Source organism: bacterium (assembly GCA_020444065.1).
GTDB lineage: Bacteria > Sumerlaeota > Sumerlaeia > SLMS01 > JAHLLQ01 > JAHLLQ01.
This window is the reverse complement of record JAHLLQ010000001.1, coordinates 519,045-576,715: the sequence shown is the minus strand read 5'-3', so window position 1 is coordinate 576,715 and position 57,671 is coordinate 519,045. Positions and strand designations below refer to the sequence as shown.

The 57,671-nt window shown below is 59.6% G+C and carries 39 protein-coding genes (2 of these 39 cut by a window edge); 28 read left to right on the top strand and 11 right to left on the bottom strand.

Translation table 11 applies throughout. From position 1 onward, the window contains the following. Nucleotides 1-630 carry the final stretch of a hypothetical protein gene (locus KQI84_02130; protein MCB2153658.1) on the top strand. The gene continues 633 nt to the left of window position 1, outside the view, so the window shows 630 of its 1,263 coding nt (coding positions 634-1,263); its start codon lies off the left edge, out of view; its stop codon occupies nt 628-630. Here the strand turns inward: KQI84_02130 and KQI84_02125 are convergent. Continuing rightward, the gene (locus KQI84_02125; protein ID MCB2153657.1) at nt 569-1,243 is read right to left on the bottom strand and encodes a redox-sensing transcriptional repressor Rex; all 675 of its coding nucleotides are present in this window, start codon (nt 1,241-1,243) and stop codon (nt 569-571) included. The two genes, KQI84_02130 and KQI84_02125, sit on opposite strands and share 62 nt — an antisense overlap. A 349-nt stretch (nt 1,244-1,592) precedes the next feature. On the opposite strand from KQI84_02125, the gene KQI84_02120 reads away from it, so the two are divergent. The 3 genes from KQI84_02120 to secA all read left to right on the top strand — a co-directional run bounded on the left by KQI84_02120 (nt 1,593) and on the right by secA (nt 7,190). Continuing rightward, nucleotides 1,593-2,675, top strand: a complete 1,083-nt coding sequence (locus tag KQI84_02120) for a tetratricopeptide repeat protein (protein MCB2153656.1) — start codon at nt 1,593-1,595, stop codon at nt 2,673-2,675. A gap of 298 nt (nt 2,676-2,973) precedes the next feature. After that, nucleotides 2,974-3,675 (top strand): MGMT family protein, encoded by a 702-nt coding sequence (locus KQI84_02115; protein ID MCB2153655.1) that lies wholly within the window; start codon nt 2,974-2,976, stop codon nt 3,673-3,675. A gap of 98 nt (nt 3,676-3,773) precedes the next feature. Then, nucleotides 3,774-7,190: a preprotein translocase subunit SecA gene (gene secA, locus KQI84_02110; GenBank protein ID MCB2153654.1), complete on the top strand. Its 3,417-nt coding sequence runs from the start codon at nt 3,774-3,776 to the stop codon at nt 7,188-7,190. A gap of 81 nt (nt 7,191-7,271) precedes the next feature. On the opposite strand, the gene lipB is transcribed toward secA, so the two are convergent. From lipB to KQI84_02090, 4 genes are all read right to left on the bottom strand, one after another. After that, nucleotides 7,272-7,931, bottom strand: coding sequence for a lipoyl(octanoyl) transferase LipB (lipB, locus tag KQI84_02105; GenBank protein ID MCB2153653.1), 660 nt, complete (start codon nt 7,929-7,931; stop codon nt 7,272-7,274). 11 nt (nt 7,932-7,942) lie between these two features. Then, on the bottom strand, nt 7,943-9,553 hold the full coding sequence (locus tag KQI84_02100) for a threonylcarbamoyl-AMP synthase (GenBank protein ID MCB2153652.1): 1,611 nt from the start codon (nt 9,551-9,553) through the stop codon (nt 7,943-7,945). A 111-nt stretch (nt 9,554-9,664) separates the two neighbouring features. Further along, nucleotides 9,665-10,339, bottom strand: a complete 675-nt coding sequence (locus KQI84_02095; protein ID MCB2153651.1) for a hypothetical protein — start codon at nt 10,337-10,339, stop codon at nt 9,665-9,667. A gap of 254 nt (nt 10,340-10,593) precedes the next feature. Next, nucleotides 10,594-12,180 carry a YihY/virulence factor BrkB family protein gene (locus KQI84_02090; GenBank protein MCB2153650.1) on the bottom strand — a complete coding sequence of 529 codons (1,587 nt, stop codon included), beginning with the start codon at nt 12,178-12,180 and terminating at the stop codon, nt 10,594-10,596. A 172-nt stretch (nt 12,181-12,352) separates the two neighbouring features. Here KQI84_02090 and KQI84_02085 point away from each other — a divergent pair, with 172 nt between their 5' ends. From KQI84_02085 to nrdR, 13 genes are all read left to right on the top strand, one after another. Further along, a complete protein-coding gene (locus tag KQI84_02085; protein ID MCB2153649.1) occupies nt 12,353-12,814 on the top strand; it encodes a dual specificity protein phosphatase family protein in 462 nt (153 codons plus the stop codon). A gap of 149 nt (nt 12,815-12,963) precedes the next feature. After that, nucleotides 12,964-15,675, top strand: coding sequence for a serine/threonine protein kinase (locus KQI84_02080; GenBank protein ID MCB2153648.1), 2,712 nt, complete (start codon nt 12,964-12,966; stop codon nt 15,673-15,675). 81 nt (nt 15,676-15,756) lie between these two features. After that, a complete protein-coding gene (locus KQI84_02075; protein MCB2153647.1) occupies nt 15,757-16,089 on the top strand; it encodes a hypothetical protein in 333 nt (110 codons plus the stop codon). Between the two features lie 152 nt (nt 16,090-16,241). Continuing rightward, entirely contained in the window at nt 16,242-18,791 is a 2,550-nt protein-coding gene (locus tag KQI84_02070; protein MCB2153646.1) for a formylglycine-generating enzyme family protein, read from the top strand. A gap of 121 nt (nt 18,792-18,912) precedes the next feature. Continuing rightward, nucleotides 18,913-20,883, top strand: a complete 1,971-nt coding sequence (locus KQI84_02065) for a formylglycine-generating enzyme family protein (GenBank protein MCB2153645.1) — start codon at nt 18,913-18,915, stop codon at nt 20,881-20,883. A 43-nt stretch (nt 20,884-20,926) separates the two neighbouring features. After that, complete coding sequence (locus KQI84_02060; GenBank protein MCB2153644.1) at nt 20,927-22,933, top strand: formylglycine-generating enzyme family protein; 2,007 nt, start codon at nt 20,927-20,929, stop codon at nt 22,931-22,933. 382 nt (nt 22,934-23,315) lie between these two features. Beyond that, on the top strand, nt 23,316-25,061 hold the full coding sequence (locus KQI84_02055; GenBank protein ID MCB2153643.1) for a hypothetical protein: 1,746 nt from the start codon (nt 23,316-23,318) through the stop codon (nt 25,059-25,061). 148 nt (nt 25,062-25,209) lie between these two features. After that, the gene (locus KQI84_02050; protein ID MCB2153642.1) at nt 25,210-26,730 is read left to right on the top strand and encodes a CoA-acylating methylmalonate-semialdehyde dehydrogenase; all 1,521 of its coding nucleotides are present in this window, start codon (nt 25,210-25,212) and stop codon (nt 26,728-26,730) included. Between the two features lie 45 nt (nt 26,731-26,775). Further along, nucleotides 26,776-27,966 (top strand): bifunctional glutamate N-acetyltransferase/amino-acid acetyltransferase ArgJ, encoded by a 1,191-nt coding sequence (gene argJ / locus KQI84_02045; GenBank protein MCB2153641.1) that lies wholly within the window; start codon nt 26,776-26,778, stop codon nt 27,964-27,966. A gap of 367 nt (nt 27,967-28,333) precedes the next feature. After that, on the top strand, nt 28,334-29,110 hold the full coding sequence (locus KQI84_02040; GenBank protein MCB2153640.1) for an enoyl-ACP reductase: 777 nt from the start codon (nt 28,334-28,336) through the stop codon (nt 29,108-29,110). 20 nt (nt 29,111-29,130) lie between these two features. Beyond that, entirely contained in the window at nt 29,131-29,856 is a 726-nt protein-coding gene (hisA, locus tag KQI84_02035; protein MCB2153639.1) for a 1-(5-phosphoribosyl)-5-[(5-phosphoribosylamino)methylideneamino]imidazole-4-carboxamide isomerase, read from the top strand. 85 nt (nt 29,857-29,941) lie between these two features. Further along, entirely contained in the window at nt 29,942-30,268 is a 327-nt protein-coding gene (gene trxA / locus KQI84_02030) for a thioredoxin (GenBank protein ID MCB2153638.1), read from the top strand. 69 nt (nt 30,269-30,337) lie between these two features. After that, nucleotides 30,338-30,790 carry a transcriptional regulator NrdR gene (gene nrdR, locus KQI84_02025; GenBank protein MCB2153637.1) on the top strand — a complete coding sequence of 151 codons (453 nt, stop codon included), beginning with the start codon at nt 30,338-30,340 and terminating at the stop codon, nt 30,788-30,790. Nucleotides 30,791-30,802: 12 nt separating this feature from the next. On the opposite strand, the gene hutU is transcribed toward nrdR, so the two are convergent. Both hutU and hutH read right to left on the bottom strand, forming a co-directional pair. Next, complete coding sequence (gene hutU / locus KQI84_02020; GenBank protein MCB2153636.1) at nt 30,803-32,464, bottom strand: urocanate hydratase; 1,662 nt, start codon at nt 32,462-32,464, stop codon at nt 30,803-30,805. A gap of 11 nt (nt 32,465-32,475) precedes the next feature. Further along, entirely contained in the window at nt 32,476-34,017 is a 1,542-nt protein-coding gene (gene hutH, locus KQI84_02015) for a histidine ammonia-lyase (protein MCB2153635.1), read from the bottom strand. Between the two features lie 202 nt (nt 34,018-34,219). Here hutH and KQI84_02010 point away from each other — a divergent pair, with 202 nt between their 5' ends. From KQI84_02010 to KQI84_01980, 7 genes are all read left to right on the top strand, one after another. Further along, nucleotides 34,220-37,321, top strand: a complete 3,102-nt coding sequence (locus KQI84_02010) for a fused MFS/spermidine synthase (GenBank protein MCB2153634.1) — start codon at nt 34,220-34,222, stop codon at nt 37,319-37,321. 258 nt (nt 37,322-37,579) lie between these two features. Continuing rightward, the gene (locus KQI84_02005) at nt 37,580-38,173 is read left to right on the top strand and encodes a hypothetical protein (GenBank protein ID MCB2153633.1); all 594 of its coding nucleotides are present in this window, start codon (nt 37,580-37,582) and stop codon (nt 38,171-38,173) included. Nucleotides 38,174-38,177: 4 nt separating this feature from the next. Continuing rightward, complete coding sequence (locus tag KQI84_02000) at nt 38,178-39,197, top strand: class I SAM-dependent methyltransferase (protein ID MCB2153632.1); 1,020 nt, start codon at nt 38,178-38,180, stop codon at nt 39,195-39,197. After that, nucleotides 39,194-39,619 (top strand): hypothetical protein, encoded by a 426-nt coding sequence (locus KQI84_01995; GenBank protein MCB2153631.1) that lies wholly within the window; start codon nt 39,194-39,196, stop codon nt 39,617-39,619. Before KQI84_02000 ends, KQI84_01995 begins: the two co-directional genes overlap by 4 nt. 165 nt (nt 39,620-39,784) lie before the next feature. Further along, nucleotides 39,785-40,777, top strand: a complete 993-nt coding sequence (locus KQI84_01990) for a hypothetical protein (protein MCB2153630.1) — start codon at nt 39,785-39,787, stop codon at nt 40,775-40,777. Beyond that, entirely contained in the window at nt 40,774-43,941 is a 3,168-nt protein-coding gene (locus tag KQI84_01985) for a hypothetical protein (GenBank protein ID MCB2153629.1), read from the top strand. Before KQI84_01990 ends, KQI84_01985 begins: the two co-directional genes overlap by 4 nt. 20 nt (nt 43,942-43,961) lie before the next feature. Then, the gene (locus KQI84_01980; protein MCB2153628.1) at nt 43,962-45,722 is read left to right on the top strand and encodes a hypothetical protein; all 1,761 of its coding nucleotides are present in this window, start codon (nt 43,962-43,964) and stop codon (nt 45,720-45,722) included. Here KQI84_01980 and add read toward each other — a convergent pair. Then, nucleotides 45,709-46,731, bottom strand: coding sequence for an adenosine deaminase (gene add / locus KQI84_01975; protein ID MCB2153627.1), 1,023 nt, complete (start codon nt 46,729-46,731; stop codon nt 45,709-45,711). The genes KQI84_01980 and add overlap by 14 nt on opposite strands. A 131-nt stretch (nt 46,732-46,862) precedes the next feature. On the opposite strand from add, the gene KQI84_01970 reads away from it, so the two are divergent. Continuing rightward, entirely contained in the window at nt 46,863-47,678 is an 816-nt protein-coding gene (locus KQI84_01970) for a hypothetical protein (protein MCB2153626.1), read from the top strand. A 3-nt stretch (nt 47,679-47,681) separates the two neighbouring features. Here KQI84_01970 and KQI84_01965 read toward each other — a convergent pair whose 3' ends face one another. Next, a complete protein-coding gene (locus tag KQI84_01965) occupies nt 47,682-48,572 on the bottom strand; it encodes an NAD(P)-dependent oxidoreductase (GenBank protein ID MCB2153625.1) in 891 nt (296 codons plus the stop codon). A 20-nt stretch (nt 48,573-48,592) separates the two neighbouring features. Continuing rightward, nucleotides 48,593-50,413, bottom strand: coding sequence for a DNA primase (gene dnaG / locus KQI84_01960; GenBank protein ID MCB2153624.1), 1,821 nt, complete (start codon nt 50,411-50,413; stop codon nt 48,593-48,595). 344 nt (nt 50,414-50,757) lie between these two features. Here dnaG and KQI84_01955 point away from each other — a divergent pair, with 344 nt between their 5' ends. The 3 genes from KQI84_01955 to dnaK are packed head-to-tail and all read left to right on the top strand — an operon-like array spanning nt 50,758 to nt 54,372. Further along, nucleotides 50,758-52,047: a tetratricopeptide repeat protein gene (locus KQI84_01955; GenBank protein ID MCB2153623.1), complete on the top strand. Its 1,290-nt coding sequence runs from the start codon at nt 50,758-50,760 to the stop codon at nt 52,045-52,047. Next, complete coding sequence (gene grpE / locus KQI84_01950) at nt 52,047-52,601, top strand: nucleotide exchange factor GrpE (GenBank protein ID MCB2153622.1); 555 nt, start codon at nt 52,047-52,049, stop codon at nt 52,599-52,601. Before KQI84_01955 ends, grpE begins: the two co-directional genes overlap by 1 nt. A 16-nt stretch (nt 52,602-52,617) precedes the next feature. Further along, on the top strand, nt 52,618-54,372 hold the full coding sequence (dnaK, locus tag KQI84_01945; GenBank protein ID MCB2153621.1) for a molecular chaperone DnaK: 1,755 nt from the start codon (nt 52,618-52,620) through the stop codon (nt 54,370-54,372). Nucleotides 54,373-54,437: 65 nt separating this feature from the next. Here dnaK and KQI84_01940 read toward each other — a convergent pair whose 3' ends face one another. Beyond that, nucleotides 54,438-57,671 carry the 3' portion of a hypothetical protein gene (locus tag KQI84_01940; protein ID MCB2153620.1) on the bottom strand. 147 nt of this gene lie beyond the right edge of the window, so the window shows 3,234 of its 3,381 coding nt (coding positions 148-3,381); its start codon lies off the right edge, out of view — the gene reads right to left on this strand; its stop codon occupies nt 54,438-54,440.

Sequence of the window (57,671 nt, the reverse complement as noted above, 5' to 3'; positions counted from 1 at the left end):
AATGCCGCTGTCTCGAACTTCGTTCTCACTGTTCTCATCGTTGCTTTACTTTCCGGTGCGGGCAGCTTCATCACCATGTTCTGTGCGATCTTCGTGGGACTGCTTCTCTCGGCGACGTCGATGAATTCCGGCAGTGCGGATTTCTGGATCGGTTCCTACACTGCCTGGGCAATCGGGTGTATTCCCGGCGCGATCCTGGTTGCCTGGTTGAAGCGCCAGATCGGTCGCAGCTACGAGACGCGTTTCATGAAGAGCTGGCTGCTCTTTCAGTGGTGGGGTGCCGGTGAATCGCGCCAGCCCGCTCGTTATCCCGCGAGCTACATGATGCACACGGGATATTGGATCGCTTACTATCGGATGTTTGAGGAGGAAAACGCCGACATGCCGGGTCGTCGGCGTGTTTGGACACGGCGGTACTATCAGATCAAGGAAGCTCTGGAACGCCGCAGCCTGGCACAGCGAAAGCCCGTTGCAGGCGCTACAACTTCGGAACCACGCAACCTGCCCCGGTACGATCCTGTGCCGTTGAAGGATTGGCCGATGGTCGATACGACCGACGCCCAGCGGACTACTTCAGATAATAGGAGAGAGACTCAATCTCAATGGCCAGATCCACGTAGTGGACCTTGACGTAGTCTGGAACTTGCAGGCGCATCGGAACGAAGTTCAGAATAGCTTTGATGCCCGCGTTGACGATTCGGTTCGTCAAGCCCTGGGCGCTTTCGGCCGGAACGGTCAGGATCACAAGGTCGATCTCATATTCGTCCAACCGCTGCTCCAACTCGTCGGTAGAATGAACCGGAACGCGGCTTTCTCCGGACAGCTTCTCGGGAGCCACGTCGAACGCGCACGTGATCAGGAAGCCTTGGCGCCCGAAACCGCCGTACGCCATCAGCGCGGTGCCGAGGTGACCGACACCGATCAGTGCCACCCGGATTTCGCGGTTCGTGCCGAGGATCGCCTTGATCTTCTCCCGCAGTTCACCAACCGGATACCCGAAACCCGGGACGCCGAATTGGCCGAAGTACGCGAGATCCTTCCTCACCTGGGCGGAGTTGAGCCCCAGCATCTCGCCGAGCTCGGTCGAGCTGACCTTCTCCACCTTGTCGCGTTCGAGCGTCTGTAGGGCGCGCGAGTAGAGGGACAGCCGCTTGATCACGGCTTTCGGGATTTTCCGTTCCGAAGAGCTGGAATCACCGGTTCCAGCCTCCTTCGAGGAGGGAAGTTTCTTGGGGGCTGCCATGGTATCGTCCTGGCGCAAGATCGTGAAACTGTTCACAATCTCGCCTTCCAACGCAAGGAGAGATTGGACCGACTATTTTCGCTATCGCCGGCATCGGACGCAAGAATCGGGAGAAGTCGCAACGCAGCCTCTCCGCCACGTGAACCAAGCCAGCGATCTGGATGTCTGTCCTCGGGGGGCTTACGGTGATTCGCCCACAGAAGTTCTGGCTGCTCGCGAACTCAGATTCTTCTTGATGCTCTTGCCCTGTGGGTCGCGAATCGACCACAGCGTGTTGGCCTGTTCCCGTTGAGAGTTGCTCATGTTCGCCCTGGTCAGGAAAAAGAAGAAGCCAAGAAGTCTCGCCGACATGAGTCCGGTCGAGCGAATGGCGCTGCGCGCCGAGCAGGCGTTGGAAGACAGCGACCCGGAGGCCGCCATCGAGTACTATCAGGCGGCCCTCGAAATCTCCCCCATGAATCGCGATTTGCGCGAGGGGCTTTCGGAAGCCCTCGTCATGCGTGCGGAACTCGCCGCTTCCGTCGGTCGGACGGGCAGTTCCTGGCGCGATCCGGTGCCGATGCGCGAGAGGCCGCCTGCATCACCGCCTCGCAAGCCGAAGCGCCCAAGACCTCGCCCTCGGCCGCTGGACGAGGACAAGCCAAAGGGCTTTGAACTCCTGGATATCGAGGAGCAGGAAGAGGCGCAGCCGCCAGAGCCAGTCGCACCGCGCCGCCGCCGGAAACCGCGCCCGGAGCCCCCTCGTCGTTCGCCCCGATCTCGACGCTTCAACTCGCGGGCACTGACGATGTCTTTGATTTATGCCGCCGGCCTTCTGATCATCGCCGGGGTGCTGCACGGCATGATCACCGGCTGGATGATCCCGAGCTCTTTGCCGGAAATCCCGGAGGAGAAGCCGCTTCCGGCTGCACTGACCACCGGGCTCGACGAGGCCAGCGAACTCCTCTATGCCTCGAAGCCTGGGGAGGCGCTGGATGCGCTACGTCTGCTAAAGCTCGATTTCCCCCAGCACGCCGCCGCTATTTCGGCAGCTATGGTCCAGGCTCATCGCTCGATGGGGGCGCGTCTGCTTGACGAGCGGGAGTACGATAAGGCCGCGGATGCCTACAAGGCAGCCACGGAACTGGATGAGCAGGATGCCTCAAACTGGATCGATCTGGCTCGGACTTATCGCGAACACGGCCGCACCGTGCAGAGCCGCAGTTCCTCGAAGGGCCGCCAGTACCTTCAGGACGCGATCACGGCCTATCAGAAGGCTCTGGAGGTCTCGCCCAATGATCCGGCGGCGCTGTTCGGCCTTGCCCAGGTTCATGCCTTCCTGAACGACCGCTCTCATGCCGTCGAATTCTACGAGAAAGTCATCTCCACGGCCCAGGACAGCCCCGAGGCGAAGATGGCTCGCCAGAACCTGGCACAATTGACAGGACGTTGATTTCGCTCACCTTCCCTTGACAGCCCGGTGCCGCGCACGTTTGCTCGGCAACGATGAAAAAGAACGCTGCCACAACCTTCGCGTTTTCTCGCCGATCCACTCCGCGGCCCCTGGTCGTGGCGATGGTTATTCCGTTGGCAGCGAGCTGTGTGCTGGCGGCGCCTCCGGAATCGGTGCGCGAGCAGCTTCTGACTCAAACCGTGCGGATTCAGCAGGTTGTGGGCGCGCTGGAGCGCACCCGCCGACCCAATGAGATCGCCTTCTTTGAAGGTAGCCTGCACGATCCTCCTCACCAGACATGGTCGGAGTCCCAGCGCCAGGATCAGGACGATACGGCTGCGGCGCATGCCGCGACTCCCACACCGATCCATTTTGCACGTCCGACTCAGGGGAGTCCCTGGGGAGGATCTTTGCCTCACAAAGCTTTCCCACCGTCGACTGCGGTGCGTGGACCCCCCGCGATTGGAGACATATCGTGAAGGCAACGTGGAGCCAATTTCAGACCTCGTATGGTGCGGGGGCGGTGATCTGCAAAGACGATCGGATCGCATATGTCTTTCTTCCTCATCCGAAGAAGGCCATTGCGAAGCGAGTTGCAGCCCATTCGCCAGGAGCCGAGGAGCGCAAGTCTGGCAAGTCGCCAGCCGTGCGCGCCGCCGCCCATCTGGGCAAGGTCCTGGCGGGCAAAGCCGACGCCGGCGAATTGCTTGGGGATATCGAGTGGCCGAAAGGAACAGCTTTTCAATTGGCTGTTCTCCGGGCCTGCTCGAAAATTCCCCGCGGCAAAGTGCTGAGCTACGGTGAACTCGCTCGCAAAGCGGGGTATCCCGGATGCGCACGAGCCGCCGGCACCGTGATGGCCACGAATCCGCTCTCTCTCGTGATTCCATGCCACCGTGTTGTGCGCTCGGATGGATCCGTCGGCCAGTATGGCGGCGGCCCGGAGATGAAGCGTCGGCTCCTGGAGCAGGAAGGCGCCCGCGGACCGTCTCGGGCCTGAGTCCTTTTCCCGCACACGAATTGCCTTCCACTGGTCGACCTGACCAGCCCCTTTGCATTTAAGCCAGCAGCAATCGACGTAACGGAGTCAGAACGAATATGATTAAGTCCCTGATGAAAGTCCTGCTTGGAGACAAGCAGGCCCGAGACATGAAACGGCTGATGCCGATGACGGTCGAGATCAACGAGGTCTTTGCCGAGTACGAGCAGATCTCAGACGAAGATCTCAGCCTGAAGACTGCGGAGTTCCGCCGTCTCTTGAAGGCCGTCCCACGCGTTTCTCGCGTTGGTGACGCCGTGATCAATCACGAAGCGGCGGAAGGATTCCTGGAGCGCCACCCGGACATCGCGGCCGCCACGTTCCTGGGCACACGCCGCGACTTCCACTCTGGCGACCTGATCGCCTTTGTGATTGTGAACGAAGGCGTTGAGAAGACCGGCGACCTGGCTTCGCAGATTCGCGAAGGCATGGGACGCATGAGCGCCGAGCACAAGCCGAAGAGCGTGATCTTCCTGGACGAATTCCCGAAGAACGCAGAAGGAAAAGATCGCGATTTCCACCTGATGATGCGCTCGATCGAGGAACTCGATTTCGAACCCTGGGAGGATCTCTCGTGGGGCGATGTCCGCAATCAGTTGGATGAGAAGAAGGACGATGAGACGCTGAGTCTGGACGAGATTCTACCCGAGGCCTTTGCCGCGGTGAAGGAAGCCTGTCGCCGCCACATCGGCAAGAAGTGGATGGCCGGTGGAGCGGAGATCGAGTGGAACATGGTTCCCTTCGATGTTCAGCTCGCCGGCGGCATCTCGCTGCATGAGGGCAACATCTCCGAAATGGCAACCGGTGAAGGCAAGACGCTCGTCGCCATTCTTCCGCTCTACATCAACGCCCTCACAGCCCGTGGCGCTCACCTGGTCACGGTGAACGACTACCTGTCCAAGCGCGATAGCGAGTGGATGACGCCGATCTTCAATTTCCTCGGCATGTCCGTCGGCTGTATCGACAAGTCCGAACCGCACACGCCGGAACGCCGCCACGCCTATCGCTGCGACATTACTTACGGAACGAACAACGAATTCGGTTTCGACTATCTGCGCGACAACATGGCATTGGACAAAGCCCAACTCGTGCAGCGTCCACACCACTACTGCATCATCGACGAGGTCGACTCGGTCCTGATCGACGAAGCGCGTACGCCGCTCATCATCGCCGGCCCGGTCGATCGTTCAACCCACCAGTACGACAAGCTTCTGCCAATGGTTCGCGAGTTGGTCAACAAGCAGCAGATGCTGGTCGGTCGCCTGGCGAAGGAAGCCCAGGACTTGCTCGAGGAAGATCCCGACAGTTGGGAAGGCGGCTACAAGCTGCTTCTCTGCGGCAAGGGCATGCCGAAGCATAACCGCTACATGAAGCTACGCGAAGATCCGCACAATAACAAGCTGCAAGACAAGATTGAGAACCAGCTCATGCTCGAGAAGAAGATGCGCGAGCTTGAGAAGGAACTCTACTTCATGGTGGAGGAGAAGAACCGCCAGCTCGAGCTGACCGAAAAGGGGCGCATGACGCTCTCTCCGCAGGATCCGGACTACTTCGTTCTTCCGGACTTGCTCGACGAGTTTGCAAAGGTCGAGCAGAATGAATCGCTGACCAAGGAAGACCGCGAAGCGGAGAAGCTCGAGATTCGCAAAAAGCATGACGAGAAGTCCGAGGAACTGCACTCGATCAGCCAGTTGTTGCATGCCTTCGCGTTGAAGAATCGCGACGTGGACTACGTGATCGAAGAAGGCAAGATCGTCATCGTCGACGAGTACACCGGCCGCAAGATGCCCGGTCGTCGTTGGAGCGACGGCCTGCACGCCGCCGTTGAAGCGAAGGAAGGCGTGACGATCGAGAAGGAAACGCAGACTCTCGCAACGATCACGATCCAGAACTACTTCCGCCTGTACGAGAAGCTGTCCGGTATGACTGGTACGGCCGAGACGGAAGCGAGCGAGTTCGCACACACATACAGCATGGACGTTGTTGTCATCCCATCCAACGTGCCGACGGCGCGCCAGGATCTCGACGACATCATCTACAAGACAAAGCGCGAGAAGTATAAGGCGGTGATTGACGAGATCGAACGCCTTCATGGGCTGAATCTGCCGATTCTTGTCGGCACGACCTCTGTCGCCGTCTCCGAAACCGTGTCGCGCATGTTGAGAGCAAAACGACTGAGCCATGCCGTTTTGAACGCGAAGAACCACCAGCGAGAAGCCGAGATCGTCGCAAACGCCGGCAAGCCCGGTTCGATCACGATCGCTACGAACATGGCCGGTCGTGGTACGGACATTAAGCTCGGCGAAGGCGTTCGCGATTCGCGCGATACCGACGATGACGAATGGCCCGGCGGCCTTCAGATCATCGGCACGGAGCGTCACGAATCCCGTCGTATCGACCGCCAGTTGCGTGGTCGTGCCGGCCGACAGGGCGATCCGGGCACCAGCCGCTTCTTCGTCAGTCTCGAGGACGACCTGATGCGTTGGTTCGGCAGCGAGAAACTCTCCACCTGGATGGGGCGACTGGGCATGGGCGAAGGCGAACCCATCTTCCACCCGATGGTCACGAAGGCAATCGGACGCGCGCAGAAGAAGGTCGAAGGCATCAACCAGGAACGTCGCAAGAAGACGCTCGAGTACGACGACGTCATGAACAAGCAGCGCGAGACGATCTACAAGTTGCGCCGCGAACTGCTCGTTGAGCCCGAACTGCGCGAGGTCATGCTGGACGTTTTTGCCGATGCGATCGAAGGTGTGTTCTCAGCCGACTACGGTCAGCCTGCGAACATGTCCACGTGGGACACAGAAGGCTTCTTCGATTACATCAGCCGCGTGCTCTTCATGATGGACGTCGGCGAATTGCGCGATCGGAAGTACACGACGTTCGAGCAACTTCTGGAAGCCGTGATGGAGTTCGTCGTTGAAGCATACGAGCAGAAGGGCGAAATGCTCGGCGCCGAGATGACGAACTCTCTGTCGCGCTATATCTCCCTGCGAACGATCGATGCGGAGTGGCAGGATCACTTACTGGCCATCGATAGCCTTCGCGAAGGCGTCGGCCTGCGTGGCTACGGCCAGCGCGATCCGCTGATCGAGTTTACGAAGGACGCCACGGATATGTTCAGCGACATGCTGCTGGCCGTGCACCGCGAGATCTTCGATCGCTTCTTCCGCTTCCAGGTGGTGACACCGGAAGAGCAGGAGCGTCGGCGCGTGAAGCAGATGAGCTATCAGAAGGCCGAAGCCGGTTCTGCTGCGCCTCAGGCTGCACCCGCAGAGCAGCAGCAGGCTCCGGCACGTCCCCGACGCCCGCAGACGGGCCTTTCGACCTATCGTCGGAACACGCCGAAGGTACGCCGCAACGATCCCTGTCCGTGCGGAAGCGGCAAGAAGTTCAAAGACTGCTGCGGCGCTGCCGGACGTCACGAGAGCCGCAGCCACATGGTTGCCCCGCAGGAACCGCCGCCGGAAGAATGAGCGGCAACTACAGAGACACAAAAGGGGCGCCCGCAAAGGCGCCCCGTTTTCTTTTCTGGGACCGCCGGCGTCCTCGCCGGCTTACTCCAAGGATCCGTCTATCAACTCCAGCCCTAACTCCTTCGCCAGGCACGCCTTCATCGCGGGTTTGACGTCCTCGAGCGTAGGAGCATCATCACCGAGGAGTTTGCCGAGCGAGGTCACCCCGCGATCGCGGATGCCGCAGGGGACGATCATGCCGAAGTGGTTGAGATCCGTCCTGACGTTCAGAGCCAGGCCATGCAGTGTCCACCACCGCCGAACGCGGATGCCCATGGCGCAGATCTTTTCCTTACCCACCCAAACGCCCGTGCGGTCCTTCACGCGGCCAGCCTTGATATCAAGCGTCGCGAGATACTGAATCACGGCCTCTTCGAGAGCGCGCATGTATTCGTGGAGACCCAGCTTGATGTCCTGCAAGTTGACGAGAGGATAGGCGACGAGCTGCCCCGGACCATGGTAGGTCACTTGTCCGCCGCGGTCGGTTTCCGTCACGGCGATACCTCGCGCCTGGAGAACCGCCGTTGGCGCGACGACATCCGCCGACTCGCCGCGACGACCAATTGTGATCGTCGGCGGGTGCTCCACAAACAGAAGCATCGGCTCGCGATTGCCTGCGATTTGTTCTTCCTGAAGTGTGCGCTGCAAGTCCCAGGCGCGTTGGTATTCCATCCTGCCCAGATCGACAAAAGTTGCCTGCATTTTTCTTCCGATTAGTCTTTGAGTTTATCCCCGAGGAGATCCCTCAGCGTCGCGCGGCTGATGCCACCTTCGCGCAAGATCTCGAAACGATCCCCCATGACGCTGAGCACGGTCGAGGCACCGGCCGAAGCCGCGCACTCGCCGCCATCCAGTACGCAATCTACGAGCCCGTTGAAGTTCTCCACGACAGGTTCTGCACTGGTCATCGGTTCGGAGTTCGCCACGGTTGCATTCCGCATCGCGACCGGCCGGCCTACGCGGGAAATGACTTCAAGGCACACGCGATCGTTGGGCACGCGAATGCCGACGCGGTCGGAGGCAGAGACGCCCGTTAGCACGCCAGGGGCCTTTGGCAGGATCACCGTCAATGCACCCGGCCAGCAAGCCTCAAGGACTGGCTCGAGGGCCGGCGGAATCTCTCGGACGAGCCGCTCCAGCATATCCGGATGATGGATCAGCACGCCCAAGGTTCGCTGGCGCTCCTGGCCCTTGAGGGCAAACAAAAGCTCCAACGCGTCCTTGTTCGTTGCATCCGCAGCCAGCCCGTAGACCGTGTCCGTTGGCAGCGCGAGGACACCGCCCTCGAGCAGAACCATCATGGCATGCTCGAGAATGTCGACGTCTGGTTCGTTCCGGTTGATCTTGAAAATCTTTGTCTCAACGTGCCGTTCTTCCGGCGCCTCCTCGACGGGTTCTGGTTCGGGCGGCGCTTCGTCGGAAGCGACTGGAATCGGGACGTGCTCCGCGGGCGGAAGCAGCGGCGTCGGAGTTTCTGTTTCGGCATCCGAAGAGTCGCTGTCTTCCTTTGTGTCCAGGTCATGTACCGAGGATGCGACGGCGGGGGGGCGCTTATCCCCGAGCAATTGTTGAATGCTCACCGGGCGCGCCTCACGACGGCCCGTCCCCGGTTCCTGCGGGATTGGTGTTGAAACCAGGTCTTGAGCCCCCACGCCCGTGGGGCGTTCCACGAAAACAGCACCCGGCCGAATGCGAACCGAATCCTCGGGAGGTTCTGGCGTCACGGCCTCGCTGCTCGCACTTCCATCGCCTTCGGAATCGGTATCGCTGTCGCTACCGCTGAGCGCAGCGTTCTTCACCGGCGCCGTGCGATCCGGCAAACAGAGGTCCGGATACTCGCTGCGCAGCTCCTTCTGGATCGCATCGAGTCGTTGGACGCTCGCCATTCGGCGGTGGGCGAGAACCATCCGGAATTGGGGGTACTTCAGCGCAAGAATCTGGGCGGCAAGGATCGCCGCATTCTCCGAGTTATTGATGCCCACGGTCGCAACAGGAACGCCCGGAGGTGTCTGCACCATGGAATACAGCGCGTCCTGTCCGCGCAGCGGCGAGGCATCGATCGGCACACCGATGACTGGGAGGTTCGTGTAGGATGCGATGTGATTTGCGATCAGCGAAGATCCGCCACCGGCCGCGATCAGGACTTCGATGCCCTTCTCGCCGGCGCCGCGCGCGAAGTCCGCCAGCCTCTCCGGCCCGCGGTGCGGAGCAATCACCTCGAAAACGTATGGAACGCCCATGACGCGCAGGGTCTCAAGGCCCCGGCGCATCACGTTGAAGTCGGCCCGGCTGCCGATCACGACTCCCACCAGTGCACGTTGCATGAGGGCTTTTTCTCCCGATGATTTCAAGGCAATGTTAGAGCCTGATCGTGCCGCGGACCAAGTGGAATATCCTCAGAACGAGCCCCCGCCGCGGCTCACTCAAAATTGGCCCTACCGATTCCTCTTGGGAGGATTCAGCGGCGCGATGATCTGGCCGATCTGGATTTTCTTGCCCATCATATCCTGGAACTGCCAGCGATCGTCCTTCTCCACCATGCTGAAGGAGGCCTGCCCAAGGCCCGCTCTGACCTCGACCTGGGCGGTTCCGTTGTCTTCATCGTTGTAGACAGAGATGACTTTCACAACGCCGCCAAGCGGTGGTTGTGTGAGCAGGAACTTCATCGCTTCCGAGCGCTTCTTCGTATCCGGCCAATCCATGAATTCCTCAGGCTTGTCCTGGTTCATTATGAACGCGAGTTTGTCGACGTTCTCGTTGAACCACAGCCGTGAAGGACCATCGAAGAAATTGAGCCATGTACTGACGCCATCCTGCGACGGCATACGGCCGGCCGGCGGTACGTACATTTGTACCGTTTCCGTGTAGGTCATGATCGTCGCATCGGGCGTGCGGACCTCAGCCGGCGCCTTGTCGCCGAGGAAGATGAAGTACAGGGCAATGACCGCCGCGGCGATGGGGACCACCCACATCAGGATAGACTTCAGCCCGACTGCCGTTGATTTCGCAACCTGTGCCACCGTCTCGGTCTTCGACGGCGGGTCGGGTTGTCCCTTTTTGGGGACAGTTGTAGCCGATCGGCCAAATCCCGTGGCTGGATCGCGCGGCACGCTCGTCTTCGAGCGCCCGGCACCTGTTGCCGGATCTCTGGGAACAGCGGTCTTCGACCGACCGGCTCCCGTGGCCGGATCCCGCGACACGCGAGGGCCCTCGCCGGAGGGTTGTGATCCCTGAATCATCTCAATTTCCCCTTTACGACTCCGGAATAGCGATTCGACACATCTCAATCATCCGTCTGGAACCGCCTGTCGTCAACTCAACTCACAGGGACAGGCGTTGATGACGGGATTCTGGGCGAGTCACATTATTCGTCATCCCCAATAATGGGCTGGGGAGAGTCATCCGCGCCGAACTCGATCAGCAATTCATCAAGTGTCCGATCCGCCCCGAAGCTCTTCAGATGCCTGTCCAATGCCTTCAAGGTCCCTCCCACGGGGGAGAGAGTCCCGCTGCTGTCCTGCAGGGCAGACAGCATTGACGGATCACCGCCGAGGACAAGCAACTGGCCCAGTTGAATTCGGTTCGGCGGGCGCGAAGGCACGTAGCGTTCGAGCTTCGTGCGGGCCAGCAGCTTCTTGCGCTCAAGGTACTGGATGAACTGATTCGCCTCTCGGAAGTCAACACCGAGGCGCTCGACCAGGTCGGCGCTCGTCACACCACCCTCACCGCTCGAGTAAGAGTCGGCCGCCACCAGCATCGCCCCGACAAGCAGTCGGCTATCGAGATTCGAATGATCCCGCCGACGAAAGTAGACTTCGTGCAATTGGCGAAAGTTCTGGCTAACGAACGTCAGCATGTTGCCAAGCAGGAAGACGATCCAGGTGAAGTAGATCCAGATCAGGAAGATCGGTACGGCACCCAGCGACTTGATGAGTTCCCGGCGCGTGGCGGACATCCAGACATAGAAGAAGAACGCAACCTTCGCGCACTCCCACAGAATGCCCGCCGTGAATCCGCCGATCAGCGCATACTTGAATCGCACTCGAGTTGGAGGCACCAGCGTGTACGCCAATGCCAGGAAGAGACTGTTCAGCAGGGGAGGGAAGAGGCTCAACAGCATGCTGGCCACGCGGCTGCTCGGCTCGCCGTCGCCGCCATTTGAGCCGGATTGCGTTGCAGCCACCGTTGTCGTTGGGACGTCATTGGGTACCGTCGCCTGAAGTTCCTTCTCTGTGGGTCGGTGCTTCAGGCCACGGATCTCCGTCATTTCGACAGCAGCATCCTCCGGTTTCGTATCGGACAAATAGCCCACAACAAAGGAAGATACCGTCACCGATATACCCACGAATAGCGGCACAAGGACAATCAAGGTGGTGAAGCCTGTGATCGTTCTGCCAAAGGTGGGTCTTATGTCTAGCTCCCACGCCGCCTCGAAAGCCGACTCGATGGATTTGTACATCAGGATAGCCGCGATGAGAACACCGACAAAACCCATCACACCGACGCGGCCGGCGCTCTTTCGATAGGTCTCAGACATCTGGCGGATATCTGTAACGATCGTCGAGATTTCCTCTTCCCGCTCGTCCTGCACCTTGATCTCAGCAGTCGTCAGGATTCCCGCGTCCGTCGGCGGCAGCAGTCGCTGCTCGATGAAGGAGACCAACTGCTCCTCCTGCTCGGGCGTGTAGAACACCGAGGCCAGCGACGTAATCATCACAAGCAGGGGGAACAGCGACAGAATCGTCGTGTAGGTCAACGATGCTGCGCGTTGGAACATGTACTCGGTCGTCATCTCCTTCCACAGGATGATGAAGAACCGCGAAATGCGTATGATGGTGCGATGGATGAAGCTATTCGATTCGCGCGGATCCATGCGAATGATATCCTTGCGGAGCTGTTTCGCCCGCCGGATCGCCTCATCGGTGTACTTGGTTGATTTCTTATCGGACAACGGGATCAGGCCTCGTCGTAATCGAAGTCGCAGCACATAACGCCTGATGATCCTGGATGCAGGGGTGGGTGCGCAAGCGGGAGGTTGCCTTTTCCCTGCCTTCGACCTTGATCCGCGAACCCGACTCCCCCTTGAATACGGGCCCTCGCCAAGGGGAGGAAAGGTCAAATTCGTGCTTGGGAATTTCTCCTACATCATAGACGGCAAGCTGGCCGGGTCGGCCTATCCCGGGATGTGGTCCACGCTTGAAGATGAGCTAGCCGCGCTGCGGCGCAAGGGCTTCGCCGCGGTCGTCACGTTGACGGAGGACCCGCTGCCGCCGGAGGCCCTTGAGGAACAAGGAATGGAGGGGTACCACCTTCCAATTGCTGACTTTACGCCTCCAACCCTCGAGCAGATCCGTGACTTCACCAGTTTCGTTCAGACGCAGCTTTCCCGCGACTCGGGGGCGGTTCTGGTGCATTGCCGAGCCGGTATCGGACGAACCGGGACGATGCTGGCCACCTACCTTGTAACGACTGGAATGTCGGCCGACGAGGCCATCCAGGCGATCCGCCGCCTCCGCCCCGGCAGCATCGAAACCTTTCAGCAAGAGCAGTCGATCCGCCAGTGGGACAAGGAAATCCACGGCTGATCATCCGCGGCCACATTCCTCCGGCACGATGCTCGGGAACCGCCGTTTTCCATCGACACCTCCGGGATCAACCGCAACTGTGAGGTCTGTTGTAGAAACTCAGAAGTATTACATCCACCGCCTTTGGGAGGATTGCGAGCGATCCAACCATGACGGATACCACCACTACGACTGATGGCTTCGGCGACGACCGGCTCTTTGGGCCGATGAGCGACGCTGAGGTCGCCTCACTTCTCTCCCAGACGCCAACGCGCGCCCTGGAAGAGGGAGCCACGCTTCCTGCAAAGGTTGAAGATGTCTCCTGTGATGGAGACTTCCGATTCTTCAAACGAATCGGAGCAGGCGGCCAGGGCGAAGTCTGGCTGGCCCGACAGGAAGAACTCCACCGTATGGTCGCGGTGAAGGTGCTGCTTGGTCACGACGAAGAGAGCTTCCGAAAAGAAGCCATGGTGGCAGGCGCCCTCGATCACCCTAACATCATTCCCATTCACCAGATGTGCCGCGTGGAGCGATACGGTGCCGATCAGCCGGCGCTGGCGATGAAACTTGCCCGCGGCACGCCGTGGAGTCGCCTGATTCGCCAGGAGCATCCCGGCGATGGCGAAAAGCCCTCATTCAGTTATCTTTCGCGCCACCTGCGCATCTTCATCGCGATGTGCAATGCATTGGCCTATGCGCACGATCGCGGCATCATCCACAGAGACATCAAGCCAAGCCAGGTCATCGTCGGCGAATACGGTGAAGTCTACCTGACCGACTGGGGAATGGCGATCGTGCTAGTCGACGAGTTCACGGCGACTCGAAAGCTGGATGAGGGCGCGAGTGGGCTGATGCCGACACGCGAGTCGTCCTCGGTCGCCTGCGGAACACCCGCCTATATGGCGCCGGAGCAGGTGGACACCTCGAACGATCGCATCGGGCGCCACACTGACATTTACCTGTTGGGAGGCGTGCTCTTCGAGATTCTGACCGGACACCCTCCGCGCGAAGTCTCTGTCTACGCGACGGCGATGTTGGCGATTCACGAGAACAAACATCGCCTTGTACCGAAGGATGCCCCGGAAGAATTGCAGGCGATCATTAAGCAATGCTTCTCCACGAGACCGGAAGCTCGCCCGGAATCCGTCCTGGCCGTTCGCAAGGCCGTGGAAGAGTACATCGACGGCATCGGGAAGCAGGAAGACAGCAGAAAGCTCTCGGACGAAGTGGCCAGGAAGGTCGCCGTTCTCGACGAGACAGCTTACGACTACAAGACCGTCGGTTCATTGATCCAGCAGGCGAATGCGGCGAGGGACCTGTGGCCTGGAAACCCTGAGGCGGAACAGCTCCGGCGGAAACTGGTCGTGCTTCAGATCGAACACGCGTTGCGCCAGCGCGACCTGGGATTCGCGCGCGGCGCCTGCGTTGGCCTTCCAGCCGAGGACGAAACGCGGGTCGACCTCGAACGACGGATTGCGGAGGCGGACCTTCAGCAGAAGCGCCATGCCCGCCAACGCAGGTTAGCATTGGCCGCATCGTTTCTTCTCCTGCTGATCGTGATCATCGGAGCCGTGGGATTCGCTCATCAGCAGCAGAAGAGTCGCAAGGCGATCGAGGACAAGAACGTCCAACTGGCCGAACAGCGTGACATTGCCGACGCGCGACGGCAGGAAGCCCAGGAAGCCAGAGACGATATGGAAACGACGCTCGAAGAGGTGCTTTACGAGCTCGATATTCCACTCAGGTCGGTGGATCGGTTGGAGTCGTTGCACAGTATCGCCCAACTGGGGCTTCAGTATTACCAGAACAAGGATGTTGGGACGCTGACTCCCGAAGATCTGCGTATGCAGGCCTGGACCTATCTCAGGCTTTCGGACGTCTTTGCGGCAACCCTCGATCTGGACAAGGCGCGCAGCGCCGTGAAGAATGCGCTCGAACTGCAGGTTAAAGCATTTCGCGAAACCAACAAGGAAACCTACCTGGCGGACTTGATCATCGGAAAGGAATCGCTGGTTTCCATCGAAGCCCTTCGCGGCGACATCGGCGAGTGGGAGAGGAATCTGACCGAGGCACACCGTTACGCTTCGGCGCTCGCCTCACAGTCGCCCAAGCCCTACCACGCATCCCGACAGCTTTGGCTTGCCTGCATGGCATCGCACCTGGCTTTCCAGGAAGGCAACATGGAGCAGGGGCGCCAACTGCACGACGAGGCGAAGAAGCTGTTCGAGAAGCTGGAACAGCTGGATTCCGACGATCAAAGCATGGCGCAGAATCTTGAGAACGCCGACAGCATGATCGGCGTCCTCGCCGTCAAGTACCTCGATGATCCGAGCGGCCTGGCGCGAATCCAGCGAGCCATCGACGGAAGCATCAGTCGCCGGGATCCCTCTCTCCAGGATCCTTATCAACTGCAGGATCTCGTTCGTCTGAGGATGAGGAAGGCCCAAGCCCTCCTGGCGCTGAATCGTTGCGCAGAAGGACTCGATACCGTCGACCAGGCTCTGAAAGAGCAACGCCATCTCGCGGCCGCCCGAGAGGATAACCTCTCCCGCTCCTACACGCTTGGCGAATTGACCGCCCTGGCAGCCGAGCTTGCGCTCTGTGCCGGTGACAATGACGGCGCAATCTCCTACGCGAACGAGAGCATCGAGACATTGCTCACGCTGGAGCAACTTGAGAACCCTCCATTCAGAATCTGGGAGTATCTCGCGACCGCCCATTGGGCCAAGGGCGAGGCACGATTGGCGGAGGGAGACGCAAGTGCCGCAGACGACGAATTCGCCAAGGCCTGGCAGGATGTGCAGCACCTGGATAAGATCAAAACGGAACTGGACGGAGCAGGAGATATCTGGGACCGCATCCAGAATCGAATCGGTCCGTAATCTGAGTGGAGGGAAATTCCATGGCACTAACCCGCATTCTGGAGACAGGGCGGGAAAACTCATATAGGAGCACTCGAAACCATGTCAGACACAGTACGCAGTGCACTGGATTCCTCTCTGACCAAGGCGGATGACGATGGCATCATCGTCTATGTGACCGTCTCCGACGAGGAAGGCGATTCGGCGTCTGGAACAAACTACGTCGCGCCAAACCCAGGCAAGAAGCCCAAGAAGAAGTACTATCCTGCAACCTCGATGGCGATGTCTGCCTCGGCGCTCCTGTGTGGCGAGGATGGGGATTTCGTCAAGAACTACAGCAAGGGCGGACAGAAGTTTGTCGTCGCAGTGATCGGGGACAATCTTACGCAGGCGCAGATCGATTCAGTGATGGAAGCCGCCTATAACGGCTACTGATTGGTCGACTGGGGATGGATTATTCGCACCCGCCGGGCACTGCCAATTGTGCCCGGCGGGTTTCTGGATTCGGTGTTTGACACCAGTTTTCCTTGCGTCTCACCTCGCTCTTCGTAATCCTTTGCCAACCTCTGGCGGAGGAAAGGCGGGGCATGATTCAGGGACGGATGCAACCCGGGCTCCTATTGCTCGTTCTGGCAATTGCCGTCTGCGCGGCGGGAGCGGGCGCCGCAGAAGACTCTTTTGCCCTCCAACTTCCTGGCGATGAATCGATGCAGATGGTCCGGATCCCGGCCGGTACCTACATAATGGGATCCGCTGAAGAGGAACTCGGACGAATGCCTTCTGAACTTCCTCCCGAGACGGTGACGATCCCGGAGGACTTCTTCCTCGGCCAATCCGAAGTGACGAAGGCCCAATGGCGCGCAGTCATGCGCTCGTCGCCTTGGGCAGGACGGGAATTCGTCAGCGATGACCCGCAAAGCCCGGCGGTGTACGTCTCGTGGGATGACGCGCAGCGCTTTGTGGAAACCGTGAATCGGCATCTCCAGGAATCCGGTCGCTCGTTTCTCGCTGCACGTCTCCCCGTGGAATCGGAATGGGAGTATGCCTGTCGTGCGGGAACATCTTCGCCCTTCTTCTGGGGAAGAGAAGCGGCTGCGATCGATGACTGCGCCTGGTATCAAGGAAACGCGTGGGACGCCGGCGAACGCTACGCGCATCCGGTTGGCCTGAAGAAGGCAAATGCCTGGGGCCTTGTCGATATGGCAGGGAACGCCGGCGAATGGTGCGCGAATTCGTTCTGGGAAATTGATTCTAACTCTCCTGCCAACGAGTCCTCGCGGGTTCTGCGGGGTGGCAGTTGGAACTCGCCTGCGCGCCTGTGCCGGTCCGCATCCCGATGGAGAGAAGATCCCGACACGCGTTCCGCCTCGACCGGATTTCGGGTTCTGCTGGATTTCACTGTTCCTCCAGATCGCGAAGGGTTCTCATTCGCAGATCAGGATGCGGAATGGTTGTCATCCAAACAAGAACCCATCGACGGAGGCACCCGCATACCGGAGAGAAGAGGCCTTCCGCTCCCGATCGACAGCACCGATGGCTCGATCGTCTTTGCGGCGACCTATCGGGCCAATCTTGTCGAACTCGACCGCCTGATGGTTGGGCAGGTGCGACTGCGAGTTTCGTCTCAGGACAATTCGCAGATGGACGTTCTCACGGTCGAACTGCCGGCCTCAGGTGGAACCTCCGACGTGCCGCTTCCCGAAGATCTCACGATGTACTTCCAGCCGCCCGCAGGGAGCACAGACTTCCACACGCAGGTCGAGGCGAAGAATCTCCTTCCACTCGAACTGGCGGCGACGCGCGACGTGCTTGGCTCCGTCGACATCCGCCCGGTTCCTGCCGCAGCTTTCGCGAACGCGCACAAGGAGAAATCATTCAGTTTCGATACGGGCACAGACGGGTGGCAGCCATACACGCTGCCGGGATTGTATGCAGAGTCTCACCCCCTCTATGACGAAGAACACGGGCGCCTGGGCATCCAGACAGCCGAAACAGAATCCCTTCAGTTTGGGTTTTGGGGTTCGACGCTCGATCGAAGAAACAACGTGGAATTGGAATCGAATCGGATCTACTTCGCGGCATTTACCGTTGGAACCGACATCGCAAACCCCGACCATGTTCCAACCTTTCGTCTTCGCCTGAATGAATCGTCCTTCCGAACCAGTCGCCACATGAGCATCGTCTCAACCGGCGCAAACGCACTAACCGCGACGTCGCCGGCGCACTATCGCGTGTATTTCCCGCCAAACATCGGCATCGGAGGAAACCTGCTCGTCTCCTTCGATTTGCTTGCCGATGCCTCGTGGGAACCGATGGAGCCGGGCGGTTCGATTTTTCTGGATCATCTGGACATTTACTCCGTGCCGAAGCCGGACAGCAATTTGCGGATCAGGTTGCCCGACGATGTCGAGATGGCCTTCGTGCAAATCCCATCCGGGTCGTTTCGCATGGGCTCGCCGATGCATGAGCGTGGTCGCTGGCCTTCCGAAGGTCCGCAGCACTGGGTCTCCCTGTCGGATGACTTCCTGCTGGGCGAATTCGAGGTCACCGTCGCCCAGTGGGAAGCCCTGATGGGCGAGCGATTCGATGCCCCCGGCGATCATCCCGCGCAATCCATCAGTTGGAACGAGGCCCACGACTTCGTGACCGCTCTGAATGCCCACCTGCGGGAAACCGGACAGGACGGGATTCACGTTCGACTGCCAAGCGAAGCGGAATGGGAATACGCCTGCCGCGCCGGCACATCGACTCGTTTTGCGTTCGGCGATTCCCTTGGAGCCAACGACACATGCGGGATGGATGGCACGCGCAAGAAATTCATGTGGTTCTGTGGCGATAACACGCCCGCCGGACCAAAGCCGGTGGGGGAGAAGTTGCCGAACGGCTTCGGGTTGTTCGACATGCACGGCAATGTCTACGAGTGGTGCCAGGACTGGTGGCATGGATCGTATGAAGACGCACCTGACGACGGCTCTGCGTGGACGGAGCCTGCGGCCAGAGATCGGATCGTCCGCGGGGGTTACTGGGGCTTCTACGCCGCCGGGTGTCGTTCCGCGGCACGCAACGGATACCCGCCGGACACGCAACTTGACTTCCTCGGTTTCCGAGTAGCTGCCGACCTTCGCAAGGCGCACTGATCGAATCCAATTAAATCTACGGATGTTTTGATTGCGCCGGATGGCGATCTGTGAAAGCTTGTCAATAGATGGGCTCACGGGTGGGAGCACTGGTCAATTCTGCGTTTTGGAGGAGTGGGATATGATGGGATCTGATTCTTCTTTGCGCCTCTTGACTTTCTCGGGGGCAATACGGGCCACGGCGCTGGTTGTCGTGCTACTATTGGCTCTTCCCCTGGCTGCGCAGGACCTTTACTCTGCTGAGGATCTCGTGGTGCGCCTGCCCGGCGACATAGAACTTCAACTCAGCGCAATCCCCCCGAATCCGTGGGAACAGGAATCGGAGAGCATCAGAAACGGATTCTACATGGGGAAATTTGAAGTCACGCGCGCCCAGTGGGATTCGCTGTTCGGGGATTGGGAAAATCCATCCATCGATTACGCGGATCCTGACATTCATCTTCCCCAGACTGACATTTCTCAGCCTCGGGCCGGTATTGTCACGAACAAGCTTACAGAATATATTCGGCTCTTCTATCCCGAACTCAGGGGCGAGTTCCGACTGCCCTCGATCGATGAGTGGCAGTATGCTTATTCGGCGGGAGGAACCGACCGTTTCTATTGGGGGGAAGATGAGTCGCTCGCTTCTGACTGCGCCTGGTACTGGAGCAGTTCTCACCTTCGTCTGCATCCCGTTGGTCAGAAGGAGCCGAACCTCTGGGGACTCTACGATATGAGTGGGAATGCTTCAGAATGGACCTCGGCTAAATACCTCTGGTGCCGACCGGCCAACCCGGGTTATGACAACGACAATCTCTTCTCGTATGCGGGATACTCAATCGGGGGGAATTACTACGATTATCTCGCGCAGTGTTCCGTTGATAGCTTGGAGTTGCACCACGCCGCCGCCTCCGCTAGCTACCCCTGCCGCACCCGTATCCCGACGGGAGAGTATGTAATCGTTTTCCCAAAACCGTACCCACAGGAAGAATGGGTCGGATGCCGAGTGGCGTTCTTCCCTGAAGAGGGGGTCGTCAATGACTGTCAGCCCGTGTGGGACTTTGAAGATGGAGACGAGGGATGGGAACCATACGAGTGGCCTCCTTACAGTGCGCCGGAATTCGCATGGGAGGACGAAGGCTCCGGAAGCCTCAGCATGACAAGTACTGGGAATGAGGATCTCGTCGGGATCTGGCATTCACCGCCCGTGAAGTACGCGTTAGAAGGCTCAGCACGGGGAGAAGAGAACGCTGATCGCGCTGCCTCTTCTCCCACAGGCGTTCTCGCACTGACGGGCAGAATATCAACCGATGAAACCGATCCGAGGCGCGTGCCTCAAGTTCGTTTGCGCACCACCGCCATCGATGCTCAGCAAAGCGATTTGTTATCCCTCTTCTCATTCTATGATGGGGCATACTCACCCACGCCGGAAGGCAGAGAGTACCGCCTGTACTTCAAACCGCCCCCTTCGAATTCTCCGTTCAACTGTGAATTCGATCTCCTGAACTTCGATGTCGATGATTCTCCAAGCGCGACCGTCATGCTTGATCGGGCAGCCGTAACCTGGGTTCCCGACGTTTTGTTCTCAAGCCCGAGGCTGGAGCGATCCTACGACTTCGACACGGACGCTGAGGGCTGGACCTTCGAGACATTGGCAGACCAGTACGCAGAGCCAATTGGCGAGTACAGCGAGAATGTGAATGCTCTTCGCATTCAAATCGCTGACACGCCGGACTTCCAGGTTGGATACTGGACCTCAACAACCGATCCAGCAAACAACGTTCTGATCGAGCCCGGACGAATCTACTACGCCGTATTCAGGGTCGCATCGGACATCCGTGAGGCGGATCAGGTACCGACTTTTCGACTGCGCCTCAATACCTCGCTGTTCCGAGCTTGCCACATCACCACCGTGAACTCTACCGGGAGCGCCGAAAACAGCCCCACACGTGCAGATGCCCGTTCGTATACGGTTTTTCTCAGCACTGGGATCGGCACCGGACAATACCTGATCAGTTCATTCGATCTGCTGGCCGAACCGGGCAGAGAGAATCTGCAGGCCGGCGGTTCGATTTACCTGCAACAGCTTCAGATCTACTCAGTAAACGACTGACCTTGGATCGAGGACGGACTTATTGGCGGGAATCGGAGGAACCATGCGCACATCAACTCAACGACTCCGGTCGTTTGCAGTCGGTTTGAGTCTATCGCTACTCGCAGTTGCAACGTGGGCACAGTCTGATCGCGACATCGGGGCCGTCTACTTGCCGGACGGATCCGCATTGCAACTGACGCGAATACCTGCCGGCTCCTTCAGCATGGGATCGGCCGTCACAGTGGTAGACTCGGAAGCGGATGAACAGGTTCCTCACACGGTTGTGATCGGGACGGACTACTTTCTGGGCACATACGAGGTGACAAAGGGACAGTGGGAAGCCGTCATGGGGACACGTCCTTGGGAGGAAAATGCGAGCTACCTCGATGACCCGAACAGCCCGGCGACAAATGTTTCATACAACGATGCCCAGGCGTTTCTCGCTGCCCTGAACCAGATTGCCCTGGACACAGCACAGGGAGATCTCGCACTCAGTTTGCCAACGGAGGCGGAATGGGAATACGCCTGTCGTGCCGAAACACAGACACGCTACTATTGGGGCGACGACTTGTCCGAGACGTTCATCTTGGGCAATGCGTGGTTCGAAGCCAATACCGTTTTGATGTCGACAGCCTACGAACGTCCGGTGGGGCAGTGGCAGGCGAATGCGTGGGGGCTCTACGACATGAGCGGCAACGCACGAGAATGGTGCCAGGACTACTATTCGGCGACCTACTACAGCGTGAGCCCCTCCCTCGATCCCACAGGGCCGGACACCGGAACGAAACGCGTCCTTCGCGGCGGCGGCTGGTACGATGGTGCAGAGATCTGTCGATCCGCCTGCCGACGTAGCGACACTCCCGACCGACGTCGGGGGCTTTACGGTTTCCGCATTCTGACACGGTACGATGGTTTGCCGGTCCCCACACCTTCTCCGACTCCAACGCCCACGCCGTCGCCTATACCGACTCCCTACCCATCGCATGAGTTCACATTCACTGAAGGGCTCGAAGGTTGGACGGCATTTCAGTGGCCTCCCTTCAGTGCCCCTGGGTTCTTCACAGAGTGGGGCGATCCAGGCGTTCTGGGGATGACCGCAACGAACAACGAAGACCTCGTTGGGATCTGGCATTCGCCACCCTTTGAATTCTACGCTGCAAACGATGGTCCGACCCTCAACGACACAATTCTGCTGCAGATTCCGAAGGTCGATGGGACACGCATCTTTCAGGTCTCAGGCCGAATCCTGACGAACGAGGCGGACCCAACATTGGTTCCGGAAGTCCGTCTCCGTCAGACCGCACTCAATAGCCAGCACAGCGATCTGCTATCGGTCTTTTCATACTACGATGGCGCGTATTCGCCAACTCCTCAGGGCAAGGAGTACACCCTGTACTTCATCCCCCCAAAAACCAGCCGCGTGTTCAATTGCGAGTTCGACCTGCTCGGCTTTATACCGGAGGATTCTCCATCGGCGCAGGTCATGTTGGACTGGATGGAAGTGCGCGTCGCGCCGGATAACTTGCTCCACGAAGCTCGGCTCGAGCGTTCCTATGATTTTACAACGGGAACCAACGGTTGGCAGTTCTACACGCTCGAAGGCACATTCGATCCAGCCAGTGGAACCTACGACTCGGACAACAGTCGCCTTGGAATCAAACCGGCAGACAATCCGAATTTCCAGTTTGGATTCTGGTCCAGCACGACAGATCCAGACAATAATGTCTACATTGAGCCGGGGCGATTATACTACGCGAACTTCCAGGTCGGTTCAGACATCGAAGATCCTGATCTGGTCCCGACATTCCGCCTGCGTCTCAATACATCGCTGTTCCGGGCATGCCAGCTCACAACAGTTGCATCGACCGGAACCGCAGAGAACAGTCCGACTCCCGGGCATTCGCGCCTCTACACAGTCTTCCTGAGTCCCGGGATCGGAGTGGGCCAGTACCTTCTCAGTTCATTCGACTTATTGGCCGAGCCGGGCGTGGAGACTTTGCAACCGGGCGGTTCTGTGTATCTGGAGAGAGTCGACATTTACTCCGTGCCCGATGATCTGGTCGAGTAACTGGCGTCGGATGCGAAAACACATTCTGCTTCAAGTCACCGGGAACCATAACGGGACGGCTTCACCACGGTGTCTTCCACGTCGGATCGGATATCGCCGATCCAGACAAGGCTCCTGACCTTCCACCTCCGCTACAACGGAATCCCCTTCCCTCGCCCCGGGGAGAGGGAAGATAGGGGCTCAGCACGCACATCCAATATGAGCATTCGGGGCTGCATTTGCGGCCCCTTTTTTTTGGCACAGTTCATAGGCTCTGCCATCTCTGGCGGGCCTCTTGGCAAGAGTCCAGTTGCCTATTGCGGGCAATTGTGAGACCTTTGTCATGAATGCTTCTTTCCGATAAACCGTGCTCACGTTTGATCCCTTGGGAGGGTATAGGATCATGATTGGCAGGTCAGCTACTCCTGTGATTATCGCCGTTGTTTGCATCGTCAGCGTTCAGGCCCGCTGCACAGCCGCTTCGGTCGACTTCGTTGCAGATCTTCCGGGCAATGTCCACATGAACTTCATGTATGTTCCAACGCCACCATGTCCTGCGCAGTGGGGGATTTATCGCGACTACTACATCGCGAAGATGGAGATGACCGCTGAAGAGTGGAACTCCCTTCCCGGTTCAACGGTGTCTGGATCAATGGGGGAGTCAGCCGCTGCTATGAGTCGAGCCGAAGTCGAGTATAAACTCGAGCAGCTCGAGCAGTATCTCAGGACGACTGGCCAGGGCGAATTCGAAGCCATCCTCCCAGATTGGAACCGGAGGCACTATGTCTTCATTCAGCGCGACGCCCTGACGATGCGCGACATGGATTCGAGCTTGGATGAGTGGTCTTCACACTACTGGGATGAGAGAGTTGCCTGCGGCACAACGACGGTTGATCCCTGCTACCTCACGCATCTCTACAAGTTCTCGGGCGATGAGGAATTGGAAGCGGGAACTTCCCAATCCTGGCCGACAGAGGGAGAGGCCAAGCAAGATGCCTTCTCCAACCTCCGCTTCGGCGACGTTGGGGTGCGCGTGATCCTCCTTCCGAAGACTTCACTCGCAAAGGCTCATCACGAGTACCAATTCTCGGACGACGCCGAAGGCTGGCAGTCGTTCACTGTCCCCCCGCTCGATTCACCGATCTTCTCGACAAGCACCGGAACCAACGGCGCGCTGGAAATGACCGGAACGGGAAGCAGCAATCTCGTTGGCATCTGGCAATCCCCCGTCATGGCACTGGCACCGATGGGAGTGCAGTCCACTCCTCAGATCATCGCGCTGCCCGTCCATATGACGACCGGCCCGCCGACCATTGTGCTGACCTACCGCGTTCGAACGAATGAACCCACGCCAACCCTGGTTCCCAGCTTTCGTGTGCGCGTCACCGCCACGAACAGCCAGTTTGCCGACGTCCTGCACATCGACTCTAATGCCGATGCCGCCTACTCGCCGACACCCGAAGGTCGCGAATACGTGATGCACTTCCAGGCCCCCTTCAGCAGCCAGGAGTTCCAGTGCCAATTCGACATGCTCAACTTCGATCCCGGCGATAATTCGACGGCGATGCTGGCCCTGGATACCGCCACGATCGAAGGGGCCGGAAATCTCGGACTTTCCAATCCGCGCCTGGAACACGTCTATACCTTCGACGAGGGCCAGGATGGGTGGATTTCTGCGTCCCTCAGTCCCACGTACGCCGAACCGCTCTTCGCATACGATACCATCAATGGAAGATTAGGAATTCAAGTCGCCAACATCGATGGCTTCCAATTCGGCTTCTGGGGATCGAGTACCGATCCCGCCAACAACGTGACGATCGAGGCAAACCGGCTCTACTACGGCATCTTCTCCGTGAGCACCAACGTTTCGAATGCGGACCTGGTACCCACATTCCGGCTTCGTTTCAATGAATCGTTCTTCCGCGCCAGCCGCTATACCGTCGTTGCCTCGACAGGGTCCGCGGACTTCAGCCCTGTCGAGAACGCCCCGCGGGACTACATCGTCTATTTCCCCGCGAACGTTGGTATTAGCCAGAGCCTGCTCACGTCTTTCGACCTCTTGGTCGATCCCTTCTCCGAAGGCATAGACCCTGGCATCGCCCTGTATCTGGACCGCGTCGAGATCTTCTCGGTCCCGTGGCCGAACTGAATCCCGCCCCCTCGCACCCTGAAAGAACAAGGTTGCTTTCCGGCCACTTGTTTCCGTAGCGTCGAACGTTTGGTCGAAAGAAAGCCGCGTCCCGGGGCGGGTGGCCGTCCGGCGGGGTCGCGAAAGGACTCTCAGGAGGATTCACATAATGACCCCAACCGCAGCGTCCGGCCTCGAGCCGCTGAAGATTTACATCAATGGGGAGTGGGTGGACTCGGAAGCCCAGGAATTTGAAAATGTGACCGATTCGGCGACGGGCGAAGTCATCGCGCGCACGCCCCTCGGTGGACGTGGCGATGTGGATCGCGCCGTGGCTGCCGCAAAGGCCGCATTCCCCGCATGGCGCGACACGCCGGTGCAGAAGCGCTGCGACGTCATGTTCAATCTCCGCCAGCTGCTGGTGGAGAAGCAGGAAGAAATCGCCGCCGGTCTTAGCCGCGAGCACGGCAAGACTTATCCCGACGCCATGGGCGAAGTTCGCCGCGGCATCGACCAGGTCGAGTGGGCCTGCGGGATGCTCGATCACATGAAGGGCGAAGCGATCATGGACGTGTCGGCGTCGATCGACTGCAAGTCCGTTCGCTTCCCGCTCGGCGTCGTCGCGGGCATTACGCCGTTCAACTTCCCGATCATGGTGCCGATGTGGATGTTCCCGATCGCCATCACGGCCGGTAACACGTTCGTCTTGAAGCCCTCCGAGAAGGATCCGCTGACGATGATCCTGGTCACGGAGTTGATCGAGAAGGCCGGCATGCCGAAGGGCGTTTTCAACCTGGTCACCGGCGCAAAGGACTGTGTGAATGGCATTCTGGAGCACCCGGATATCAAGGCTGTGAGTTTCGTTGGCTCGACCCCAGTCGCGCGGCACGTCTATTCGCACGGTTCCACCCACGGCAAGCGCGTCCAGGCCCTGGCCGGCGCGAAGAACCACGGCGTCATCATGCCGGACTGCGATCTGGACAAGACGGTGCACGCCTTGACGGCGGCAGCATACGGCAGCGCCGGCGAACGTTGCATGGCGATTAGCGCAGTCGTCGCAGTCGGCGACGTGGCGGATCCGCTTGTTGAGGCGCTGGCGAAAGAAGCCGAAAACCTGCGCGTCGGCCCGGGCTGCAAAAAGGAATCCGAGATGGGTCCGCTCATCACGGCCGAGCATCGCAATCGCGTGGCCTCTTACCTCGACAAGGGCGTTGAAGAAGGCGCGAAGCTCGTCGTCGACGGCCGCAAGCGTCAGCCCGTCGGCGAGGGAACGGAGAACGGTCACTTCTTGTGCCCGTCGCTGTTCGATCACGTGAAGCCGAATATGTCGATCTACAAAGAAGAGATATTCGGCCCCGTGCTCGTTGTCCTTCGTGTGAAGGACCTCGACGAAGCGTTGGAATTGGTGAACAACCACGAGTTCGGCAACGGCACGGCCATCTTCACAAATTCGGGTGGCGCCGCACGGCGCTATATGAATGAGTGCACCGTCGGCATGGTTGGAATCAACGTTCCGATTCCAGTGCCCATGGCGAACTTCAGCTTCAGTGGTTGGAAGAACAGCTTCTTCGGCGACCTTCACGGACACGGCCAGGACGGCTTGCGGTTCTGGACGGAAAACAAGGTTGTGACGGAGCGTTGGTTCTCCACCGATCCCAACGAAACCGGCATTCGGAAGTGGTCCGTCTGATGACGTGATCGCGCGCCGACGCCGGTTCAAATCTCGGAGAGTGTCTTGACAGACTTTCCCCTTGGATTTCGTGCCGGTGCCACCGCCGCCGGTCTCAAGCCTTCCGGCCGCGACGACCTGGGTCTGATCGTTTCCGATCGCCCATGCGTCGCGGCCGCTCTTTTTACCCGCAACAAGTTCCCCGGCGAGAACATCAAGGTCTGTCGCGACCATCTCTCGCGTGGTGCCATCCGCGCGCTCGTCGTGCATGCTGGCCAGGCGAACGCCTGCACGGGATCGGCGGGGGAGAAGGCTGCTCGCGATACAGCCCAAGCCGCAGCCGAAGTCGCCGGTTGCGGCGAAACCGAAGTGCTCGTCGGCTCGACCGGTGTGATCGGCACGGTGCCGAAGGTCGATCGCATCCGCGCCGGTCTGGCGGCGCTGGGCGATGCCGAACTGACCTCCGAGGGCATCCTCCATGTCGGTCGCGCCATGATGACGACCGACACAGTATCGAAGACCGCAACCGCGAAGGTCCGAATCGGAGGAAAAACGATCCGCATCCTCGGCATCGCGAAGGGCTCCGGCATGATCCACCCGAACCTCGGGACGATGTTGGTGTACGTGATGACCGACGCCGCCGTCGCAAAGCCTGCGCTGAAGAAGGCGCTCTCCACGGCTGCCGACGAGACGTTCAATTGCCTGACGGTCGATGGGGATACTTCCACCAGCGACATGGTCGTCGTGATGGCGAATGGGGCGGCGGGGAATGCCTCGCTGAAGGTCTCTGACCCCGAATTCGCGAAGTTCCAGAAGAAGATCACAGCCGTTTGCAGTGAGCTCGCCCGAAGCGTCGCCGCCGACGGCGAAGGCGCAACCAAGCTGGTTTCAGTTCGCGCTCGTAAGGCCACCAATGTCAAAGATGCGCGAAAAGTCGCGATGGCCGTGGCATCGTCCAATTTGCTGAAGTGCGCTATCTTCGGACACGACCCGAACTGGGGGAGAATCGCCTGTGCCGTAGGCTACAGCGGCGGACGCTTCGAGCCGGCCAAGGTCGTCATCAAGCTCGGCAAGGCTGTTGTCTTCCGCAAGGGCCAGCCCGCTCCGCATGATCGACCGGCGATTGCGGAGTATCTGAAGACCTCAGACGAGATCCTGATCGACGTAGAACTCGGTGCAGGCACCGCCGAGGCCACCGCCTGGACCTGTGACCTGACATACGATTACGTGAAGATCAACGCTGAGTACACGACGTAGAATTCAAGCCACAGATGGATTGGATGGACACAGATCGGGGCGCCGACGCGTTCTTCGGAGCAGGCTGTCGAGCGGTCGAGAAGCCTGAAATCGCGGTATGCTGCCGCGGGAGACGCGAAGCGCTTGCTTGGTTCGTGCAGAACATTGAAACGAAATAGATTAAGATTAAATTGAGTAAGCAGTCAACTAACCGTCAGTAGACCCCATCTGTGTGCATCCAAGGCATCTGTGGCTCCATTATTGCTCTTCTCCCGAACTTCCGCGGCTGAAGTGCAAAAGTCACCCCTTGCACTCGTTCCGCGCGGGCCTTCACCATCCGCGCGATTCGAATCGCCGCTTAGCTTCGACCCTGGAGAGCAATGAATTCATGATTCTCGAAGGAAGAACCGCCCTGATCGTGGGCGTTGCAAACAAGAACTCGATCGCCTGGGGCATCGCCCAGGCGCTGATCCGCGAAGGCGCCCGCGTGGCGCTAACCTATCAGAACGACCGCCTCGAACCGCGTGTTCGCGGCCTGGCCGACGAATTCGATCCGCCGCTTCCCTGCGTCATGATGGACGCCACGAAGCCCGAAGAGGTCGACCGCGCCTTTGGCGAGATCAGCGATGAATTCGGCGGCAGGTTGGACATGCTCGTGCATTCCGTCGCCTTCGCCAAGAAGGAAGATCTGGAAGGCGGCGTCGTCGACACATCCGCCGACGGTTACAAGCTGGCCCAGGAAATCAGCGTTCACACGTTGATCACCTTGACGAAGGCCGCGATGCCGTTGTTCGAGAATGCCGGCGGCGGCTCTGTGCTGACGCTCAGCTACATGGGCGGCGAGCGCGTCGTGCCGAACTACAACGTCATGGGAATCTGCAAGGCCGCCCTCGAGGCGACCGTGCGTTACTTGGCCTGGGACCTTGGGCGAAAGAACATTCGCGTCAATGCCGTCAGCGCCGGCCCGATCAAGACGTTGGCCGCGCGCGGCATCGCGGGCTTCAGCGAAATGCTCGACGAAGTGGCGAACCGTGCGCCACTGGGTCGAAATGTAACAATGGACGAGGTTGCCAACGCGTCATTGTTCCTCCTCAGTCCTTGGGCTTCTGGCATCACCGGCGATATTCTGTTTGTCGATTCCGGCTATAACATCATGGGGATGTGATCGTGTCCAATCGCTTCGAGATCATTCCGGCGATCGACCTGCATCATGGGCAGGTCGTTCGTCTTTCGCAGGGAAAGCGCGAAGAGCGCACCGTCTACTCCGACGATCCCGTGCAGTTTGTGGAGCAATTCCAGGCGGCAGGCGCCACTCGATTGCACGTTGTCGATCTGAACGGCGCGTTCGACGGTCGACTGGCGAACCTCGAAGTCATCCGCCAGATCTGCGAAGCCTCCCGCATGACCGTTGAGCTCGGGGGCGGTTTGCGCACGATGCCGGACATTGAATCCGCGTGGGAGGCAGGCGTCCGCGACGTCATCATCGGCACGCGAGCCGTTGAAGATACGGGGTTTCTTCGCGAACTGCTCAACCGTCACGGCGATCGCGTGATCGTCGGCGTCGATGCGAAAGACGGCATCGTCGCGACGCGCGGCTGGACGGAGAAGTCGGGCCTTCAGGCGCTTGATTTCGCGCGGGGGCTGCTCGACTGGGGCTGCCGGAAGATCATCTATACCGACATCGCCACGGACGGGATGTTGTCTGGTCCAAACCTCGTTGCGCTGGAGTCGATGGCGCGCGCCGTATCGCCCATGAAGGTCGTCGCATCGGGCGGGATTTCAAGCCTCGAAGATGTGACAGCGATCCTGGACCTGAAGCGCAAGAATATCGCCGGCGCGATCACTGGACGAGCCCTTTACGATGGGCGACTCGACTTGGCACAGGCTGTGCAACTCACACAGTCGAAGTGAGAGGCAACGAGGACGAGTCCGTACTTGACTCGCGGAAAAAGTCCTCCCCATACTCACCACATATTGAGGTTAAGGACCAAGAAAAATGGCAGATAATGTACTTGCGGTTACCGACTCCAACTTCCAGGCGGAAGTTCTGAATTCCTCCACCCCCGTTCTCGTCGACTTCTGGGCGACCTGGTGCGGCCCCTGCCTGCGCGTTGCCCCGATCGTCGAAGAGCTCGCCAACGAAAATGACGGCAAGCTGAAGGTCGTGAAGCTGAACGTGGACGAAGCGGGCGACACCGCCGGCGAGTACGGCGTTCAGAGCATCCCGACACTCGTCATCTTCAAGGGTGGCCAGGAAGTCGACCGCATCGTCGGCGCCGTGCCGAAATCGACCCTTCAGGCCGCTATCGATCGTAACCTGTAAGGTTTCTCGAATCGGCTCCCGTGCGTATCGGGGGCCGATTCGCTTTCTCCATTTCCCCGAGGCCCGTCCATGAATTGCCCCTACTGTGGCGCTCCGGATACGCGCGTTGTAAACTCCCGCCCCTCACCGGCGGGCGATTCCGTACGCCGTCGGCGCGAATGCCAGAAGTGCGGCCGGCGCTTCACCACTTCCGAGTCCATAGAACGCGTTGAAGTCGTGGTCGTGAAACGCGACAAGACCCGCGAGCCCTTTGACATCGCAAAGCTCCGGCGCGGCATCGAGAAGTCGTGCGAGAAACGCGCGGTGAGCGAGGAGCAGATCGAGCGGGTGATTACTTACGTTGAACGCGATCTGCTGACAAAGGCCGAGCGCGAAGTCCCCTCGGAACGCATCGGCAAGCTGGTCCTCAAGCGCCTCAAGGACCTCGATCCTGTCGCGTACCTGCGCTATGCGTCGGTCTACAAGGGCTTCCGCGATTTGCAGGACTTCAATGCGGAAATCAAGACGCTGCTGAAAGACTAAGTCGCGTCGACCTCACTTGAATCCCGGAATCTTCAGACTGTGTTCGCGCGCCATGCGGATGGCTTCTTCGTAGCCTGCGTCCACGTGCCGAATCACACCCATTCCCGGGTCCGTCGTCAGGACGCGGCGTAACCGTTCGTCCATCTCCGGCGTTCCATCGGCGCATACGACCATTCCGGCGTGGATCGAGTACCCAATTCCGACGCCTCCGCCGTGGTGGACGGACACCCAAGTGGCGCCAGCCGCCGTGTTCACCAGCGCATTCAAAATCGGCCAATCGGCAATCGCATCGGAGCCGTCGCGCATGCCTTCCGTCTCGCGATTCGGCGAAGCGACCGATCCGCAGTCCAGATGATCGCGCCCGATGACGATCGGTGCGCTGACCTTGCCCTCGCGGACCAGCTTGTTGAACAGCAGGCCCGCCTTCTCGCGCTCGCCGTAGCCCAGCCAGCAGATGCGGCAGGGGAGGCCCTGGAACTTGACGCGCTCACCGGCCAGTTTCAGCCAGCGGATCAGCCCCTCGTTCTCGGGGAAGAGCTCCATTAGCGCTTCGTCCGTGACCTTGATGTCATGTGGATCACCGCTCAGCGCTGCCCAGCGAAACGGGCCACGGCCTTCGCAGAATTGCGGCCGGATGTACGCCGGGACAAAGCCCTGGAAGTCGAAGGCATTCGCAACACCGGCCTCCTGAGCCTGTGCGCGGATGTTGTTGCCGTAATCGAACGTGTGCGCTCCCATTTTCTGCAGCGCCAGCATGCCCTCCACGTGCGCGGCCATCGCTTTCATGGCTTTCTTCACGTACACCGACGGCGACTCGTCACGCAGATGAATCGCCTCTTCCAATGACATGCCGTTCGGCACGTAGCCGTTCAGCGCATCGTGGGCGCTCGTCTGGTCGGTCAGCAGATCAGGGACGAACTTGCGACGCGCCAATTCGGGAATCACGTCTGCGGCGTTGGCCAGCAGACCGATGGAAATGGCCTGCTTCTTCTCCTTCGCTTCCGTCGCCATGGCGAGCGCCTCATCCAGCGACTCGGTCATCTTGTCCAGGTAGCGCGTTTCCAATCGACGTTCGATCCGGTTGCGATCGACCTCGACCACCAGGCACGTCGCCCCAGCCATCGTCGCTGCAAGAGGCTGGGCGCCGCCCATGCCGCCGAGTCCCGCGGTCACGACAAGACGCCCTGCCAGATCACCACCGAAGTGCTGGCGGCCGGCCTCGGCGAAAGTCTCGTAGGTCCCCTGCAGGATTCCCTGGGTGCCGATGTAGATCCAACTGCCGGCCGTCATCTGACCGTACATAGTCAGCCCCATTTCCTCCAGGCGACGGAACTCCTCCCAGGTTGCCCATTTGGGAACCAGCATCGAGTTCGAAATCAGAACGCGCGGAGACCACGGATGGGTGCGGAACACTCCGACGGGACGGCCGCTCTGGACGAGCAGCGTTTCATCGGGTTCCATTGTCTGCAGCGCTTCAATGATCTTGTGATAGTCCGGCCACGTGCGGGCGGCCTTGCCGCTTCCGCCGTAGACAACCAAGTGCCCCGGATCCTCAGCGACTTCCGGATCCAGGTTATTCATCAGCATCCGCATCGGCGCTTCGAGCTGCCAGTCTTTGCAGTGCAACTTCGTTCCGCGGGGCGCGCTGACGCCCTCGGTATCGACCTTCATCATGATCGCGCTCCTTAGTTCAAATCACCGACTCGCTCTTCGACGGCCTTCACGATGGCTCCCGATCGCACCAGGCGAGTCGCAGTTTCCATCAGTGGAGCGAAGAGCGTGTCCTTCTCGACGTGGCTGATGTCCTGGCGTACGCGGTGCAGTGCGGCCGCCACGCCCATACCGGGTGACAACGGAGACCGATAGTCGACGCCCTGGCAGGCACACATCGTCTCGATTGCCAGCACGGCTTCGCTGTTCTCCAGCACGCGCAACAGCTTCGTTGCGGAGATGCTGCCCATGCTGACGTGATCTTCCTGGCCAAGCGATGTCGGAATCGAATCTACCGAAGCGGGGTGGCAGAGGACCTTGTTCTCCGAAACCAGCGCCGCGGCCGTGTACTGCGGCATCATGAACCCGGAATTCAGGCCGGTGTCCTTCATCAGCAGCTTCGGCAAGCCATCGCGCCCCTCGAGGAGAAGGTATGTGCGGCGTTCCGAGATGTTGGCGATCTCCGCCAGCGCCATCGCGGCGAAATCCAGTGCGAGGGCCAGTGGCTGGCCATGGAAGTTGCCCTGGCTGATGACGTCTCCATTGTCGAAGACCAGCGGGTTATCCGTCGCGGAATTGATCTCGATTTCGATCACGCGCGAGGCGTAAGAGATCGCATCACGGCTGGCGCCATGGACCTGCGGAACGCACCGAAGTGAATAGGGATCCTGAACCTTTGAGCAATCCTTGTGGGATTCGAGTATCTCCGATTCCTCCATGATGCGGCGGATGTTCTCTGCGACGCGGCGCTGGCCGGGGAGAGGACGAACTTCCTGGACGCGTTTATCAAAGGGCCGGATAGAACCCCGGATCGCCTCAAGCGAAAGGCCCGCGTTGATGTCGGCAAGCCTCAGCAGGCGCTGCGCACGGAAGAGAGACAAGGCGCCATAGGAGGACATGAACTGCGTGCCGTTCAGAAGCGCCAGGCCCTCCTTGGGCTGCAACTTGACCGGCGCGATCTTCAACTCGCGCAGTACATCGGCCGCGTCGCGGTCATGGCCGCGATGGCTAACCTTCCCGAGCCCAAGCAGTGCCAGGCCCATGTGGGCCAATGGCGCCAGATCGCCGGAGGCCCCAACAGAGCCCTGTCGTGGAATGTGCGGGAGGACGTCGTTATTGAGGAATTCGACCAGGACTTCGATCAGTTCCCAGGAAACGCCCGAGAAGCCCTTGAGGAGCGAGTTGATCTTGGTGGCCAGCATGAGGCGCACGATCGGATCCGGCACGCGGTCGCCGACTCCGGTTGCGTGGCTGACGAGGATATTGTGCTGCAGCGTGCTGAGGTCCTCGTCCGAAATAGCCTTCGTGCAGAGCGGCCCGAACCCCGTATTGATGCCGTAGTGCGGAGTATTCGATCCGGCAACCTGATCGATAATCTGACGGCCTCGCAGGACCTTGCCGCGAGCCTCCGGAGATACCCAGACGCGTCGCTCACCGATGCCCGCGGGGCGCATCTCGGCCAGGGTTCCTAACTGCTCGATTTTCAGCGATTCGCCGTTCAAAATCAGTGTGGACATGTGCTTCCCGTTTCTTTGGCGTTCTCTTCCACCTTACGATCCCATGTCATACCAAAGCGCGAACGAACGGCGGAAGCAAGGGCAAGTGACTGGAAAGCAGGCCCGATCGAGGATGGCCGAAACCTCCTTTTCTTCGTTGCCTCGCCCCGCCGCTCTGGACAAGCCTGCGGGGCATTTTCGCGGGAGGCATTTCCCAGGCATCATGACGGCAACGAACAAATCGGCACAGAGCACGGCACAGGAACAGGGGCAGGCATCCGCCATCGGGAAGGGGCGCGGATCGCTGATTGCATTGATGTTCCTGCTCAGCGGTGCAAGTGGCCTCATCTATGAGGTCGTCTGGTCGCGCCAATTGACGACGCTCTTCGGCTCCACGGTTTACGCGATCTCGACGGTACTCACAGCCTTCATGGGCGGCCTGGCGCTGGGCTCGTGGCTTCTGGGCAAGCGCGCCGATCGCATGGACCGGCCGCTGATGTTCTACGGATTCCTGGAACTCGGCATCGCAATCGCCGCCCTGGCATTTCCGTTCCTGCTGCGAATCGTCACGCCGATCATTGGCACCTTCTACTCGCCAGGCGGCGAGGCGGCATTCGTCTTCTTCAGCCTGGTCCGCTTCGTGATCGCTGTCGTTTTGCTGCTGATTCCCACGACCCTCATGGGTGCGACTCTGCCTGTCATTTCCCGAGCCGTCACGCATGACTTGCACGCGGTCGGCAAGAAAGTTGGCGGGCTTTATGCCCTCAACACAACGGGCGCAGTGATAGGCGTCTTCGTCACCGGCTTCTTCCTGATCGAGCGTTTCGGCGTACACGGGACGACGCTGATTGCCGCCGCAATCAATGTCTTCGTGACGATCCTGGCCGTTGGTCTTGGGCGCTCACTCCTCGTGAAGCCCGTCGAGGAAACAGAGACGCAGCCCGCCCCCGAGATCAATTCCGGGGATTCCCTTGAGATCCCGGACTCCGTTGTTCGCATCGTCTTGGGAACCTACCTCGTCAGCGGCCTTGTGGCACTGGCGTTCCAGGTTTCGTGGACGCGTTCTCTGATCTTCAACTTTGAAACACTAAAGGCGACGACCTACTCGTTTGCCGGCATGTTGACGGTGTTCCTGCTCGGTCTGGCCATCGGCAGCGCCATCATGCAGGCGTTCGTCGACAGATTGCGCGATCACCTGTTCGTGTACGTCTTGATCCAGTTCGGCATCGGCGTGACCGGTGCCCTTTCGATCTTCATCATCAATGCGCCCACCCCCAGCTTCCTCTTCCTTCCCGAGTTGGACCCGGCAAAGGAAGGTGCGCTGAACTGGTGGGCGGCCGTCGGCAACGTGATGATCAAGACGGCGCTTTCGCTCGGTCTGCCGACACTGCTGATGGGCATGGCGTTCCCGATTGTGGCGCGTATCGCCGTGGGTTCGCTCAGACGACTCGGGCGCGATGTCGGCCAGGTCTATGCGCTGAATACACTGGGTGCGATCATCGGATCGTTCCTGGGCGGCTTCGTGCTGATTCCGCTGCTCGGAATCACACTGACCCTGACGATTCTGTCGGGCATTTCGCTTCTGATCGGCGTCACCGTGCTGGCCGTGCATCCGAAAGTCTCCCGGAAGCAGCGCCCCGCGATCATCATCGTTTCGCTGCTTGTGATCGCCTTCGTGATCGGGCGCGTTGGCATTTCAGCAATGGACATCAAGTACCAGCAACTCACCGTTGGTGAGTCGATGGCCTACTATCACGAAGGCCCCCTGGCGACGGTCTCCGTCATCGAAGATGCTCGCGGCTGGCGCACGATCTATGTGGACGATGTCGGCGTGGCCGGCACTGACCCGGTCCTTCAGACCGACCAAAAGACGTTGGCGCACGCGCCGATGCTCCTCCTGGGTGGCGAAGCAACCCGCGTGGCGACCGTCGGATTCGGCGCCGGCGGCGCGAGCTGGTCGTACACGCTCTACCCGGACATCAAAGAGATTCACGCGATCGAGATCACGACGTCTGTGCTTGAGGCCGCACCGTCTCTGACCGACGCGAACCACGGCATTCTCTACAAGACGGACATCATCGAGGATGCGCTGGAGAAAGTCGGCCCCGAGGGACACATCACCGGAGCTGTTCATCCCGTTGGCGACTACACGATCGAACCTGCTCCCGGATTCCGCAGTTTCGATCCCCGCTATCGAGTCGTCGTGGACGACGCGCGCGCCTACTTCCGTTTCACCGGCACCGTGTACGATGTGATCGCGACGGACTGCACGGATCTGCGTTATAAGACCAATGCGAATCTCTACGACCAGGAGTACTTCGAACTCTGTCGCGAACACATCACAGATGACGGACTTGTCGTGGTCTGGATGCCGCTTGGCGGTCTCAGTGACGAAGCCTTCCGCATCGTCGTTCGCACGTTCCACGAAGTATTCCCCGAAATGACGGTGTGGTACTTCACCAACCAGCCCACCCACTACTGCCTTTTCATCGGCCAGAAGGGCGGTCTGAAGATTGATTATTCGAAGGTTCTGAAGGGCCTGGAACTGCCTGCGATCCAGGCGGACCTCGAAGAGATCGGTCTGCGCGATCCGAACAAGCTGATCGCTTCGTTTGTGACCGACGAGCGCGGCATCGACCACTATGTGGGCGACGGACCGCTCAATACCGCCGACTTCCCGATCATCGAGTTTCTGTCGCCGCGCTACGGATACGATTCGCGGCCGGTCGCGATGAACATGGGGAATCTCTACAAGATCCAGGTCCCCGCGTGGGATCTGATTGTGCCTGGCTCGGTGCCGAATCCGGACGAGACCAAGCGCCTGATCGGCGAGACTCAGCGTGCCAACGAAGTGCTCTTCCAAGGGCACGCCGAGTATCGTCTGCACAACCTGATGGAGGCTGCACGGCTGTACCGCCAGGCGAAGGAAATCGCGCCGCACGACAAGTCCATCGATCGTCTGCTGGAATTTGAGGAGCTCCGCCAGTTGCTGAGCGAAGAACTCGAACGCGATTCGGACGGCATCGACCACCTTTGGATCAATGCACAGTGGATCGCCTTCAACGTCGGGCAGATCTACGAGGAACAGGGCAAGTATTCCGAGGCGGTCACCGTGCTGATGCCGTTTGTGAGGCGGACGCCTCAGCCATCCCCGAATCTGGATGACGATCTCGCCCAGATCGGATCGGCGCTCAACCTTGTCGTGGCACGTTGCTACGCGGCATCCGGCAACAGGGACCGCGCCAAGGAGTTCCTGGATGAGGCTGAAGCCTACGAGCCGAAAGCACGCGACTGGGAGAAGATGCGCAGCGAGATTCTGAAGTAGGCTTGTGCCCCACGGATTTTCCACTTGCCGATCTTCGTGCCCCGCTCGGAACTGAAGCGACTGGTTGTTTAGAGTGAAAGGTCCCCGATCATGGCAATGAACCAAGGCCCAACGGCACCGCCACCCGGATGGACACCTACGCCCACACCTCCTCCGTTTCAGCAGCCTCCCGCATCGCCACCATCTGAGTTCCCACCGACTCCTTCGCCGCAGCAGGATTCCTTTGCCGGCTCCGAGTCGCGTCCCCTGAAACCGGGGCTGCACCCGTCGCTGCAGCATGATCGCTTTCTGATTCGCCGCAAGATCCTCACGTTCATCGGTCGCAAGATGCACACGTACGACGAGATGATGAACCTGCTGCTCTTCACGCATATGAAGGGCTTCAAGCTGAAGGAAGACATCACTGTCTACGCCGACATCGAGCGGCAGGAGCCGCTGCTGCGAATTCGCGCCCGGCGGATCATCGATATCGCCGCGACATACGACATTCACGATGTCTCCGGTGGGGGAGAGGTACACATCGGCGCGTTGAAGCGCAAGGGACTGAAGTCCTTCGTGCGGGACGAGTGGCTAATCTTCGATACGCAAGACCGCGAGATCGGCCTGATTCAAGAAGACTCATCCGATCTTGCTCTGGTGCGGCGATTCATCAGTGCGGCCGCACTGGTTCTTCCCCAGAGCTACAATTTCACGCTCCACGGCCGTCCGGTGGGTTTCATGAAGCAGAATTTCAACCCGTTCGTCATGAAGCTGACTGCTGATTTCACCGAAGACATTGAACAGAAATTCGATCGCCGACTGGCCGCCGCCGCCGCCACATTGCTCTGCTGCATTGAAGGCAAACAGCGCTGATCCAATGATGAAGATGACCGGCCTCGCACACGATACTGCTCGTCGATTCGCCGCCATGGTGGCGATCTCGAAATGCGTCTGCTTGCCGGAGAAGCCCTCTCTCCTGGACGTCGGTGGATATCCCTGCAATCTCGCGCGATTGCTGAAGGACGCCCACCCAGGCGCGACGGCTCTGACCATCGACCAGATCGATGCACAACTGGACGACTACCGCGTTGCGGACGGGGCGGAACTCCCTTTTGCCGACGGTGAGTTCGATGCCGTCTTCACCGCCGATGCATTCGAGCATATCGCGCCGGGCAGGCGCGCGGCTTTCATCGCCGAACTCGTGCGCGTTTCGCGCGGCCCTGTCATCCTTGGCGCGCCGTTCGATCAACCTGCCGTCCGGATCATCGAGAGCCAGCTCAATGATGCGCACATTGTGCTGACCGGCAAAGAGCACCCGTGGCTGCACGAACACGTTGCTTATGGTCTGCCAAACCTTCGCGAGACAGTCGGGCTCTTCCCTGACGATCGCATCGTCGCTCTTGTACGCAGCGCACCGCTCCTCGACTGGGCGCTGTGGAATTGGCTGCAGATGGCGCACGAGCTCTCCGAGTCGATGGATGAATCCTGGAATGCCATGGACGAAGCTCTGCGGAATCTGGACGAACGGGCAGCCGGCGATGGAGAAGGTCGAGACTTCGAGATTGTTGGTGCAGAGGGCGAGCGTGGATTCACGCCGTACCGCTGGATCCTTGTCGCGCAGCCGAAGGATCAGGCTCACATGAATCCGCCCGCCCAGTTCCCCGAACCGAGTGACAGCGAAGGAGGCACATGCGTTGCCTACAGCGCAATGCTGCGAGCGGTCATCGAGTCCGCCGTACGGCCGCCGCAGTCGGGCGATTCGCCCGCAGCCGAAATCAACGAGCGACTGAAGCTCGCACTTGCCGGGGCCGAGCAACAGGCGGCCGATCTGCAGCGCGAACTCGACAACCAGGATTCCCGCACCCGCAGCGGATTCCTTCGCAGGTGGCGAAAATGACCGGCCTGGTGCTGGACACTGCAGCCCTGGCCGGTCGGAACGACCATCCCCACTACGAGAGCGGCTGGCACGAGCGCGAGCGCGACGGGCGTTGCGGCGTGGTCTATCGCGCCGGACGGAAAGAATCCGTCTTGCGGCTGCGTCGGCGCGAGGGAGCCAAACGCCTCTGTCTCTTGATTTCGGGTCCTCGTGGCCTGGTGGAAGATACCCTGCGGGGCACGCTCCAAATCAATGAATCCTGCATCGATCTTGAACTCGACGCCGACGTCTGGACGATCCGCGAAGTCGAATTGCCCGAAGATGAAAGCGACGAGTTGCGCGTTCTTCTGACGCTCCCCGGTGCACCATGTCCGGACGAAGTCCTCCACAACGGCGATCCCCGCCGCCTCGGTTGGTTCCTTAGCGCTGCCTGGCAGGAGTAGAAACGGCCGCTTCTCTCCGTATGTCCGATCTCGAATGCTCGGCACTAAACGTGCTGCCCTCCGTGGTCAAGATACTCGATTGGCCGATCTCATCCGATTGCAGGTTTCACTCCTCAACGGGTCGCCGTGGCGACCTGTGCTGATTGCGGCCTCCCAGGCGGCTTGATGGATCCCCGAAGTTGTCGAAAGTGCCTTGCGCTGCGCTCCCTGTTTGGTGGCGTGGCGCTTTCTTGTTTTTTGGCGATCGCGAGTGCCGCCTCGGCCCAGGACATCGCCGGTGCGATGCTGGGGCGCGTGCAGCTGACGCCAGAGGAACTTGTCGCAGCCGACAAGAGCGGGGACGGAGTCGTCGACAGCGCCGACCTGCGGCGCCAGACCGATGAAGGGGGCGCGCCGAAGGTCAGTTTCGCCGCCGCCACTACCACCACCGAGGAAGGCAACCAGCAGATCGAAATCGAAGTTTACTTCGACCGGCCTTTCAGCGGGACCGTCGAGTGGTCAGTCGGCGGCACGGCATCGGCGGGCCAGGACTACGTCGGCACGGCGAATTCGATGACCGTGAATGGCGTGGACTTCAAGCTTCCCATCGAAATCCTGGACGATTCGACTGTCGAGCAGGATGCCGAGACGATCGAGCTTCTGCTGCTGGATACCGCCAATTACGACCTCGGGGCTCCCCAGGTCCATACGGTCTACTTGCAGGACAATGATCGCACCTGGGATGGCACGATTCAGAGCGGGTTCTTCAACTATGGATTTACGATGGAGATCCTGCGGAACGGCAGCAACACGACGGCGAAGTTGATGAGCGATGGCAACGGTTCCTTCGCTGCTGGCGAATACAATCTGATGAACGTCTTCTTCACCGATCAGGTCTTCACGGCTGACTCCGTCCCCATTTCTGTGTCGCCGGATGAGTTGCTCTTTCGACGAGGCATGCAGCGCACGCTGGAGTTCCGTGCGAACAAAGGTGATGAAGGTGTCTTGATCAAAGATGGCTTCGTCGGTGGGCATGTGACTGAGCGCGTTTCAGCAACGAGCGCGGATGATTCGTATCTCGATCGCTCTGTCGTTGGAACATTCACCATGATGCGACGCCCACAGGCCGTGCCACAAACGCCGCCCGATCTCGTTCGCGGGATGGAGGCACGACGATGAATAGACGCCTCCTTTGCACGGTCCTTCTGGCCGGTTCGACGGCTCTCTGCGCTGCCTCCCCGCGAGTGCCGCAGAACGAGATCGACGCGACGATCAAGATCACACCGCGATACTCGAACATCACCGGTAGCCCGGGTTCGGGCAATGGAGTCACAGCCTTCAGCGGAATCGGTGCGGGCGCATCTTCGGACGGGACCATCTACCTGGAGCGCGCTGCTATGGGTCAACCGGTCGCCCCGCAGGCGGCATCGCCGGAGAGCGCTCAAAACGTCCTGAATGAAGTCCGCGCAATGCTGTACTACCAAAGCAACTCGCGCGGTGCGTCGGCGGCCGCCTTCCGCTACAAGGTCTACCTCTTTCAGCACGACGACACCGATAACGATGGCCAGCCGAATACCGATGCGCCGATTCGCGCTCGATACGAGATGATGTCGGATTGGTACGGCGAAACCGAACGCGCGATTGTGCTCGAAGCAGAACGGAAATTGCGCAATGCACTGATCGGTGATCCTCTCAACAGTGAATTGCAGCAGGCGCTTCTGGATCTGTACTACGATCGCGCCGTGGCAGAATTGCAGTTCTCAAAGTCGAAGCACGATGAACTGAACCAGCTTCGTCTGGATATCCTCTCCGGCAGTCCCCCGGACTCGACTATCCCCGGCGAACTCGCCATCTGGACCGATCCCGACGGGCTGCTTCCCATCTATCGCCGCGTGCTCGATGACTACAGCGAATTGCTGAACGATTCGTTCGCCTTCAAGATTCGCGACTTCGATTCGAGCTACTCCGCTGGCACTCCGCTGGGATATTTCCTTTTCCAGAATCAGGTCCCCGAATTGCCCGGCCGTGCAGCACAATACCTGGGAACAAACGGCGAGGTTCTCAACGTTCCAATCGATGGAGCCGGAGCCGATTATCCCGTTCTGTACGATGGCTACCGCGAGCTTCTGCTCCTGATGGGCGTGCTGCAGGACTACACTTCGGGCCTCGCCGATGCAGCGCGATTGTATGTGCTCCTTGCCGATCCCAACGACGACAACGATCCCAATCGTCTGGCCGCTCAGGATCTTATTCGGGAAGGCTATCAGCAGGCATACCTGGACGGTCAGATGCTGCTCGGAGTTTTCCCGAATCTCGATCCGCAGTCGATTCCAGACTCCGGTCTGCAGGCCGCGATCGATGGTTGGCAGGATGGCATCCGCGAACTGACCGAGGTTCGCAGAATTCTTGACGGCAAGCTAAACCCCCTCGGGTTCCAGCCCGATTTCCTGATTCTGACGACGAGCTTTCAGGGCCAGTCCGGCGATTTCTTCGATTCCTACAACACGTTGGCCACCTGGATCAGCGAGCTGACCGACCCACCGATTCGCCCTCTCGCAGTGGCCCAATCCGAATTCGAACGCGCACAGACGCGCTACATCGACTACCGCGGATACCAGGATCAGTTGGACGAGAACTACTTCGACATCGAGCGCGACCGCGACGATCGAGCCTTCGAACTCGTCGGGGCTGTGCCCGGCGATGCAAACTACGATCCGGGAAATCCGGCGACCGGCTTGATCGCGGATCAGTTGGTCAGCATTGAAATCGCGCGCAACCAGATTGCTCAGAACGAACAGAAGATCAACAACGTCTATCGCAGAATCCAGATCGAGATCGAACGACGCGGAATCGAAGCTGGCGTCAACAACGCCATTCAGCAAGTGCAGATCTCGTATGGGAATCAGCGCGCCGGATTGCGTGAAGAAATCGGCCATTGGCGAGCCGCTCAGGCCACCGCCCAGGCGACCAGCGATGCGATCGGCAATATCTTCGCAGCCGGTCCACTGGGAGCAGGCGCTGCGATTTATGCGGCCGTCGTTGGCGTCGCAAATGTCGCCGTCCAGACCACCGCAGAGGAAGCGATCGGCCAGAAAGAGGGGCAGATCGAGCGCCTCTCCGCCATGGAGGACGCGCAGATCACGGACCTGCAGGACCAGATTCTCGATGCCAACAGCGAGGCCTTGGTCAAGAACTACGTGCTGGAACTGGCGACGCTGGCGATCGATTCGCAGCAGGCGGAACTGACGCTGCGCCAGGAAACTGTTCGCCTCGGGACGCTCTACAACGAATTGTCGCAGATCGAGCGCTTCTACAACGACGACGCCCAGTTCGCGAGCGAACGCTTCTACGCCGATCCGCTGCATTACCTGCGTTTGCAGGAATCGGTGAAGCGCGCGCACGAGACATTCCGCGAAGCGCAGGACTGGCTCTTCTACACGGCGCGGGCGCTCGAGTATAAGTGGAATCAGCCGTTCGAACGCACGGTTGGCGATCGTACCTGGTCGGTGGCAGAACTCTACAAGACGCGCAATTCACGCGAGCTCTCGCAGATGCTTGCGGCTATGGAACTCTACGACGGTGCCCAGTCGTTCGGGCCCGGCACGGGCACCAACACGGACGTGATTTCGTTGCGCGAGGACGTCCTCGGTTATCGCGATCTCGACAACAGCAGCAACCCACTCTACTACCCGGATCCCATCACCGGCGAGTTGGTTCGCGCCAAGGTCGCTTTCCGAAGCTACCTGGAATCGCAGGAATTAACGCGCGACAGTGGCGACAATGTCGTTTCCTTCACCTTCAGCACTGCCTTCTCGCCGTCCGGCAGCCAGTTCTTCCTGGGGCCTCAATTCGACAATCAGGGACAGCCTGTCGAGTTGGGCACGTGGCTCGACAAGATTCAGTGGATCAAGATCAACGTGCCCGGCAACATGGGGCAGAGCGGCTTCATCAACGGGTACCTGTCAGATGGTGGAGCGCAGTTGGTCCGCAATGTTGACGTGGGCACTTACGATCCGGCGAACCCAGACAAGGTGGTCAATGAAATGACGCCTTACTCCAGCCGGGTGTGGTTTACTCAAGATGGCGGCGAGACGTTCGAATTCCGCGAGAGCTTGCGCGCACCGATTCGCCTTGAACTTGGTAATCCCGCGGGCACGGACACTCTGCCGAACGTTCCAGAGAATACATTCTTCAAAGAACGCAGCGTCGCGAACACGCAGTGGACGCTCGAATTCACGACCTTCGATGCGGACGGCGCACCGGGTGGGCTGCAACTGCTCTCCATCAGCGACGTCGACGACATCGAATTGCTCATCAACCATCGATTTACCCCGCGCCTGTAGCGGACGAAAAGGACCCCCCCATGCGATTCTTCGCGCTGATTCTGACGACTCTACTGATTTCGACGGCTGCTGCCCAGTCGGTGCCTTCGCTCGTGAATTACCAGGGACGACTGGTCGATTCGAACGGCAATCCGCTCGAGGGGATGAAGATGCTGGAGTTTAACATCTATGGCTCCGAAACCGGCAGCGATCTCCTGTGGGGGCCGCAGACGTTTGACAACGTCCCGCTGATTTCCGGCGAGTTCAATGTCATCCTCTCGCAGGACACCGATGGCGACGATGTAACGGATGGTTTCAGCACCAGTTCGGCCTTCCTGGGCATCAAGGTCGGCGATGCCGGCGGAACGGTCGGGGCGGAGTTCCTTCCGCGCCAGCAATTCCTCGCCGTGCCCTACGCGTTCCATTCGTTGGACTCGGAGAGCGCGAACTCCGGCGATCTGCTCGCGCGCATCGAGGCACTCGAAAACGCAGTCTTCCCGGTCGGATCGTCGTTCTGGGTGAAGTATATCGATCTCTTGCAGAACGGATCGTGCGGCGGGGTTGCCATCGATTCGCAGGGAAACGTCATCCTTTCCGGCAGGCGTGGTGCGGGCTCAGTAGACTTCGGCGGTGGCGTGCTCGAAGCCGATCAGACGGCTCCGTTTCTTGCCAAGTTTGCCCCCGACGGAAATCATCTATGGTCCATGCATTTTCCGATCGTCGGCGAGTATGCAGGCTACTTCGATGGCGTGGATGTGGACTCCGCCGACAACGTGATCGTCACGGGATATGTTCCCGACGGCGTTGACCTCGGCGGTGGCGCTCTGAGCGCTGGGCTTGTCGTTGCTAAGTTCGATTCCAACGGTGTCTTCCAGTGGGGAAATACCTATGCGAGCGGCGGGGGAACGATCGTTGCCATTGCGCCTGACGATTCGATCGTCGTCTCTGGTTCATTCTCTGACAGCATGGGGATTGGCGCTGACTTCTACAGCACCAATGGCAAGTCCGACATCATTTTCGCGAAATTCACGAGCGCCGGCGCGCCCGTGTGGGCTCGTCACTTCGGCAGTGCACAGGACGACGAGATCACCGGCATGGATATCGATTCGAATGGAGACATCGTCGTCTCCGGGCAATACGAATCATCGATGAATATCGGCGCCATCAGCCTGTCGCATCACGGAATCGTCAGCAACGGGTACTACTACCGACTCTTCTTCTCGTTGTTCGACAGCAACGGCGTCCCCCAGTGGGCGAACGGCTATGCACCCTCGACCGCTCGCTTCACGAAGTCCGATTGGTCTGGCGGAGTCGGTTTCGACACCGCTGGGAACTTCTGGACGGCGGCGCATTTCGTCGGTGGGCGTGATTTCGGGAATGGCACGCTTGGAACGGACAACACCGATCAGTACGGGTTCCTCCAGTTCGATCATTCGGGGAACGCGATCGAAGAACAGATCTGGGCGGCCTTCAAGCGAGAGACGAATTATCTGACGATGAATGGCGACGACCCGATCGCCGGGTTGGTACTTTCCATAAACTCGCCGATCGATTTTGGCGGCGGACCGATCGACAGCGGCTTGGTCTACATCGGGATGGAAGAGACGACCACCGGCCTGGCCCATCGTTGGTCACGCAATTTCGGTGGGCTGACAGGGAATACTGGATTGCCCGGCGACATGGATTGTCGCGATGGCAAACTCGCAGTCGCGCGCAGATTCTCCGGCACGGTTGATCTTGGGACCGGCCCGGTGACAGACCAGAGCAGCGGAACGATCTACCTGACTCTCATGAAGCCGTGAGCCACTTCTCCCAATCGGCAAGCCAGCGGGCCTTCTGATCCTCGGTGGCGAAACTGTGCTCCAACGAGTTCCGCCCGAGCACGCCCAACTCCTCTTCCGTCACACCCAGTTGCCAAGCCAGCCGATATTCGTTCATCAGGCTGGTCTGGAACATGGGAGGATCGTCGCTGCCCAATGTCACGATCAATCCCGCATCCAGCATTGCCCGTAGCGGATGATCCTCAAGCCGAGGCACTGCGTTGAGCGCGACGTTGCTGCCGGGGCAAACATCGCAGGGAATCCGACGTTCGCGCAGTAACCTCAGCACTTCTTCATCATCGACGGCTGCAATTCCGTGCTGAATGCGCTCGGCGCCGAACACGTTGATCGCATGACCGACTTCCATCGATGGCCCATGTTCGCCCGCGTGTGAAACCACGTGCAGGCCAGCGTCGTGTGCCTTTCTCATCAATGCACCGAAATCATCGATGAACCAGTTATCCGATGGCCCCCCCATTCCCAGCGCCGTGATTCGCGGATGACGATTCGCCAGGATCTCATCGACGACCGCTTCGCACTGGGCCGCGCCCAAGTGCGGCGAGAGGTCCGGAATCAGCAGGGACGAGATGCCACATTCCCGTTCGGCGCCTTCGCAGCCGGCGATGATACCTTCCAGGATGCTCGGCCAACTCGCGCCCGATTCCACGATGTGGTAGCTTGCCGAGACGTGGAACTCTACATGCACGGCACCCTGGCGGTGCGCTGCCAGCAGGTAATCGGTCGCGGTCCGCTGGAAGTCCTCCGGCGTGCGCAGCAGGTGACAGACGAAGAAGTAGCGCTTCAGGAAGGAGGGGAAATCCTCGAAGGAATACCATGCGGCAATTTCTTCGGGCGTCGCGCCAGGAGGCTCGACATTGTGCCGTTCCGCCAGCGCTAACAACGTCTCGGGCAGGACGCTGCCCTCCAGGTGAACGTGTAGTTCCGCCTTCGGCATAGAGGCGATTCGTTGCTCGGGGAATTCTTTGGCCATGGATCCGCTTCCGGTTTGGGGTTTTCCACCAATGCGATTGACGCGATGGATGTCTTTGCGAATCGTGGGGCAAGTCGATCCGAGTGGACAAGTCCGACTTGTTGGCAAGTCTACAGAAAGCGTCAAGACCGATGAGAGCAGCTTGGATTCTGGCACTGGCAGTCGCAGCCGCGGGCACTTCCGCTTGCGCAGGGACGGACAAGGCAACGTCCGATACCATCGAAGGGCGCATTGTCATTCCACGCATTGAGGCCTCGCCGACAATCGATGGCCGAATCGCCCCCGGCGAGTACAAGGGCGCCTTCTCCCTCAGTCTCGATGGTACATCGCCCGATGTGAATCCCGGGTTCAATCCGTTCAACGCCGATGCTTATCCGTCGGAGGACATGAGCTTCACATTTTACCTCGCGCACGATGGCGAGGCTCTCTACGTCGCTTTCAATATCACGGACAACTCGATCTCGTTCGATGACTTCCCACGGCCAGGGGCTCGGAATGCCTCGTTGTGGGAGGACGATTGCACCGAAGTCTTCATCGATGCGGATTTCGATCGCGATCGCCCGTCGGAAGGCTCGAACCGCCGCGGCCCAGATGGGAACTGGGCCGAAGGAGCGATCCCACACTATGGGATTCCCGACGGAACGTACTGGGACGGATACTCGAATCTATACGGCGAACGTCCGGACGGCTGGTTTGCCCGGGCGGCAGTCATCGACGATCACCATTGGCAGACGGAGTACCGATTCCCGTTCACAGGGCTCGACACGGCAGATGGCCCGGAGACGAGACCTCTCCGCCCCGGCGACACGATTGGTATGAACGTGATGGTCAACGACGACGACTTCGGCGGCACGCGAGAGCACCAGCTCGCGTGGCAGGGGAGCGACCACACCAATGAGCTTTACAAGCAGCAGGACGCCTGGGTGGAAGTCGTGATCGGGGAGTAAGTCCTACTCACCGACCTGCACGCCGCTCAGCTTTTCCAACGCCTTAATCAGCGCGTGATTCCCCTCGCTGCCGCAGCCCTCTTTCTGCAGCACGCGATAGAGATCGTGCACGATGCCCGTCATCAGCGCTGGCACGCCCAGATCATCCGCCGCCTGGAGCGCCAGCCGAACATCCTTCTGCTGCAGGTCGATTGTGAATCCCGGGCGCCAGTCGCGTTTCAGGATTTGCGGACCGCGATTGCTCAGCATCCAACTGCCGGCCGCGCCTCCCGCCACCGCTTCGAGCGTCTTCTCCAGGTCCAGTCCGCCCGCCTGCGCGAAGACGAGAGCCTCGCTCATTGCCAGCGCGTGCCCGACGACCAGGATCTGATTCACGGCCTTCACCATCTGGCCGTGTCCTGTCTTGCCAACGTGCGTGATCGTCTTTCCCATGGCCTTCAGGAAAGGCATGGCGCGATCGACGTCGCCGGCATCGCCGCCAATCATGATGCTCAGCGTCCCGTTCGCGGCCCCTTCGCTGCCGCCACTGACGGGTGCATCCAGAAAGCGAACGCCTTCCTCAGCCAGCTTCTCCGCGATCTCTACGGTCGCCGAGGGGCTGATGGTGCTGTGATCCACAACCAGGGCGCCGGAATGTGCGCCATGCACCACGCCGCTGTCGCCCAGAAGCACTTCCTGAACGTCCGGCGTATCCGACACACACACGAAGATGATGTCGCAATTGGTGGCGAGGTCAGCAGGATTATCGGCGACTTTCGCGCCTTCCGATGCGAGTGCCTCGGCTTTCGATGTCGTGCGATTCCAGACGGTCAGTTCATGTCCCGCCTTCATCAGGTTGCGGGCCATGCCCAGCCCCATAATTCCAAGACCGATGAATCCCAGACGTTCCGCCATTTTCGGTGCCTTCTCCTTGCTTATTCGATTCGATGTTGAGCCTTTGGCAATTCCGTTCGCAGCGCGAGCATCGATTCCTCCTGGAATGAGCTCAGCAGCTTCATTGCATTCTCATCGTCTGTATCGCGTAGCGCCTCGATCAGTCGTGCCGTGATGGACTTATGGTGGCGCCGCTTCAATCTTGCCAGCAATTCCCGTGAGGCGTGCTCCGGTTCCCCGATTGGGAGTTCTTCGGCCAGAATTCGATAGACGATCGTAGGATCGGTTGGCAGGGGATACTCCGGGTCCGACTCGCTCTCGGCGATCATCGCCATGGCCTCGTCCGTTCCGCCCAGGAAGTACATAATCCACGGATCGAGCCGGCGATCAGTCAGCCAGCTCTCCTGGAGCTCATGGCGGAAGATCTCAAGTGCCTGGAAGCTCTCCAGCATAAGTTTCAGCACGGCGCGTTCGAGCGGATCGTACTGCAGTTCCGGCATGGTCAGGCGCGAAGGAGACTTCTTGCGCTCGGGCGATGCCGCTTTCCTCTCACGTGGAGCCAGGATTCGGTAGATTGCTTCTCGTGGAAGTCCACCGCCCAGGCGCGTCAGCAGACGCGTGATAGCCGCTTCCCGCTGGACCTCGTTGCCGAGAGCGCGCAGCAGCGGCGCGCACTTCTCGACGAGAGTCGCCTGTCCAGCAAGCGTTCGCGTCTCCACCCCAACGGCGTGCGCTTCCAGCGCGAAGTCGAAGTACTCTCGCGCCTTCTCCATCTTCGCACGCAGCGCCTCCGGGCCTTCGCGACGAAGGAATGTATCCGGATCATCCTCGAGCGGAAGGCTGATCACGCGCGCATCGAAGCCGGCGCCCAGCAGTGGCTCGCCGTTCTTCAGCATCGCGGCCTGGCCGGCCATGTCGCCGTCGTAGAGGAAGTGAACGCGGCTGGCGTAGCGCTTCAGCAGTCGTGCCTGCTCGGGCGTTAGCGCAGTACCGAGCGATGCCACCGCTTGGGTAAATCCGAACTGATGGGCCATGATGGTATCCATGTACCCTTCCGTCAGGATCGCGTATCCACTGTCGGCGATAGCCTTCTCCGCAACATTCAGCGCATAGAGATTCCGCCCTTTCTTGTAGAGCGCGGTCTCAGGGGAGTTGATGTACTTCGCGCCCTGGCTCTCGGAGGCGAGTTCGCGCCCGCCGAACGCGATCGGTCGTCCCCGGTGATCGAAAATCGGAAAGATCAGGCGGTGGCGGAACCCATCGTACACCGTGCCGCGCGACTCGTGGCGTTTGCAGAGCCCGGCCTCGATCAGCAGATCATCGCTGAAACCCTTGGCCACCGCTGCATCGCGCAGATGCGCCCACCCCTCGAGCGCTGCCCCCAACTGGAAAGCCTCTGCGATCTTGGGCTCGATGCCGCGATGTTCCAGGTAATCGGCAGCGATTGCGTTGCGACGCGACTCCAGGTTGCCGCGAAACCATTCCAGGGCGAACTCCATCACACTTTGCAGTGCGCGGCGTTGCTTCTCCGCCGCATCGCGGGCTTCGCGCTCCTGTGGCCCGCCCGGCGCCGGTATCTCGATGCCGAGATCCTTGGCCAGCAGACGTAGCGCCTCCATGAACTCCAGGTGCTCGGTCCGCATGACGAAGTCGATCACCGATCCACTGGCGCCACAGCCGAAACAGTGGAAGATGCCTTTGCTCGGAACCACGTTGAATGACGGCGTCTTTTCTTTGTGGAAGGGGCAGCACGCCTTGTAGGAGGTTCCTGCCTTCTTGAGCGGGACGTGCCGGCCCACGATGGCCACGATATCGGCCTGTTCCTTGACTTGGCGGGTGATGTCCTTGATCGATCGAGCCACGAGCGCCGCCACCTCCCGGCGGTTGGCCGAGTCAACAGAGGATAGGCCCAAACGTCAACGGCGAAGCCCTCAGGCGACGGTGCTTACGCCTTTGGGATAGAGGGACGTTGGGAGTCTACTGCGGACTTGCCCTGCGGGCGCTGAAAACGCCCGTCTCCAGGCCCGAAACCCGCGGGCTTTTCTCTTGCTCCAAAGGGCCACGACCGATTTACTGATCCGGTGGCAATGGCTTCGGGTATCCCGGGGGCATGCCCGTTTGCGTGTTCAGCCGTCGATTGGGGTGCATCCGGTGATTTGAAGCGCAAGACAACCAACCGTAATAGCGGGCAGGTAGGCTAGACCATATGGCTGAAAAGAGCGCATACGCCATTCTGGGGCTTCAAAAAGGAGCGACCGAACAGGACATTAAGAACGCTTATGTCCAGTTGGTGAAGAAATACGATCCGGAGAAACACACGGATCGCTTCATGGTCATCCAGAACGCGTACAATCGGCTGAAAGAACCCAAGAAACGGGCTCAGGAAGACATTCACACGTACAATGTGATTCGTGGTGACTTCCTCTTCCTGGATGACGAGCGACCCGAGGGCGGACACGGTCCCAGTGACCACGAGATCGAGCGCGCCCAGGAGGCCTACAAGTCATCCTCCGGCAGCAAACCGGCTCGCGATACCTACATCAAGATGCTGATGCGCCGTTCCAACGCTTCCGTGCGCAAGAAACTGTGGAGCGAGGCCATCAAGGACTGGGTCGATATCCTCGATATCGACCCCTCCCACGTGCGTTCACGCAACAACCTGACGTTTGCCTATATCACGCTCGGCCTGTCATATGCTCTTCATGGTCTGCATGACGAAGCCATCGATCTGTGGGAGAAGGCTCTGAAGCTGAATCCAGACAGCGCCGATCTGATTCACAACCTGGCCCTGGCCAGCGAGAAGTGCGGCGACGGCAAGAAGGCCGCCAAGTACTGGGGCGAAACCGTCCAGCGCTGGAAGTCCGCTCTCAACAGCGGCGAAGGCAACGAAGAGTACCTCAAAGAATGCATCATCGAAGCCCATCGCTATCACGGCGGGCAGTTCGATGCGAACGACACCCCGGAAGCTAAGTCGAGCGCCATCAATCGTTATCGGGAAGTTTTGAAACTCCGTCCGGACGATTTCGATGCGCAATTCCAGATCGCCGCGGGCCTGATGAGTGAGCAGAAGTGGCCGGAAGCGATTGAGGAGTTGGACAAGATCCACCGTAAGCACCCGAAGAATATCGAGGTGCTGAACATGCTGGGCTCCGCTCACTTGAGCAGTGGACAGGTGGACAGCGCCTTCAACATGTGGAATCGAAGCCTGTCAATCGATCCCAAGAACTCTGCGACTCGTGAGATTATCGTCAGAGCGCACTTGACTCTCGGTAAACAATACCGCCAAAAAGGGTTGTTTACACCAGCCTTGGTGCATCTGAAGAAGCTGTTGCGCTATCTGCCGGGAAGTGCTGAAGTCTTCCTGGAAATCGGTGCAACCTATGATATGAAAGGAGATACCCGTTCGGCCCAGCAGGCTTACCAGCAAGTCATGCAGATCGACCCGAAGAATAAGATCGCCCGCAAGGCGCTCAATGATCTGCGGATGAAGCGGTGATGTCGAGATCCTCCTGGCTGAAGAGATGGCTCTGGGCCGGAACGTTCGAGTTCCAGGCGGAGCCATTGGCGCTGTGGGAAGGCGAAGCCCCTGTCAGGGCTTCCGATCCACGGGACTTGCTCGGCCAGGTGACCGCCGCCCTCAAGGAGCTTTGGCGGCTGGTGGATTTGACAGAATCGATGGAAGAGAAGCAGGAAGAGGGTAGTTCCGTTGAGCTGCGCTCCATTGCCCGATCGATGCTGCCAGTGCTGGACGGATTGGATCGTATCGTAGATTACGCGTCGCAGCATCGTAGCGACAGCGAGGAGTTTGAGAACTGGGCAAAGGCCGTCGAGGGCGTACAGATTCGGCTTTCAAGGACCATGGAGCGGATCGGCCTGCAGCCTCTCTCAACTGTCGGAACTGAAGTAGATTTGGCACTGCATGATGTAGTTGCAACGGTCAGGACTCGGGAGTATCCCGAAAACACGATCGTGGCGGAAAGACAGAAAGGGTACTACTTTCGAGGCCGGCTGCTACGAGACGCCAAAGTCGTCGTAGCCCTATCATCGTGAAAGGCAGCAAAGAGCTATGTCGAGAATACTGGGGATCGATCTCGGAACGACCAACTCCGTGATGTCCGTCATGGAGAAGAACGGACCCTTCGTGGTCCCAAACAGTCTGGGCGAGCGCATCACCCCGTCGGTGGTGGGCTTCTCCAAGTCCGGCGACATTCTGGTCGGCAAGAAGGCGAAGCGCGGCGCGATCATGAACGTCGGCCGTACCGTGTTCTCCGTCAAACGCCACATGGGCACAAGCTATCGCGTGCGCGTTGAGGGCAAGGAGTATACGCCGCAGGAGATCTCCGGCATGATCCTGCAGAAGTTGAAGCAGGACGCGGAGGATTACTTCGGCGAAGAGATCACACAGGCTGTCGTTACCGTTCCGGCATACTTCACGGACACACAGCGCCAGGCCACAAAGGACTCAGGCGAGATCGCCGGTCTGAACGTTCGACGGATCATCGACGAGCCCACTGCTGCCGCGCTCGCCTACGGTCTCGATCGAGACGAGGACCAGACACTGATGGTCTATGACTTGGGCGGTGGTACGTTCGACGTTTCCATCATCGAGATTATCAGCGGCGTCTTCCAGGTGCAGGCCATTTCGGGCAACACAAAGCTCGGCGGCGACGACTTCGACAAGCGCATCGCCGATCACCTGGTCGATGAGTTCAAGAAGAAGAACGGCGTCGACCTGGCGGAAGATCCCATCGCCATGCAGCGCCTGCGCGAGGCTGCGGAAGAAGCCAAGATCGAGCTTTCCGAACTCAAGGAAACCCACGTTCTCGTCGAAGCCATCACGATGACCGAGAAGGGCCCGATGACCCTGGACACCGTGCTGACGCGCGACACGTTCGAGGGGCTTTGCAAGGACCTGTTCGAAGCGACCATCGAACCTATGAAAAAGGCCATGGCCGACGCGAAGATTGGGATCGACCAGATCGATAATGTGCTGCTCGTCGGTGGTTCGACTCGTATCCCGGCCGTGCAGAAGATCGTTCGCGACGTGACCCAGAAGAATGCCAGCCGCGACATTTCTCCGGAAGAAGTGGTGGCCATGGGCGCCGCGGTTCAGACGCTCGTGCTCGCGCCACTCGAGGGCGATCTCGAAGAGACCCTCGCGACCCGCTACGGCAAGGAGAAGCCCGTCATCATCCACATGACGCCGTTCTCCCTCGGTGTCGGTCTGCAGGGCGACCAGATGGGCGTCATCATCGAGCGCAACAGCACGTATCCGACTGAAGGCAAAGACATCTTCACAACGACGCGTGACTTCCAGGAAGCCATCTCCTTCCCCATCTACGAAGGTGAAGAAGAAGTGGCCTCGGACAACACATTCCTGGACTTGCTCCGCATCGAAGGCGTGACGCCTGCTCCTCGCGGCGTGCCTCGCATCGAGGTGACCTTCAAATTGAACGCCGACCGTATTCTCGAGGTGACGGCTGAAGACCTCGCGACCGGCGTCAGCAAGCGCGTCACCATCAGTGCAACCGATAACCGTCTCGACGACGACGATAAGAACCGCATGATCAAGGAAGCGAAGGAGCGTGTCTCGAATCTGCTCCGCTCCAAGATCAAGGAAAGCCGTGGCGAAGAAGCGCGCAACATGTTGGAGCGCGCAGAAGCGACTCTTGCCGTGGCGAGCGATCATCCGCTCTCGACCGACCTTCAGAAGCGCACCGAGGAACTTCGCGCGCTGGTCGACGCCGGCGACGAGCACGGCCTCGACGAGACGATCGACGACATGCTTCGCATCCTCGCGGAAATCGAAGCCAGCGCCTGATTCTCTCGCTGATCCGAGAAAGATCCCGCCCCCGGCTCATCATCGAGCCGGGGGCTTCTTCTATTTTAGTCGCCGCCCTGGATGTAATCGATGGCATCGGCCAGATCGATGACTCCGTCCCCATTTCCGTCACCGGTTCCTGGGGAGAGCGTGCTGATCCCGAGGAGATGATTCAGCACGAGACTGCTTGTTCGGAAATCGTCGTTCTCGATTGTTCCGATACCGAGCCCATCATCGATCTGTGCATTCATTGGCGTGTTGAGCGTCACGGTCAGTTCCTCGTCCGCTTCAACGTTCGTATCGCCATAGATTTCCACGTTAATGGTCTGAGGGGAACTGATATTGGCGGGGAAGACGACCGTGCCGAAGTTGGAGACATAGTCGCTGCCCTCGGTGGCGGTCTTGTCGGACGTAAACCAATCGACCTGCGCATCGACTGGCGCCGTATCGCTCATCGTGACGGTGAAGACCAGGCTTGATGTCCCGGAATCGCCCTCAACAATCGTTGCATCACTGATCGAGAACGCCGGCGGAGTGCCATCGTCATTGATGATCGAACACATTGCTGTTCCGGCACTGATCGTTGCGTTCACAGGCGTGTTGAGCGTCACTCGGAAGTTCTCATCGAACTCAGCCAGCGTATCCCCGTACACATCGACGGAGATCGTCTGTGGCGTCGTCGAGTTGGTGGGGAACGTGACGGTACCAGAACTCTGCACATAGTCATCGCCTGCAACGGCCGTAACGTCCGACGTGTAGTAATCGACCAAGACATCCGATGCAAACGCCGCAGAGAGCGTCACAGAGAAGTTCGCCTGCACGGTTCCGCTATCGCCTTCAGTAATCGACGTTCCGGCAATCGCGACGGTTGGGAGCGTTCCATCATCGTTCAAGATCGTCCCGGTAGCGGCACCACCTCCGATGGTCACATTCTGTGGCGCGTTCAGAGAAACCTCGATGATCTCATCGGGCTCAGGTGTCGTATCGCCGAAGACATCGACTTTGATGTACTCCGGTCCCGACGTGCCGACGGCGAATGTCAGCGTGCCAAACGCTTCGCTATCGTCGAAATCCTGACCGCCAGTGGCCGTGATTCCTTGCGCATACCAATCGACGAGAATCTCCTCCTGTGCCGCTTCGGAAAGAGTCACCGGGAATTCGAAGACGGTGATGCCGGAATCCCCTTCGGCCGTGGACGCGCTTGCGACAGAGACAACCGGCTGCATCCCGTCATCGTTGCGGATGGTCGCTTCGCCGAGCAGATCCGGCAGCGATGCATTCACCGGATTTTGTAGGACGACGTAGAATGACTCGTCGTTTTCGCCAACCGTGTCGCCATTAACGGCGACGCTGATCTGGCGAGTAGTCGTGTCGCCAGGTTGCCACTCCAATTTCCCCGACGCAGCGACGTAATCCTGGAAGAACTCCGATGCCGTGTTGTCGCTCGTTCGATACTCGACCGAGACATAGTCCGGTGTTGCGGCAGAGAGACCCACCGTGAAATTCACCAACGTCGTGCCGGAATCGCCTTCATCGACGGCGACATCATCGATCGTAATGTCTGGCCCATCGTCATCCAGAATTCCGCAGACACCGTACCCGTCTGCTATCTGGGCATTGGACGGATTGGAAAGCACAACGGCGAACGTACGGAAGGCGTCATCCGCCGTATTGCCGATGATTGGGATGTGGATTTCCTGGAGAGTCTGTCCGTTCGGGAACGTCAAGGTTCCCTGCTGCGCGACATAATCGACGCCCGCGACAGCCATGTTGCTCGAGTTGATCGGCTGCGTCTCGTAGTCGACTTCGATGAGTTTCGTCGCAATCGTGGAGAGCCTCACGGGAAAGACGGCGTCCGATTGTCCGGAGTCGCCCTCGTCAACGAGCACAACACCCTCGATCGAGAGCGCGGCTGGGTCGTTGTCGGTAATCGTGATCGTGCCTGGATCGCCATCGATCAGGCCGTTGGTGGGGGAGGAGAGCACGAGTTGAAATGCCTCATCAGTTTCGCTGAATTGATCGTCCAGAATCCGAAGGCTGACGTTGGTGCTCGTCGAGCCTGCCGGGATGGTCAGAAAACCCGAACGATCCTCGTAATCGAAGCCTGGTACGGCGGACACCGGGGCGAGGCTCCAACTGGCCGTCACCGGTTGATTCGTCGCGAACGAAAGTGTGACCGGAACGAGAATGTCCGTCGGCGATCCACTCGATTCGGCGGCCGTTGCATTGGATGCAATGATCGATGGCAGGACCTGCGTTCGAAATGCCGCGACGGTTGTTCGCGACAGGTTGATCGTCTGCGCCGCATCGGCGGACGTCGGATTACCCATTCCATCTTGGGATCCCGCCGGTTCGCCGGTCGCGACTCCGTTAAATGTCAGGTTGGGATTGGAGAACTGAAAAATCTGCGACCCCGGTGGGTAAGACATGATCGTTCGGCGGAGCAGCCCCGTGTTGTCGAAGAACGAATATCCATACGAGTAAGGAAACAGCGCCACAGGTCCCGCATTCGGCCGATCGTGCGCGCAACCCATGTTGTGGCCGAACTCGTGCGCGATCGTCACGATGTCGGTACAAGTCGGCGCCACGACCGAGAACCCGAATCCTGCATTCGCCGTCGACTGGGAAGTCAGCAGATAGCCTCGGCCGCAGAACCCATCCGGCGTATAATCCGCAATCAGCATCACCAGGTCTGCGCCCAACTGATCGCGAAGCGTGTGGACATCGTCCATGCGCCCATCGCCGAAGCCCTGGAGTGCATTTAGCTCATCCTGACTGTCACCGGATTCTGTGTAGGTAATCTCTCGCATTCCAACCACTCTGATGCGTGTCGTGATCTGGCTGGCGATGTAGGCCTGGTTAGTTCCATCGGCCGCGGCCCGCAAGCGGGTGCGAAGTCCGGACGCGCCGCCGACAGCCGCTCCTGCGTTGGGTGTATACACAAACAGCACATCGATCTCCGAGCCGTCGTCATCCATGCGCGGATCCACTCCGATCATGCCGGCAGGTCGACTGGGCAGGGGAGGAGCGCAGAAATCCTCGCGCGGTTCCATAGCCATGGCCACGTAATTGCCGGAGGGCCCACGGACAATCTGCCAGTCTTCGGCGTTTCGATGGATTTCTCCGTACAGTTCGCCTTCTTCCAGTGTGAATTGAACGTGGCTGTCGAGTTCCCCGTTGATTTGGCCTGTCCACGTTCCGCTCTCGGGACCGCGCAACACCGCCGGCTGGAGTTGCATCTGATAGTCGTGCTCCGAATCGAGTTGAACACGAACGGGCAAGCCGCTGGTCAGAGCGAC

Coding starts and splice junctions, on each gene's coding strand:
- KQI84_02050 (MCB2153642.1), top strand. CDS start 25,210: ATGACCCCAACCGCAGCGTCCGGCCTCGAGCCGCTGAAGATTTACATC.
- secA (MCB2153654.1), top strand. CDS start 3,774: ATGATTAAGTCCCTGATGAAAGTCCTGCTTGGAGACAAGCAGGCCCGA.
- KQI84_02060 (MCB2153644.1), top strand. CDS start 20,927: ATGCGCACATCAACTCAACGACTCCGGTCGTTTGCAGTCGGTTTGAGT.
- grpE (MCB2153622.1), top strand. CDS start 52,047: ATGTCGAGATCCTCCTGGCTGAAGAGATGGCTCTGGGCCGGAACGTTC.
- KQI84_01965 (MCB2153625.1), bottom strand. CDS start 48,572: ATGGCGGAACGTCTGGGATTCATCGGTCTTGGAATTATGGGGCTGGGC.
- add (MCB2153627.1), bottom strand. CDS start 46,731: ATGGCCAAAGAATTCCCCGAGCAACGAATCGCCTCTATGCCGAAGGCG.
- hutH (MCB2153635.1), bottom strand. CDS start 34,017: ATGTCCACACTGATTTTGAACGGCGAATCGCTGAAAATCGAGCAGTTA.
- trxA (MCB2153638.1), top strand. CDS start 29,942: ATGGCAGATAATGTACTTGCGGTTACCGACTCCAACTTCCAGGCGGAA.
- dnaK (MCB2153621.1), top strand. CDS start 52,618: ATGTCGAGAATACTGGGGATCGATCTCGGAACGACCAACTCCGTGATG.
- hutU (MCB2153636.1), bottom strand. CDS start 32,464: ATGATGAAGGTCGATACCGAGGGCGTCAGCGCGCCCCGCGGAACGAAG.
- KQI84_02080 (MCB2153648.1), top strand. CDS start 12,964: ATGACGGATACCACCACTACGACTGATGGCTTCGGCGACGACCGGCTC.
- KQI84_02010 (MCB2153634.1), top strand. CDS start 34,220: ATGACGGCAACGAACAAATCGGCACAGAGCACGGCACAGGAACAGGGG.
- KQI84_02000 (MCB2153632.1), top strand. CDS start 38,178: ATGATGAAGATGACCGGCCTCGCACACGATACTGCTCGTCGATTCGCC.
- KQI84_02075 (MCB2153647.1), top strand. CDS start 15,757: ATGTCAGACACAGTACGCAGTGCACTGGATTCCTCTCTGACCAAGGCG.
- KQI84_02040 (MCB2153640.1), top strand. CDS start 28,334: ATGATTCTCGAAGGAAGAACCGCCCTGATCGTGGGCGTTGCAAACAAG.
- KQI84_02125 (MCB2153657.1), bottom strand. CDS start 1,243: ATGGCAGCCCCCAAGAAACTTCCCTCCTCGAAGGAGGCTGGAACCGGT.
- lipB (MCB2153653.1), bottom strand. CDS start 7,931: ATGCAGGCAACTTTTGTCGATCTGGGCAGGATGGAATACCAACGCGCC.
- KQI84_02055 (MCB2153643.1), top strand. CDS start 23,316: ATGATTGGCAGGTCAGCTACTCCTGTGATTATCGCCGTTGTTTGCATC.
- KQI84_02065 (MCB2153645.1), top strand. CDS start 18,913: ATGATGGGATCTGATTCTTCTTTGCGCCTCTTGACTTTCTCGGGGGCA.
- nrdR (MCB2153637.1), top strand. CDS start 30,338: ATGAATTGCCCCTACTGTGGCGCTCCGGATACGCGCGTTGTAAACTCC.
- KQI84_01955 (MCB2153623.1), top strand. CDS start 50,758: ATGGCTGAAAAGAGCGCATACGCCATTCTGGGGCTTCAAAAAGGAGCG.
- KQI84_01990 (MCB2153630.1), top strand. CDS start 39,785: ATGGATCCCCGAAGTTGTCGAAAGTGCCTTGCGCTGCGCTCCCTGTTT.
- KQI84_02100 (MCB2153652.1), bottom strand. CDS start 9,553: ATGCAACGTGCACTGGTGGGAGTCGTGATCGGCAGCCGGGCCGACTTC.
- KQI84_01980 (MCB2153628.1), top strand. CDS start 43,962: ATGCGATTCTTCGCGCTGATTCTGACGACTCTACTGATTTCGACGGCT.
- KQI84_02070 (MCB2153646.1), top strand. CDS start 16,242: ATGATTCAGGGACGGATGCAACCCGGGCTCCTATTGCTCGTTCTGGCA.
- KQI84_01970 (MCB2153626.1), top strand. CDS start 46,863: ATGAGAGCAGCTTGGATTCTGGCACTGGCAGTCGCAGCCGCGGGCACT.
- KQI84_02120 (MCB2153656.1), top strand. CDS start 1,593: ATGAGTCCGGTCGAGCGAATGGCGCTGCGCGCCGAGCAGGCGTTGGAA.
- KQI84_01995 (MCB2153631.1), top strand. CDS start 39,194: ATGACCGGCCTGGTGCTGGACACTGCAGCCCTGGCCGGTCGGAACGAC.
- KQI84_02115 (MCB2153655.1), top strand. CDS start 2,974: ATGGTCGGAGTCCCAGCGCCAGGATCAGGACGATACGGCTGCGGCGCA.
- KQI84_01985 (MCB2153629.1), top strand. CDS start 40,774: ATGAATAGACGCCTCCTTTGCACGGTCCTTCTGGCCGGTTCGACGGCT.